General features: G+C 67.2%; 42 protein-coding genes and 2 tRNA genes (2 of these 44 only partly in view). 12 read left to right on the top strand and 32 right to left on the bottom strand.

All coding sequences use genetic code 11. The features are described from left to right. Positions 1-392, bottom strand: the beginning of a protein-coding gene (locus LQ772_RS10145) for a ferritin-like domain-containing protein (RefSeq protein ID WP_231320604.1). Its footprint begins 415 nt before the window's first position; only the first 392 of its 807 coding nucleotides appear in the window; its start codon is at positions 390-392; its stop codon lies off the left edge, out of view. A gap of 83 nt (positions 393-475) precedes the next feature. Between LQ772_RS10145 and LQ772_RS10150 the strand changes: the two genes are divergently transcribed. Continuing rightward, entirely contained in the window at positions 476-853 is a 378-nt protein-coding gene (locus tag LQ772_RS10150) for a VOC family protein (protein WP_231320605.1), read from the top strand. A gap of 6 nt (positions 854-859) precedes the next feature. On the opposite strand, the gene purF is transcribed toward LQ772_RS10150, so the two are convergent. The 7 genes from purF to LQ772_RS10185 all read right to left on the bottom strand — a co-directional run bounded on the left by purF (position 860) and on the right by LQ772_RS10185 (position 9,054). After that, a complete protein-coding gene (gene purF, locus LQ772_RS10155; protein WP_231320606.1) occupies positions 860-2,335 on the bottom strand; it encodes an amidophosphoribosyltransferase in 1,476 nt (491 codons plus the stop codon). Positions 2,336-2,366: 31 nt separating this feature from the next. Then, on the bottom strand, positions 2,367-2,963 hold the full coding sequence (locus LQ772_RS10160; RefSeq protein WP_231320607.1) for a CvpA family protein: 597 nt from the start codon (positions 2,961-2,963) through the stop codon (positions 2,367-2,369). 22 nt (positions 2,964-2,985) lie between these two features. Next, the gene (locus LQ772_RS10165) at positions 2,986-3,963 is read right to left on the bottom strand and encodes an SPOR domain-containing protein (protein WP_231320609.1); all 978 of its coding nucleotides are present in this window, start codon (positions 3,961-3,963) and stop codon (positions 2,986-2,988) included. A gap of 71 nt (positions 3,964-4,034) precedes the next feature. Beyond that, positions 4,035-5,327 (bottom strand): bifunctional tetrahydrofolate synthase/dihydrofolate synthase, encoded by a 1,293-nt coding sequence (folC, locus tag LQ772_RS10170; RefSeq protein ID WP_231320611.1) that lies wholly within the window; start codon positions 5,325-5,327, stop codon positions 4,035-4,037. 108 nt (positions 5,328-5,435) lie between these two features. Further along, positions 5,436-7,958, bottom strand: coding sequence for a heavy metal translocating P-type ATPase (locus LQ772_RS10175; protein ID WP_231320613.1), 2,523 nt, complete (start codon positions 7,956-7,958; stop codon positions 5,436-5,438). Beyond that, positions 7,955-8,374: a heavy metal-responsive transcriptional regulator gene (locus LQ772_RS10180; RefSeq protein ID WP_231320615.1), complete on the bottom strand. Its 420-nt coding sequence runs from the start codon at positions 8,372-8,374 to the stop codon at positions 7,955-7,957. The genes LQ772_RS10175 and LQ772_RS10180 overlap by 4 nt, the downstream gene beginning before the upstream one ends. A gap of 122 nt (positions 8,375-8,496) precedes the next feature. Beyond that, complete coding sequence (locus LQ772_RS10185; RefSeq protein ID WP_231320618.1) at positions 8,497-9,054, bottom strand: NADPH-dependent FMN reductase; 558 nt, start codon at positions 9,052-9,054, stop codon at positions 8,497-8,499. Positions 9,055-9,471: 417 nt separating this feature from the next. Between LQ772_RS10185 and LQ772_RS10190 the strand changes: the two genes are divergently transcribed. Beyond that, a complete protein-coding gene (locus LQ772_RS10190) occupies positions 9,472-11,151 on the top strand; it encodes a GGDEF domain-containing protein (protein WP_231320620.1) in 1,680 nt (559 codons plus the stop codon). Positions 11,152-11,327: 176 nt separating this feature from the next. Here the strand turns inward: LQ772_RS10190 and LQ772_RS10195 are convergent, their stop codons facing one another. The 4 genes from LQ772_RS10195 to LQ772_RS10210 form a co-directional block, all read right to left on the bottom strand. Further along, a complete protein-coding gene (locus LQ772_RS10195; RefSeq protein ID WP_231320621.1) occupies positions 11,328-13,595 on the bottom strand; it encodes a thiamine pyrophosphate-dependent enzyme in 2,268 nt (755 codons plus the stop codon). A gap of 106 nt (positions 13,596-13,701) precedes the next feature. Continuing rightward, positions 13,702-14,304: a glutathione S-transferase family protein gene (locus LQ772_RS10200; protein ID WP_231320622.1), complete on the bottom strand. Its 603-nt coding sequence runs from the start codon at positions 14,302-14,304 to the stop codon at positions 13,702-13,704. Then, positions 14,301-14,852: a GNAT family N-acetyltransferase gene (locus tag LQ772_RS10205; protein WP_231320623.1), complete on the bottom strand. Its 552-nt coding sequence runs from the start codon at positions 14,850-14,852 to the stop codon at positions 14,301-14,303. Before LQ772_RS10205 ends, LQ772_RS10200 begins: the two co-directional genes overlap by 4 nt. A 141-nt stretch (positions 14,853-14,993) precedes the next feature. Continuing rightward, the gene (locus LQ772_RS10210; RefSeq protein ID WP_231320624.1) at positions 14,994-16,163 is read right to left on the bottom strand and encodes an acyl-CoA dehydrogenase family protein; all 1,170 of its coding nucleotides are present in this window, start codon (positions 16,161-16,163) and stop codon (positions 14,994-14,996) included. Positions 16,164-16,276: 113 nt separating this feature from the next. On the opposite strand from LQ772_RS10210, the gene LQ772_RS10215 reads away from it, so the two are divergent. Then, the gene (locus LQ772_RS10215) at positions 16,277-17,155 is read left to right on the top strand and encodes a DMT family transporter (RefSeq protein WP_231320625.1); all 879 of its coding nucleotides are present in this window, start codon (positions 16,277-16,279) and stop codon (positions 17,153-17,155) included. 21 nt (positions 17,156-17,176) lie between these two features. Here LQ772_RS10215 and LQ772_RS10220 read toward each other — a convergent pair whose 3' ends face one another. From LQ772_RS10220 to LQ772_RS10235, 4 genes are all read right to left on the bottom strand, one after another. Beyond that, complete coding sequence (locus tag LQ772_RS10220; RefSeq protein ID WP_231320626.1) at positions 17,177-17,875, bottom strand: DUF1003 domain-containing protein; 699 nt, start codon at positions 17,873-17,875, stop codon at positions 17,177-17,179. 58 nt (positions 17,876-17,933) lie between these two features. Then, positions 17,934-18,863, bottom strand: coding sequence for a 5'-nucleotidase (locus tag LQ772_RS10225; RefSeq protein ID WP_231320627.1), 930 nt, complete (start codon positions 18,861-18,863; stop codon positions 17,934-17,936). A gap of 91 nt (positions 18,864-18,954) precedes the next feature. Further along, on the bottom strand, positions 18,955-19,716 hold the full coding sequence (locus LQ772_RS10230) for an NAD kinase (RefSeq protein WP_231320629.1): 762 nt from the start codon (positions 19,714-19,716) through the stop codon (positions 18,955-18,957). Between the two features lie 157 nt (positions 19,717-19,873). Then, complete coding sequence (locus LQ772_RS10235; protein ID WP_231320631.1) at positions 19,874-24,805, bottom strand: NAD-glutamate dehydrogenase; 4,932 nt, start codon at positions 24,803-24,805, stop codon at positions 19,874-19,876. Between the two features lie 490 nt (positions 24,806-25,295). Between LQ772_RS10235 and LQ772_RS10240 the strand changes: the two genes are divergently transcribed. Then, complete coding sequence (locus LQ772_RS10240) at positions 25,296-26,513, top strand: efflux RND transporter periplasmic adaptor subunit (protein ID WP_231320633.1); 1,218 nt, start codon at positions 25,296-25,298, stop codon at positions 26,511-26,513. 14 nt (positions 26,514-26,527) lie between these two features. Then, on the top strand, positions 26,528-29,707 hold the full coding sequence (locus LQ772_RS10245; protein ID WP_231320635.1) for a multidrug efflux RND transporter permease subunit: 3,180 nt from the start codon (positions 26,528-26,530) through the stop codon (positions 29,705-29,707). A gap of 221 nt (positions 29,708-29,928) precedes the next feature. On the opposite strand, the gene LQ772_RS10250 is transcribed toward LQ772_RS10245, so the two are convergent. Beyond that, positions 29,929-31,089 (bottom strand): acyl-CoA dehydrogenase family protein, encoded by a 1,161-nt coding sequence (locus LQ772_RS10250; RefSeq protein WP_231320636.1) that lies wholly within the window; start codon positions 31,087-31,089, stop codon positions 29,929-29,931. Between the two features lie 135 nt (positions 31,090-31,224). On the opposite strand from LQ772_RS10250, the gene LQ772_RS10255 reads away from it, so the two are divergent. The 3 genes from LQ772_RS10255 (at position 31,225) to metH (ending at position 36,178) form a co-directional block, all read left to right on the top strand. Further along, positions 31,225-32,151 (top strand): ArsR/SmtB family transcription factor, encoded by a 927-nt coding sequence (locus tag LQ772_RS10255; RefSeq protein ID WP_231320637.1) that lies wholly within the window; start codon positions 31,225-31,227, stop codon positions 32,149-32,151. Between the two features lie 84 nt (positions 32,152-32,235). Further along, positions 32,236-33,315: a homocysteine S-methyltransferase family protein gene (locus LQ772_RS10260; RefSeq protein ID WP_231320638.1), complete on the top strand. Its 1,080-nt coding sequence runs from the start codon at positions 32,236-32,238 to the stop codon at positions 33,313-33,315. A gap of 163 nt (positions 33,316-33,478) precedes the next feature. Further along, positions 33,479-36,178, top strand: coding sequence for a methionine synthase (gene metH, locus LQ772_RS10265; protein WP_231320639.1), 2,700 nt, complete (start codon positions 33,479-33,481; stop codon positions 36,176-36,178). Between the two features lie 156 nt (positions 36,179-36,334). Here the strand turns inward: metH and LQ772_RS10270 are convergent, their stop codons facing one another. Then, complete coding sequence (locus tag LQ772_RS10270; protein WP_231320640.1) at positions 36,335-36,658, bottom strand: lipid-A-disaccharide synthase N-terminal domain-containing protein; 324 nt, start codon at positions 36,656-36,658, stop codon at positions 36,335-36,337. Between the two features lie 106 nt (positions 36,659-36,764). Here LQ772_RS10270 and LQ772_RS10275 point away from each other — a divergent pair. After that, positions 36,765-36,839: transfer RNA gene (locus LQ772_RS10275), tRNA-Val, on the top strand. Positions 36,840-36,897: 58 nt separating this feature from the next. Here the strand turns inward: LQ772_RS10275 and LQ772_RS10280 are convergent. The 8 genes from LQ772_RS10280 to LQ772_RS10315 form a co-directional block, all read right to left on the bottom strand. Beyond that, entirely contained in the window at positions 36,898-37,485 is a 588-nt protein-coding gene (locus LQ772_RS10280) for a GspH/FimT family pseudopilin (RefSeq protein WP_231320641.1), read from the bottom strand. Next, positions 37,482-37,934, bottom strand: coding sequence for a DUF4124 domain-containing protein (locus LQ772_RS10285; RefSeq protein WP_231320643.1), 453 nt, complete (start codon positions 37,932-37,934; stop codon positions 37,482-37,484). The genes LQ772_RS10280 and LQ772_RS10285 overlap by 4 nt, the downstream gene beginning before the upstream one ends. Further along, positions 37,919-38,335, bottom strand: a complete 417-nt coding sequence (locus LQ772_RS10290; protein ID WP_231320645.1) for a type IV pilin protein — start codon at positions 38,333-38,335, stop codon at positions 37,919-37,921. The genes LQ772_RS10285 and LQ772_RS10290 overlap by 16 nt, the downstream gene beginning before the upstream one ends. Before the next feature lie 10 nt (positions 38,336-38,345). Continuing rightward, positions 38,346-43,943 (bottom strand): pilus assembly protein, encoded by a 5,598-nt coding sequence (locus LQ772_RS10295; protein ID WP_231320646.1) that lies wholly within the window; start codon positions 43,941-43,943, stop codon positions 38,346-38,348. A gap of 19 nt (positions 43,944-43,962) precedes the next feature. After that, positions 43,963-44,628, bottom strand: coding sequence for a PilX N-terminal domain-containing pilus assembly protein (locus LQ772_RS10300; protein ID WP_231320648.1), 666 nt, complete (start codon positions 44,626-44,628; stop codon positions 43,963-43,965). A gap of 8 nt (positions 44,629-44,636) precedes the next feature. Further along, on the bottom strand, positions 44,637-45,719 hold the full coding sequence (locus LQ772_RS10305; RefSeq protein ID WP_231320650.1) for a PilW family protein: 1,083 nt from the start codon (positions 45,717-45,719) through the stop codon (positions 44,637-44,639). 11 nt (positions 45,720-45,730) lie between these two features. Then, positions 45,731-46,231, bottom strand: a complete 501-nt coding sequence (gene pilV / locus LQ772_RS10310) for a type IV pilus modification protein PilV (RefSeq protein WP_231320652.1) — start codon at positions 46,229-46,231, stop codon at positions 45,731-45,733. Positions 46,232-46,359: 128 nt separating this feature from the next. Beyond that, positions 46,360-48,189: a diguanylate cyclase gene (locus LQ772_RS10315; protein WP_231320654.1), complete on the bottom strand. Its 1,830-nt coding sequence runs from the start codon at positions 48,187-48,189 to the stop codon at positions 46,360-46,362. A gap of 285 nt (positions 48,190-48,474) precedes the next feature. On the opposite strand from LQ772_RS10315, the gene LQ772_RS10320 reads away from it, so the two are divergent. Both LQ772_RS10320 and LQ772_RS10325 read left to right on the top strand, forming a co-directional pair. Beyond that, a tRNA-Thr gene (locus LQ772_RS10320) sits at positions 48,475-48,550 on the top strand. A 446-nt stretch (positions 48,551-48,996) separates the two neighbouring features. Next, positions 48,997-49,458, top strand: a complete 462-nt coding sequence (locus LQ772_RS10325) for a hypothetical protein (RefSeq protein ID WP_231320656.1) — start codon at positions 48,997-48,999, stop codon at positions 49,456-49,458. A 182-nt stretch (positions 49,459-49,640) separates the two neighbouring features. Here LQ772_RS10325 and ispH read toward each other — a convergent pair whose 3' ends face one another. The 5 genes from ispH to murJ all read right to left on the bottom strand — a co-directional run bounded on the left by ispH (position 49,641) and on the right by murJ (position 56,960). Then, the gene (gene ispH / locus LQ772_RS10330; protein ID WP_231320658.1) at positions 49,641-50,603 is read right to left on the bottom strand and encodes a 4-hydroxy-3-methylbut-2-enyl diphosphate reductase; all 963 of its coding nucleotides are present in this window, start codon (positions 50,601-50,603) and stop codon (positions 49,641-49,643) included. A gap of 62 nt (positions 50,604-50,665) precedes the next feature. Continuing rightward, positions 50,666-51,160: a signal peptidase II gene (gene lspA, locus LQ772_RS10335; RefSeq protein WP_231320660.1), complete on the bottom strand. Its 495-nt coding sequence runs from the start codon at positions 51,158-51,160 to the stop codon at positions 50,666-50,668. A gap of 134 nt (positions 51,161-51,294) precedes the next feature. After that, positions 51,295-54,156, bottom strand: coding sequence for an isoleucine--tRNA ligase (gene ileS, locus LQ772_RS10340; protein ID WP_231320662.1), 2,862 nt, complete (start codon positions 54,154-54,156; stop codon positions 51,295-51,297). Between the two features lie 166 nt (positions 54,157-54,322). Continuing rightward, the gene (locus LQ772_RS10345) at positions 54,323-55,276 is read right to left on the bottom strand and encodes a bifunctional riboflavin kinase/FAD synthetase (protein WP_231320664.1); all 954 of its coding nucleotides are present in this window, start codon (positions 55,274-55,276) and stop codon (positions 54,323-54,325) included. A 76-nt stretch (positions 55,277-55,352) separates the two neighbouring features. Next, on the bottom strand, positions 55,353-56,960 hold the full coding sequence (murJ, locus tag LQ772_RS10350; RefSeq protein WP_231320666.1) for a murein biosynthesis integral membrane protein MurJ: 1,608 nt from the start codon (positions 56,958-56,960) through the stop codon (positions 55,353-55,355). Positions 56,961-57,205: 245 nt separating this feature from the next. Here murJ and rpsT point away from each other — a divergent pair, with 245 nt between their 5' ends. After that, positions 57,206-57,469 carry a 30S ribosomal protein S20 gene (gene rpsT / locus LQ772_RS10355; RefSeq protein ID WP_008213299.1) on the top strand — a complete coding sequence of 88 codons (264 nt, stop codon included), beginning with the start codon at positions 57,206-57,208 and terminating at the stop codon, positions 57,467-57,469. 105 nt (positions 57,470-57,574) lie between these two features. Here rpsT and LQ772_RS10360 read toward each other — a convergent pair whose 3' ends face one another. Next, a protein-coding gene (locus LQ772_RS10360) for a glycosylasparaginase (protein WP_231320668.1) crosses the window boundary here: on the bottom strand, positions 57,575-57,671 show its 3' portion. Its footprint extends 944 nt past the window's final position; only the last 97 of its 1,041 coding nucleotides appear in the window; the start codon falls outside the window, past its right edge; it ends in the stop codon at positions 57,575-57,577.

A 57,671-nucleotide genomic window follows, 5' to 3' on the forward strand; every position in this document is an offset into this window, starting at 1 on the left:
GCCAGCCGGTCCCTCAGCATGGCGAAATGGCGCGCCTCGTCGTGGGCGCAGCTGGCCCAGTCGCGGTAGTAGTCATCGGGGAAGCCGCGGAAACGGTAGACCGCATCCCACGCCAGGTTGATCGCGTTGAACTCGATATGCGCGATGGCGTGGACCAGCGCGGCCCGGCCTTCGGGCGTACCCAGCCCGCGCTGCGGGACGTGGCGTGCTTCGACCAGGCCGGGACGTGGCGGCCGGCCCGGGGCTGCGATCGGCTCCGGAGGCGACGCCTCGGAATCCGGATGAAGTTCGCCCGCCTGAAGTGCCCGCCATGTGTCGTGGGTCAGGCGCAGTTTCTCTTCCGGATCGCTGGCGTCGAGGCAGCGCCGGGCGGCTTGGTGCAGGTCGGTCATGCGGCAAGTTTACGTCGCGGCTTGCGTTGCAACGCCACCCCATCGACCGCATAGTGGCGTTCCACGTCTCCAGGGAACAGGACATGTCCAACCTTCATGCGGTCGAGATCAAGGCGTTCGTGCCAGCACGTGACTACGACCTGTCACGACGCTTCTACGCCGACGTGGGCTTCGAGGAAAAGTCCAACTTCGATGGCGTGGCCTACTTCGCCCAAGGCGAATGCAGTTTCCTGCTGCAGCGCTTCTACGAGCAGGCGCACGCCGACAACTTCATGATGCACCTGCTGGTGGACGATGCCGACGCGTGGCACCGCCACCTGGTCGAACAGGACATCGTCGGCCGCTATCGCGAGCACAACGTGCGGATGACGGCCCCGGCGGACCGCCCGTGGCGCATCCGCGATTTCCACCTGATCGATCCCTCCGGCGTGTTGTGGCACATCGGCCACAACATCCGGTGAGCGAGGTTACGCGCTACGGCGGGCGGCCTTGGCGTCGTCCGAGCGCAGCATCTCGATCTGCTGCAGGTAGTCGCGGTCCAGGCCGGTGACGTACTCACCGGAGAAGCAGGACGTATCGAACTGCCTGAGCTCCTCGTTGCCGTCCTGCACCGCCCATACGAGGTCGGCCAGGTCCTGGTAAATCAGCCAGTCGGCGCCGAGCATCTGCTCCACTTCTTTCTCGGTCTTGCCGGCGGCGACCAGTTCGCTGGCCGAAGGCATGTCGATGCCGTACACATTCGGATAGCGCACGGGCGGCGCGGCCGAGGCGAAATACACCTTCTTCGCTCCCGCATCCCGGGCCATCTGGATGATCTGCCTGGAGGTGGTGCCGCGCACGATCGAATCGTCCACCAGCAGCACCGTCTTGTTGCGGAACTCCAGGTCGATCGCGTTCAACTTGCGGCGCACCGATTTCACGCGGTCGCCCTGCCCCGGCATGATGAAGGTGCGGCCGACGTAGCGGTTCTTGACGAAGCCCTCGCGGAACGGCACGCCGAGTGCGGTGGCCAGCGAGCTGGCGGCGGTGCGTGCGGTGTCCGGGATCGGGATCACCGCGTCGATGCCGTGGTCGGGGCATTCGCGCATGATCTTCTGCGCCAGCTTTTCGCCCATGCGCAGACGGGCCTTATACACCGAAACGTCCTCGATCATCGAATCGGGCCGCGCCAGGTAGACGTACTCGAAGATGCATGGTGCATGCACCGCGGCCTCGGCGCAGCGGCGCGCGTGCAACTCGCCGTCGACGGTGATGTAGACCGCCTCGCCGGGCGCCACGTCGCGCACGCGCTTGAAGCCGAGCACGTCGAACGCGACCGATTCGGACGCCACCGCGTATTCGCGACCCTCAGGCGTCACGCGCTCGCCCAGCACCAGCGGGCGAATGCCGTGCGGATCGCGGAAAGCCAGCAGGCCGTAGCCCTGGATCAGCGCCAGGCAGGCGTAGCCGCCGCGCGCGCGCGCGTGCACGCCGGCTACCGCCTTGAAGATCTGATCGGGCGTGAGCGCCATGCGGTCCTGGATCTGCAGCTCGTGCGCGAGCACGTTGAGCAGCACCTCGGAATCGGAATCGGTATTGATGTGCCGGCGATCGTCCTGGAACATCTCGCGGCGCAGCGCCTCGGTGTTCACCAGGTTGCCGTTGTGGGCGAAGGCGATGCCGTAGGGCGAGTTGACGTAGAACGGCTGTGCCTCGTCGGCGTTGTCGGAGCCGGCAGTCGGGTAGCGGCAATGGCCGATGCCGATGCTTCCGCGCAGGCGGCTCATCGAGGCCTGGTTGAACACGTCGCGCACCAGGCCGTTGCCCTTGTGCAGGCGCAGGTGCGCGCCATCGACGGTGACGATGCCGGCCGCGTCCTGGCCCCGGTGCTGCAGCACCGTAAGTCCGTCATAAAGCGCCGATGCCACTTCGGTGGGACCGACGATGCCGATGATTCCGCACATGGTTTGATGCCCTGATGTCGTTAAGCGTGTTTCAGGTGAGCGTGGCGGCTTGAGCGGCCGAAAGGACAGATTGCGCCGGCGCGGGTGAACCGCCCGGAAGTACCGGCAAGGTGACCGGCGGCAACTTGGGCAACGGGGCCGGCCGGTGCAGGTAACGGCGCACGCTTTCCGGCACCCGGTCACCCAGCCAGGCAGCCACGCCGGCGAACTGCGGCAGCAACAACGAGCGTTGCCAGCCAGCCTCGCGGGTGAGCCCGGTGAAGCTGGCCAGGAACACCGCCAGCGTCACCAGCAGCACACCGCGCGCAAAGCCGAACACCATGCCAAGCAACCGGTCCAGCCCGCCCAGGCCGATGCCCGACAACAACCGTCGCGCCACGAAACGCAGCAGCGCGCCGACGATCAACACGACCGCAAAGCACAACCCGTAGCCGAGCAGGATCCGCGCCGCAGGCAGCGAAATGCTGTGCTCGAAGTGCGCCGCGACCACCGGCCCGAACGTCCAGGCGACCCAGAACGCGGCAACCCAGGCGACCAGCGACAGCACCTCCGACACCAGCCCGCGCCACAGTCCGACCAGCACGGACAGGGCCAGCACGCCGAGGATGGTGAAGTCGATCCAGTTCATGCCGCCCCCGGTGGACCGCGCCTTACGGCACGCTCACCACATTGCCCGCCATCCCGAGCTTGGCCTTGATCTGGTCGCGCACGCGCTCGGCGTCCGTCCGCTGGATCTGCGGACCGGCGCGCACGCGCCACAGCGTGCGACCACCGCTGCTGACCGAATCGGTAAAGCCATCGAAGCCGGCCGCGCGCAACTTGTCGCGCAGCGCATTGGCGTCGGCCTGGCTACCCATCGCGGCCACCTGCACTGCGTAACCGCCGGCACGCGCCGGTGCCGCGGCAGGTGTCGCGGGCGCGGCGGCAACATCACCATGCTGGTCGCTGGCGCCACTTTCAAGGTGCGCCGGCGCGCCGGGGATGCTCTGGGTGATCTTCAGGCGTGCGGCTTCGGCGGCCGTGCGCGTCTGGAACGGTCCGGCGGTGACCAGCGTGAGCGCGCGGCCGCTTTGGCGGATCGGCGCACCGCTGACGGGATAGCCAAGCGCGCGCACCTTCCGGATCAATCGCTGCGCGCCGTCATTCGAATAGGCGCTGAGGTTGAGCGTGAAGTTGCCGCGCGCGGCCGTGCCGGCGGTGTCGGCCGGTACGCTGGCGGCCGTCGGTTCTTCGACCGGCTTCGCGGCCGGCTGCTCCGCAACCGGCGCGGGCGTGGCCGGCGTTTCCGGTTGCGGCGCCGGCGCGGGCGGCGTGGCCGCATCGGGTTCCATTTCCACGTCGTGCGGGCGGCGCGAGGCGATGTCGACCGTGGCCAGGCGGTCCGACGATGCCGGTGCGCTCGACTGCGCGCGCGCCGGAATCACCGGCGCGGTCGTGCTGCCGCTGGCCGGGGCATTCGGGTCCAGGCTCATCGTGCGCGTCTGCAGGTCGCGATCGGGCGCCGGCGGGATCGCCAGGCTCACCGCCTGATCGCCCGCGGCCGTGGGCGGCGTGCTGGAAAAGAACATCGGCACGAACAGCACCGCCAACGCAATCAGGACGAAGGCACCCAGCAGGCGTGTTTTCAAGACTGGAACTCCAAGGCGGCACGGCATGCAACAGGACGATTATACCTGCCCGTGCCACCGGCACGGTTCGCTCAGGCGTCCGGTTCAGCCAGTACCGCGCCCGCGACGAAGAACGAGCCGAACGCAAGGATGCACTCGCCGGGCCGCGCCTGCGCGCGCGCGGCGGCCAGCGCGTCGGTGACGGTCGGATGCGCGTCGAACTTCGCCTCCGGCAGGGTCTGGCGCAATGCCTCGGTCAGCGCGCCGATGGGCAGGCCCCGGGGCGATTCCCGGTCCAGCCCGGCCAGGTGCCAGTGGTCGACCAGCGATCCCAACGCGGCCAGTACGCCGGCCACGTCCTTGTCCGCGAGGACACCGTAGACCGCGTGCACCCGCGGAAACCGGCGAAGCTTGAGCCAATCGGCCAGCGCGCGCGCCGCCTGGGGGTTGTGCCCGACGTCGACCACCACCGCAGGGTCGCCGCCCAGCGATTGCAGGCGCGCCGGCACCTGCACGGCCGTGAGTCCATCGGCCGCCGCCTGGCCGAGCGCGATCGGTGATTCGAGGCTGCCGGCGGCGTCGAGCGCGTGCAGGGCGGCAATCGCGGATGCGGCGTTGGCGTACTGCACCGGTGCGGCCAGGGCCGGATCGGGCAGTTCGAACGCGGTGCCGTCGCGGTGTTGCCAGCGCCAGCCCCGGGCGTGCCGTTCCACGCGGAAGTCCTGCCCCGCCCGCTGCACTTGCGCGCCGCTGGCGGCCAGCGCATCGAGCAGGCCGGCCGGCGGTTCGAGCTCGCCCACGATGGCCGGGCGCCCGTGGCGCGCAATGCCGGCCTTTTCGCGGCCGATGCTGTCGCGGTCGTTGCCCAGCCAGTCCATGTGGTCCATGTCGATGGTGGTAACGACCACGGCGTCGGCATCGACGATGTTGACCGCGTCCAGCCGCCCGCCGAGGCCGACTTCGAGTACGGCCACGTCGAGATCGGCCCGGGCGAACAGGTCGAGCGCGGCCAGCGTGCCGTATTCGAAATAGGTCAGCGGGACGGCGTCCGCACCGCTACCACGCGCCGTTTCGATGCGCTCGAACGAGGCGACCAGCGCCTCGTCCGTGGCTTCGTGGCGGTCGATGCGGATGCGCTCGTTGTAATGCAGCAGATGCGGCGAGGTGTAGCAGCCGACCCGCCTGCCGGCCGCGGCCAGCATCGCTTCGAGCAACGCGACCGTGGAGCCCTTGCCGTTGGTGCCGCCGACGGTGATCACGCGCCGTGCCGGTGCCGGGGCGCCCATGCGTTGCCATACCTTGCGCACGCGCTCCAGGCCGAGCTCGATACTGTGGGGGTTGACGCCTTCCTGGTAGGCCAGCCATTCGGCGAGCGTGCGGAGCATGGGGGTCCTTCGTGGCAGGGCGGCGCGCAGCTTAAGGCATCGCTGGATCGGGTGCCTCGTCGCTGGTTCTTTCCTGGCTTTCCCGCGACTCACACGCACCGCGACGGATCAAAGCTTCGCGCCCCGCAACCGCAACGCATTGGTCACCACCGATACCGACGACAAACTCATCGCCAGTGCCGCGACCATCGGCGACAGCACCACGCCGAAAACCGGATACAGCAGGCCGGCCGCCAACGGCACCCCGACGGCGTTGTAGACGAATGCAAAGAACAGGTTCTGGCGGATGTTGCGCACCGTCGCCTGCGACAGCGCCCGCGCCCGCCCGATCGCGGACAACTCGCCCTTGACCAGCGTGACCTGCGCGCTCTCCATCGCCACGTCCGCGCCGCTGCCCATGGCGATACCGACATCCGCCGCCGCCAGTGCCGGCGCATCGTTGATGCCATCGCCCGCCATCGCCACCCGACGTCCTTCACGCCGGAGCCGCTCGACCACCGCGGCCTTGTCCGCGGGCGAGACATCGGCATGCACCTCGTCGATGCGCAACTGGTGCGACACCGCCCGCGCCGTGGTGGCGTTATCGCCGGTGAGCATCACGATGCGCAGGCCCTCGCGCCGCAGCGTGTCGAGCGCGGCGGGCGTGTCGGGCTTGATGCGATCGGCCACCGCCACCAGGCCGGCCAGCCCGCCCTCGACCGCCAGGAACATCACGGTGGCGCCATCGCCACGCAGGCGCTCGGCCTGATGCGCAGCGGGTTCGTCCAGCGCGACATGAAGTTCATCGAGCAGGCGTGCATTGCCCAACGCCACGTCGCGGCCCTCGACCTGCGCGCGCACGCCACGGCCGGTGAGCGCGCGGAAGCCGGTCGCCGCCGGTATCGCCATGCCCTCCGCAGCAGCGCCGGCAACGATCGCGCGTGCCAGCGGATGCTCGCTCGCCTGCTCCAGTGCGGCGGCCAGACCCAGCAACTGCGCGCGCGTCAGGTCGCCAAAGGCAAGCACGTCCTTCAGCACCGGACGTCCTTCGGTGAGCGTGCCGGTCTTGTCCACTACCAGCGTGTCGACCCGATGCAGCGCCTCGATCGCCGCGGCGTCGCGGAACAGCACGCCCGCCTGCGCGCCGCGTCCGCTGGCCACCATGATCGAGATCGGCGTGGCAAGTCCCAGCGCGCAGGGACACGCGATGATCAACACCGACACGGCGGCGATGAGCGCATGCGCCAGTCGTGGCTCCGGCCCGGCCACCGCCCAGGCGGCGAACGCCAGCACCGCAACCGCCACCACCGCGGGCACGAACCACGCGGCCACGCGATCGGCGACCCGCTGCAACGGCGCGCGACTGCGCTGGGCCTGCGCGACCAGCGCGACGATCTGCGCCAGCATCGTCTCGCCGCCCACCTTCCGGGCACGCAGCAACAGCGTGCCGTCCTGGTTCACCGTACCTGCGGTGAGGCGATCGCCCGCCGTCTTGGCGACGGGCATCGGCTCACCGGTGAGCATCGATTCGTCGACGTGGCTCTCGCCCTCGGTGGCGATGCCGTCGACCGGCACTTTCTCGCCGGGACGCACGCGCAGCAGGTCGCCCACGCGCACCGCCTCCAGCGGCACGTCATGCTCGTGACCGTGCTCCAGGCGGCGGGCGGTCTTGGGCGCCAGTCCGAGCAGGGCCTTGAGCGCTTCACCGGTCCGGCGGCGTGCGCGCAGCTCCAGCAGGTCGCCCAGGGTGACGAGGGTGACGATCACGGCCGCCGATTCGAAGTACACGCCCACGCGGCCGTGGATGCGGAAGCCGGCCGGGAACAGGTCCGGCGCGAGCAGCGCGACCACGCTGTAGAGCCAGGCCACGCCGGTGCCGAGCGCGATCAGGGTATACATGTTCGGCGACCATGGCCGGAGCGAGCGCCAGCCGCGCCGGAAGAACGGCGCGCCACCCCACAACACCACGACGCTGGCGAGCAACGCCTCGATCCAGCCCAAGGTACCCGCCCAGTTCATCGGCCAGGGGCGACCGGTCAGGTGCGGCCCCATCTCCACCACCAGCGCCGGCAGCGTCAGCGCGACCAGCCAGCCGAAGCGGCGCGCCAGCGCGTTCACCTCGCCACCGTCGTTGGCGTCCGCGCCGGGCGTGAGCGGTTCCAGTGCCATGCCGCACTTGGGGCAGTCGCCCGGCCCGACCTGGCGCACCTCCGGGTGCATCGGGCAGGTGTAAATGGCACCGGGATCGGCGGGCGGTGTCGGGCGCTCGCCCAGGAACTGCGCGGGCGCTTGGGTGAATCGTTCACGGCAACGCGCGCTGCAGAAATACCAGGTCCTTCCGCCATGCTCGGCGCGGTGTTCCGCCGTGTGCGGATCGACATCCATGCCGCACACCGGGTCCTTGACGAGGTGTGCATGCCCCTCTGTCGCGTCGTGTGCCTCCCGCTGGCAGCAGGCGGCTGCCGGCGCCGGCGTGTCGCCGACAAAGTCGCCGGGCGCGGCAATGAATCGCTCGCGGCAGCGTGCGCCACAGAAATGGTAGGTGCGGCCGTCGCGGGCGGCATGGTGGGGCGTGGTGGCCGGGTCCACTGTCATGCCGCATACCGGATCGCGCTCGCCCGCCGTCGTGGGCGCGTGGCAGCAGCCGCTCATGGCCGCTCCTCCCCGTCCAGCGCGCGCAGGATCGGACACGCATCCGGCGAGCCGTGGCCAGGGCAGGCTTCGACCAGTTCGGCCAGGCCGGCGCGCACCCGCTCCAGTTCGGCGATGCGCGCCTCGATGTCGGCCAGGCGCTGCTGCGCCCGCTGCTTGACCGCCTTCACCCCGCGCTGCCGGTCGGTGGAAAGCGCAAGCAGCTCGCGGATCTCTTCCAGCGTGAACCCGAGGGTCTTGGCGCGGCGGATGAAGCGCAGCTGGGCGACGGTGCCCTCGCCATAACTGCGGTAGCCGGAAGGACGTCGCAGCGGCTCGGGCAACAGCCCTTCGCGCTCGTAATAGCGGATGGTGTCGATGGCAACGCCGGCGCGCTTGGCGACGGCACCGATGGTGAGCGGGGTTTGGGTGTTCATGGGCCAAGTCTAGACCTTTGATCCAGGTCCAGAGTCAAGCCCTTCCGTGTCGGCAGGGGCTTCAGCCCACCGAAGCCGGGTGAGTGCAAAAGCAGTGGGCGGAAGCCAACCCTGCGGGTCGCTCAGCGACCGAGGATGGTGTGCACCCACTCGACGTAGCGGTCGACGAACCCCTGCAGGAACTTGCGCGTGCTGTCCACGGTGATGTTGCCCTCGCCATCCACCGGGCCGTCGTCCTTGAACTGCACGAACACCTCCGGTTGCCCCAGCAATGGGACGTCCAGGTAGGCCAGCGTGTTGCGCAGGTGCTGCTGCGCCAGCGCGCTGCCGGTGGAACCGATCGAGGCACCGATCACCGCCCCCGGCTTGCCGGCGAAGGCGTTGGTGCCATAGGGGCGCGAGGCGATGTCGATGGCGTTCTTCAGCACGCCGGGCACAGACCGGTTGTACTCCGGGGTCACGAACAGCAAGGCGTCCGCGGCCTGGATCTGTTGCTTCAGGGCCTTCCACGGCGCCGGGTAGTTGCCGTCGAGGTCCTGGTCGTACAACGGCAGGTCGCCGATGGCGATGTGTTCGAACGCCAGTTCACCCGGAGCCAGCTTTTCGACCGCGCGAGCGAGGCGGCGGTTGAAGGAGTCCTTGCGCAGACTGCCGACCAGAACGGCCACTTTGATGGTCATGGGAGTATCTCCGCGTGGTGCGCGCCCCGCCGGGCGTCAGCGTTTCGTGAAAGGCCGCGGCGCGACTGCTCCTATGGGTCCATAGGTACCCCACAAGGTCAGACACGGCCGCGATTCGGCTGAGCATGCCGCCGGCGCCGGCAACGCCCCGTGAGCGCGGAAAGCCTTCCGTCCCTTGGCACGGAGCCTGCTAGCCCAGCCCTTGGCCCGCCTACAAAAAAGCGGGCGACGGACCGGACGATTCGCGTAGGATCGTCTTCAACGCAGGCACACCGCCGGGAGTTCCGGCTTGCTTGTTTGAGAGGAGGGGCCGCGGACTGCAGGGACTTGCAGCCGTCGCCAAGCGGGGACAAGGGGATGCGAACACTGTCCACAGCGAGAATCTGGAACCGATGCAGGCTCCCGTTGATCGGCAGCGTGCTCGGTTTGCTGTGGCTGTGGTTTGGCGTGGTGCACGCGGCCATGCTGCTGGACGGCGGCTGGCGCGAGGCGCGCGCCGGCGACACGCCCGCCATGGTGCTGGAGCAATTCCACAAGGGCCAGCTGGCCGCGTTCGACCCCTCACTGCTGCACGGTTTTCCGCGCGAAGGCCTGGGTACCTGGGTCGTACTGCGCCCGCAGCCGCCGTGGGTGGACGAGGAGCGGGTGCTCACCATCTATCCGCCCGCGCTGGGGCGGATCACCGTCTATAACGAGAAGGGGCCGATCAGCCGCCTGGCCCTGGACGACGTCAGCGGGCCGACGCTGGGCCACGGGCGGCTGGCGTTCCGCTATCCGGCCAGCGTGCCCGCCTCCACCGTCATCCTGCTGAAGCTCGAGCCGGTGGACGGACTTTCGCCGCCGCTGAGTTTCCACCTGGAATCGCTGACCGCCTTCCTCGCCCACGACGCGCACTGGCTGACGCTGTTCAGCGCGTGCTTCGCGGTGATGCTGGCGATGGCGCTGATGGCGCTCTGCTTTGCCCTGATGCTGCGCGACAACACCTTCTTCTGGTACGCCGGCTACATCTTCTGCTACGCGCTGATCCAGAGCATCCAGACCGGCTTCCTGTTCCATCCGCTGGAGGCGAGCTGGCTGGCGCCCTCGGCCAGCCTGCTCGAGTCGGCCTCGATCGCGTTGTCGGTGGCTTTCGCGGCGCTGTTCATGGCGCGATTCTGCGAGCTGCAGCGCTTTGCTCCCCTGCTGCGCGCGCCGGTGCTGGCGCTGGCGATCGGGATGCCGCTGCTGGTGCTGATGCGCAGCAGTTCGATCGGCGTGCTGGTGGACGTGGCTCAGGCGCTGGTCGATCCGCTGCTGATCCTGGGCGCACTGCTCATGCTGCTCACCGCCATCGTGGCCGCCTCGCACGGCTCCCGCCACGCATGGTTCTTCCTGGTCGGCTGGACGCCGCTGCTGGCGCTCACCGCGCTGTCCACGGCGCAGCTCAGTGGCGCCCTGCCCGACATGGGCTGGATCAGCGACGCCAGCGTGGTGGCCGGCGCGTTCGAGGCGATCGTGCTCTCGATCGGCCTGGGCGACCGCGCGCTTACGATGCGGCGCGACCGCGACATGGTGCGCGCGCTGGCCGACAACGATTCGCTCACCGGCGTGCTCAACCGCCGCGCATGGAACGAAGGCGCCGAGACCATGCTGGAGGAAAGCACCGGCCGTCCGGTGGCACTTCTGTTCCTGGACCTGGACCGCTTCAAGCTGCTGAACGACCAGCAGGGCCATCGCGCGGGCGACCGCGCACTGATCGAAGTGGCCGAGGCGCTGCGCGCCGAGTTGCGTCCCTCCGACCTGCTCGGTCGCTACGGCGGCGAGGAATTCATCGCCATGCTGGATGGCGTGGTGGAAGAACAGGCCATGCAGGTCGCCACCCGTCTGTGCCGGCGCGTGCATCGGCTGGAGATCCCGGTCAACGGCGAGTTCATGCTGAGCGTGAGCATCGGCGTGGCCATGCGCACGCTGGCCGACACGGTGGAAACACTGATCGAACGGGCGGACCAGGCGATGTACCAGGCCAAGGTGAACGGCCGTAACCAGGCGCGCCTGTACGACCGGCCGCGTGCCATCCCCGACCAGATCTGGCCGCGGGTGACCGAGGTGGAGAAATAGCGCGCCCACGCCTGCCCATCCATCTGCCGGTACTTCCCGCGTGAGCGGGGAGCACTCACCTGGAGGCGTGCCGGCCTGGATCTTCTTCCCGCGGCCGGCCAGCTTTTCCCCCGCTTGCGGAGACAGTTGCCGGAAGGGCGGAGCGGAAAAGACCTGCCTCGCGCCCTGGCGCTTCGTCAGCCGGCCAGCCGCCGCGCCGCGGCCACCACATCCGCCTCGCCCGGCAGCACCAGGAATGCCGCCCCTGCCAGCGGCGTGAACGTGTCGGCACCGACCACCCGCTCCAGCGGCGTGGCGCCAAGGCCCGCCTCCACGATGGCGGTGATCACGCCCTCGCCCACGCCGGCGCTCTTGCGGCCCTCGTCCAGCACCAGGATCCGCTTGGCCGTCTTCGCCTGCGCCGCGATGAAAGCGTCATTGAGCGGCGCGAGCCAGCGCAGGTCGACCACACGCACCTTCCACTTGAACTCCACCTCGATGGTATGCGCGGCGCGCAGCGCCATCGGCACGCCATTGCCGAAGGTGAACACGACCAGGTCCTCCGCGTCCTCGCCATAAACCCTGCCCTCGCCCAGCACCATGGCTTCGCCCGGTGCCGGATAGGCGAACTGCCACTGGCCGTCGCCGGCTTCGTAGAGGTCCTTGGTCATGTACAGCGCGATCGGCTCGAGGAAGGCGCACACGCGCCCGTCCACTTTCGCCAGCGCGGTGAGCGTGCGCAGCATGGTCGCCGCGTCGTCGCCGCGGCTGGGGCAGCCGACCACCAGGCCCGGGATGTCGCGCAGCGCGGCGATCGAGTTGTCGTTGTGGAAGTGGCCGCCGAAACCGCGCTGGTAGCCCAGCGACGCCACACGCATCACCAGCGGGTTGCGGTACTGGTCGTTGGAGAAGAACTGCAGGCTGGCCGCCTCGCCGCGGATCTGGTCGCCGGCGTTGTGGAAATATGCCAGGTACTGGATCTCCGGGATCGGCAACATGCCCATGTTGGCGTAGCCCTGGGCCAGGCCAAGGATCACCGTCTCGTCCAGCAGCGTGTTGAACACGCGGGTGTTCTTGAAGGTCTTATGCAGGCCCTTGGTGACCGTGTACACGCCACCCTTCTGCGCCACGTCCTCGCCGAACAGCAGCGACTCGGGGTACTTGGCCATGATGTCGTGCAACGCCTGGCCGATCTGGATGGCCAGATGACGCGGCGGCTGGTTCTCCGGCAGCTTCTCTTCGCTGCCGAAGGCCTTCAGGCGCGCCTCGGCGTAATCGGTGCGCTCGGCTTCGGCCTTCACTTTGGCGGGCGTGTAAGGTGCGAGCGGTGCCATCACGTCGTCCAGGCGCTCGAGCCTGGGTCGGCGGTCGGCGTCCTCGGCGGCGGCGAAGCAGCGCTTGCGGGTGGCTTCGTACAGCGCCAGCAATTCGTCCTTGGTGTACAGGCCCGATTCCAGCGCGATCGCAGCCGAACGCAGCAGCGGATCGGTCGCCTCCACCGCGCACAGCTCCTCGATGCTGCGCCACTCGATCTCGAAGTCGGTGCCGGCGTGGCCCATCACGCGGGTGGTCTTCAGGTGCAGGAAGGTCGGCCGGCGCGTGCTGCGGCAATGGTCGACCGCGCGCTGCACCTGGGCGTAGCCCTCGGCCAGGTCCAGTCCGTCGGCGAAGAAGTAGTCCAGGTTGGAGCGCGAGCGGTAGTTGGCCGCGACCCAGTCGGTCGGGGTCTTCACCGAGATGCCGATGCCGTTGTCCTCGCACACGAACAGCACCGGCGCGGGCAGCTTCTGATAGGCCGTCCAGCCGGCCGCATTGAAAGCGGTCTGCGCGGTAGCGTGGTTGGAGGAAGCGTCGCCGAACGAACAGATGGCGATGGAGTCGTCCGGCACCGGCAGCGCGTGGCCGATGCGCCGCGCGTGGTCGATGGCGATCGCCGTGCCCAGCGCCTTGGGCAGATGCGAGGCGATGGTCGAGGTCTGCGGCAGCACCCAGAGCGGCTTGGAGCCCCACACCTTGTGGCGGCCGCCGGAGGCCGGATCGTCCTTGCTGGCGGCAAAAGAGAGCGCCGAATCCATCACCGGGTCCATGCCCGGCAGCTTGCGGAAGCGCTCGGCCATGAAGCCGCCGGAGCGGTAGTGCAGGAAGGCCGGATCGGTGTGCCGCGTCAGCCGCGCCACCATCGCGTTGCCCTCATGGCCCGACGAACCGATCGTGTAGAACACCTTGTTCTGCACGCGCAGCACGCGCGCCATCAGGTCCAGGTGGCGGCTGATCAGCTGCGATTCGAACAGTTCGCGAAAGCCCCGCGCGTCCAGCGCACTGCCCGGCAGCACCGGTTGATCATCCCGCGGGGCGCCGCGCACTTGGCCTTCCCACAGCGTCACGAACTCGCTGAAGTTCTGGTCGACGATCTCGGCGCGGTTGAAGCCTTTGTGGCGGGCAGTGATGGGGAATGGCAGGGACATGACGGTTCTTCGGAAAGTTGAGGTTGCAATTGTAGGGTGGGCTCCAGCCCACCGCGCCTGGCGCGGCCGGGAACGATGGGGCGGATGTCGACCCCACCGATCTCGATCAGGCCTGCATGGGTGAGTGACCCGGCTGCGCGCGTACGCGGTCAAGCCAGGCCAGGATGTTCGGATACGCCGACAGATCGAAACCGCCGTCGCCGGCACAGTGCGTGTAGGCAAACAGCGCGATGTCCGCAAGCCCGTAGCGCTCGCCCACGAACCACTCGCGCCCGCCAAGATGCTTTTCCATCACCCCCAGCACCGCCTTGCCGCGCTCGATCAGCGCTGGAACGTCGGCCTGGCGCGGATGCCCTGCGGGCAGCCAGCCGCGAATGAAGCGCGCCACCGCGATGCACGGCTCGTGGCTGTATTGCTCGAAAAACAGCCATTGCAGCGTCTGCGCGCGCAACCAGGCGTCCCCGGGCCAGAACGGCGTGCCATCGGCGAGATAACAGAGGATCGCGTCGGACTCGGCCAGCCGGCGCCCGTCCTCGAGCTCGAGCAACGGCACTTTGCCGTTGGGATTCTTCGCCAGGAATTCAGGCGTGCGCGTCGCACCGCCCGCACTGTCGACATCGATCCAGCGGTAGTGGCGACCAAGCTGGTCGAGCAGCAATTGCAGCTTGTAGCAATTGCCGGAGGCCCGCATGCCGTAGATGGTGATCATGCCCGTGCCTTTTGGCGCGCCCGCCACTGTTCGCGGGTCTGGCCCCAGATCTCCGTGGGCGAATCCTCGTAAGGGGCGGGAAGCTTGCCGGGTCCCCGGCAGGTCGAGCCCAGACGCTGCGCGAGTGCCTGCGACGGAGCGTTGTCCGGATGGATCGAGTGGATGACTTCGTCCCAGCCCAGGTTGTCGAATGCCCAGTCGATCGCGGCGGTCGCGCCTTCGACGGCGTAACCCTTGCCCCAGGCGGCACGGGCCAGTCCCCAGCCGACCTCGGTGCCGGGCCAACCCTCCGGGAACCAGGGACCGAGGCGACCGACCCACTGGCCGCTGGCCTTCTCGATCACCGAGAACATCGAAAAGCCCTGGATCATCCAGGCGCCTGCGGAAGACAGGAATCCACGCCATGCCAGCGCGCGCGGCTGCTGCCCGCCGATGAAGCGGGCGGCCTCCGGGTCGGACATGTTCGCCGCATAGGCATCGAAGTCCTCGATGCGCGGCGGGCGCAGGATCAGGCGGTCGGTTTCGATGCGGATGTCCGGAACGTGCAAGGCCTGTCTCCTGATAGCCCTCTCCCATCGGGAGAGGGACCGGAAAGAAAGAGGGTTCGGCGCTAGTCGCAAGCTTGCCTTGCGCTACGACCGAACCCTCATCCGTCGCTTCGTGCACCTTCTCCGGCGGGAGAAGGAACGTCAGAACGCGTTGATGCCGGTCAGTTCGCGGCCGACCACCAGCTGGTGCACCGTCTCGGTGCCCTCGTAGGTGATCACCGATTCGAGGTTCAGCGCGTGGCGGATGGCCGAATGCTCAGTCGTGATGCCCGCGCCGCCCAGGATGTCGCGGCACTCGCGGGCGATGTCGATCGCCATGCGGCAGTTGTTCCATTTCGCCAGCGAGACCTGGGTCGGCTGCATGGTGCCGGCGTCCTTCAGGCGACCGAGCTGCAGCGACAGCAACTGCGCCATGGTGATGCGCCGCCCCATGTCGGCGAGCTTCAGCTGGATGGCCTGGTTCGAGGCCAGCGGACGGCCGAACAGGATGCGCTCGGCGGTGTAGTCGAGCGCTTCCTTCAGGCAGGCCTGTGCGGCGCCGATCGGACCCCAGGTGATGCCGTAGCGCGCCTGGGTCAGGCAGCCGAGCGGCCCCTTGAGACCCTTCACGTTGGGCAGGCGGTTGGCTTCGGGCACGCGCACGTTGTCGAAGAACAGCGCGGAGGTGACCGAGGCGCGCAGGCTCATCTTCTTGTGCACTTCCTGCGCGGTGAAACCGGCGGTGTCGGTCGGCACGATGAAACCCTGGATGCCATCCTCGGTCTGCGCCCAGACGATCGCGATGTGCGCCAGGTTGCCGTTGGTGATCCACATCTTGGCGCCGTTGATGACCCAGTCCCCGCCGTCCTTCTTGGCATTGGTCTTCATGTTGGCCGGATCGGAGCCGCCGTGCGGCTCGGTCAGGCCAAAGCATCCGATGATCTCGCCCGCCGCCATCTTCGGCAGGTAGTGCATCTTCTGCTCTTCGGTGCCGTAGGCGTAGATCGGATACATGCACAGCGAGCTCTGCACCGAGGCGAAGCTGCGCAGGCCCGAGTCGCCGCGCTCCAGCTCCTGGCAGATCAGGCCGTAGCTCACGCCGTTCATACCGGCGCAACCGTACTTTTCCGGGATGGTCGCGCCGAGCAGGCCCAGGTTCGCGATCTCCGGCACCAGTTCCTTCGGAAAGCGGCCCTGGTCGAAGCAGTCGCCGATGATGGGCAGCACCTTCTCGTCGACGAAGCGGCCGACGGTGTCCTGCACCATGCGCTCCTCGTCGCTAAGCAGCGAGCGGACGTCGTACAGATCGAGCGGGTCGAGACGGGCGGCCATGCTTGGGTTCCGTTGGAGGGACAAGCCCGGCATTCTACCGCCCGCGGTGGCGGGAGGTCATGCCGGGGCACCTGCCCACCTGCCACCCTGCCCCCACCCAACCCGGACCCTCCATGTTCAAGGGCGTACTACTTGGCTTTGCCTGCTATGCGGCCTACGCGATCAGCGACGCCTTCGTCAAATCCCTGCACGGCACGCTGCCGGCGTTCGAGGCGGTGTTCTTCGGCGCCGTGCTGGGGCTGGTCGCGATCCCGTTCATCCGCAAGCCGGGCGACCGCTGGCACGAAGTGTTCGTCGCCAACCGCCCGTCGCTGTGGTGGATTCGCGCGGTGACCGGCGCGGTAAGCAATGTATCGGCCGTGGTCGCGTTCACCCATTTGCCGATGGCCGAGACCTTCGCGCTGATCTTCCTGATGCCGATCTTCGTGACCCTGCTGTCGGTGGTGTTCCTGAAGGAACACGTGGGCTGGCGGCGCTGGTCGGCGGTTTTCGCCGGCTTCGTCGGCGTGCTGGTGGTGCTGCGGCCTGGCTTCCGCCAGCTCGGCGTGGGGCACTTCGCGGCCATTTCCTGCGGCGTGGCGGCAGCGGTGTCCGTGGTGGCGCTGCGCATGGCAGGCGCTCACGAAAAGCGCGTCAGCCTGTACGGCGCCGGGGTAATCGGACCCCTGGTGGCCGGCGGTCTGCTGATGCTGCCCTCGTTCACCTGGCCGACCCTGCACCAGTGGGAGCTGCTGGCCGGCTACGGCTTGCTTGCGGGGCTGGCCGGCGTGCTGCTGATGCTCGCCACCCAGCTCGCCCCCGCCAACCGGGTGGCGCCGACCCAGTACAGCCAGATGCTGTGGGCGATCGGCTTCGGTTACTGGCTGTTCGGCGACGCGCTGGACTGGCCGATGCTGGCCGGCATAGCGCTGATCCTGGGCGCCGGGCTGTTCACGCTGGTGCGCGAGGAGCAGGTGACCGGCTGGTGGCGGCGGATGAAGCTGGTCCCGTGAAACCGGTGCGGCGCGACGCCCTTACCGGCGCCGGGCAAGATCCGAAAGCAACTCGACCTGCAATTCCTGGATTCGCACCAGCCGCTCCCACTGGTGGGAGAGCAGGTGATCGACCTTCTCGTGGAGGTGGCGGATCTCCAGCTCGGCCTTCAGGTTGATCTTGTAGTCGTGTTGCGAGCGCAGGCGATCCTTCGCCTCTTGCCGGTTCTGGCTCATCATGATCACCGGGGCCTGCACCGCCGCCAGGCACGAGAGCAACAGGTTCAGGAAGATGTAGGGGTACGGATCGGGCGGATGGCGCCACAGCGCGAGCGAGTTGACCGCGACCCAACCCAGCAGGAACGCCGCGAAAACGACCAGGAAAGTCCAGCTGCCGCCGAAGGTGGCAATGCGGTCGGCCAGGCGCTCGCCGAAACTCCATTGGCGATCGAATTCGCGCTCGATGTCGGTGGAGACCAGTTCGTGCTCGCGCAGGCTGCGCAGCACGTCTTTTTCGAGCGAGCTGAGCTCGCCTTTCTCCGATTCGAGCAGGTCGTGCACGTAGGCGGCCCGCGCCCTGGCCAGGTCCGCGCGGCACACCGGGCGGTCCGGCGTCCATCCGGGCGCCAGCCTGGCAAGTTCCTCGGCGATCTCGGGACGGATCAGTTCGCCGGGAACGAGCTCGCGCGCCGGCAGTTCCTTGCCGCAGACGGCACAGGTTCCCATCGTGTGCTTGCCCACCGCCGTACCCTCCGGTTGCCTGGGCGCGAGCCTAGCACCGGCATCGCCGCGCGTGAGGTCAGCGGTTGCTGACCCCGTGCGGCACGTGGCCGGTGGCGACGTGCCGGCGAGCGGACTCCACGTTGGCAGGCGAATCGTCGAAGAAGATGTCGGCACCGAAGGCATCCAGGAACGGCCCCTTGTCCCGGCCACCCAGGAACAGGGCCTCGTCGATACGCACGCCCCATCGGCGAAGGGTAAGGATCACCCGCTTGTGCGCCGGCGCGGAGCGCGCGGTGACCAGCGCGGTGCGGATCGGCGAGTCCTCCGCCGGAAAGGCCGTCTGCAGCCGGTGCAGCGCGGTGAGGAAACCGCGGAACGGGCCGACCGACAGCGGTTCGCCGGCCTGCTCGGTCTCGCGGCGGTGGAAGGCTTCCAGACCTTCCTCGCGCGACACGCGCTCACCCTCGTCGCCGAAGATCACCGCATCGCCGTCGAAGGCGATGCGCAGCTGCTCGCTCGCGCGCGGCGGCGCAGTGCTGGGCAGGATGGTGGCGGCGGCCACGCCGGCGGCCAGCGCACGGCCGACGTCCTCGGCATTGGCCGAGAGGAACAGGTCGGCCTTGAACGGAGCGATGTAGTCGGAGGTCGGCGCCCCGCTGGTGAAGGCGGCGCGGCTGATCTCCAGGCCGTGGTGCTGGATCGCGTTGAAGATGCGCAACCCGGTGTCGCCCGAATTGCGCGACAGCAGGATCACCTCCACCGGCGGCACGTCGCCCGCCAGCTTGTTGAGGCCAAGCAGCTTCTGCACCAGCGGAAAAGCGACGCCCGGCTGCAGGAGTTCGTTCTCGTGCGCGATCTGGAAGCGGCGGTAGGCGTCCAGGCCGTCGCGCTCGAACAGCGCGTGGCTGTCGCCCAGGTCGAACAGCGCACGCGAGGAGATCGCCACGACCAGGCGGTTGTCGGTGCTGGCAGCAGGATCGTGGGCGCTGGGAGTCGCGGGATTCATGCGCGCAATCTAGCAAAACGGTCAGCGGCAAGGGGCACGCCGGGCAAGCGACGCGTCGGGGCGGCCGCGGCGCCTTCCATGGCCCCGCGCGTCATTCCGCGGCGAACTGCTCGTCCAGGATCCGCTGCTCCAGATTGTGCTCTGGATCGAACAGGAGCTTCACCCCGCACTCCTGGGCCTGGCAGATCTTCACCGAGCGCACGTCGCGCACCTCCAGGAAGTCGGCGGTGGCGCTGACCGGCCGCTTGCCCGGTTCGAGCACGCGCAGGGTCACGAGGGTACGGTGCGGCAAGATCGCACCACGCCAGCGGCGCGGGCGGAACGGGCTGATCGGGGTGAGTGCCAGCACGTTGGCGTCCAGTGGCAGGATCGGACCGTGGGCGGAGAGGTTGTACGCGGTGGACCCGGCCGGCGTGGCGACCATGATGCCGTCGCAGACCAGCGCCGCGAGCTTGACCGTATCGTTGAGCTTCACTTCCACGTGCGCGGCCTGGTTGGTCTGGCGCAGCAGCGACACCTCGTTGAACGCGAGCGCGAACTGCTCGTTGCCCGCGCCGTCGACGGTGCGCATCTGCAGCGGGTACAGCACGGCGGCGTGGGCGCGCTCGATGCGCCCGGGCAGGTCGTCGAGCTGATGCTTGTTCATCAGGAAGCCGACACGGCCGAGCTTCATGCCGTAGACCGGCAGGTCCAGCGCGCGATGCGCGTGAAGGGTGCGCAGCATGAAGCCGTCGCCGCCCAGCGCCACGATGACGTCCGCCTCCAGCGGCGGCAGGTCGCCATAGCGCTCGGACAGCTTGCGGCGGGCCTGTTGGGCGACCGGGGTGTCGCTGGCGACGAAGGCGAGGCGCATGGGCATCCGGCATGGCGAGGGATGTTTCGAGCTTAGCGCAGCCCATAACGATGTAGGAGCGCGCCTGTGCGCGACCGCGAGGCTCCATCCGCCGCGCAGTCGCGCACAGGTGCGCTCCTACAAGATTGCCCGGGGTGTGCAGCCCCGGGCCTTTGCATCAACCCACCGGCACCTGCGCCAGCTGCGCCAGGCGGCGGACGGCGACCGAGGCGATCGGGTAGTCCGCGTTCTGGGTCAGGATTTCGGCGAGCATGCTGCGGGTGTAGTTGAGCGTGGCATCGTCACGCTGCAGCCATGCCTGCACCGGCGAGACGTCCTTGCGGTCGCCTGCCAGTGCGAGCACCTGCTGGGCCAGCGCGCGATGCTGGTGGTTGAGCTCGTCCAGCAGCGAACCGCGCGCTTGCGCATGCCAGTGGCCTTCCACCGGCAGCGCCTCGATCTGGCCGCGCAGCCATTCCAGGTCCAGCGTCTCGCCCAGTTCGTAGAACACCTTCGCGACCGCGGGAACCGGCTGGTTGCTCTGGCGCGCCACTTCGACCATGTCCAGCACCGCGCGCAGCACCGGCATGCGGGCAAGGCGCACCGCCAGCTCGGCCGGCACGCCCAGGCCTTCCCACTTCTCGCAACTGAGTTCGAAATCGGCCTTTCCGGTCTCGGTCAGCACCTCGGGCAGGCCCTGGCGCAGGGCGGTGACGCCGGCCTGGTAGCGCTCGACGTTGGCGGCGATGTCCAGGCTGGCGCCAGGACGGTTGAGCAGCCAGCGGGTCATGTGCCGCAGCTGTGACCAGATCTGCATGATCGCGTCGATCTGCGTGTCCTCGGCCACCTTGCCGTCGAGCGCCTCGATCTCGGCCCACAGCTCGCGGGCATCCAGGATCTCGCGCGCCGCGGTATAGGCCTTGGCGATCGACGCCGGGCCCTGCCCGGTGTCCTCCTGCATGCGCATCATGAAGGTGGCGCCCATGCGGTTGATCGTCGAGTTGGTCACCGCGGTGGCGATGATCTCGCGCTTCAGGCGATGGCGCTGCATGTTGGCCGCGTACTTCTCGTGCAGCGGCTCGGGGAAGTAGCGCACCAGCTCCTTGGACAGGTACGGGTCTTCGGGCACGTCCGACTCGAGCAACTGCTGGAACAGCTTGATCTTGTCGTAGGAGAGCAGCACCGACAGCTCCGGCCGGGTCAGGCCCTGGTGGCGCGCCTTGCGCTCGGACAGCTCGGCATCGGACGGCAGGTTCTCGACCTGGCGGTCGAGCAGGCCTTCGGCTTCCAGTTCACGGATGAAATGCGCCATCGAGCCCAGCCGCTTGACCGACTGGTGTTCCATCAGCGTGATCGCCTGGTTCTGGCGGTAGTTGTCCCAAAGCACCAGCTGGCCGACCTCGTCGGTCATCGCGGCGAGCTGCTTGTTGCGGCCCTCCTCGGTCAGCTCGCCGCGGCGCACGGCGTCGTTGAGCAGGATCTTGATGTTCACCTCGTGGTCGGAGGTGTCCACGCCGGCGGAGTTGTCGATGAAGTCCGTGTTGAGCAGCACGCCGTGCTGCGCCGCCTCGATGCGGCCCTTCTGGGTGAAGCCCAGGTTGCCGCCCTCGCCGACCACCTTGCAGCGCAGCTCGCCACCGTTGATGCGCAGCGCGTTGTTGGCGCGGTCGCCCACGTCGGCGTTGGTTTCCTGCGAGGACTTCACGTAGGTGCCGATGCCGCCGTTCCACAGCAGGTCGACCGGCGCCTTGAGGATCGCGCTCATCAGCTCGTTCGGGTTGAGCTGGGTCACGTCATCCTTCAGGCCCAGCGCCTGGCGCACCTGCGGCGAGACCGGGATCGACTTGGCGCTGCGCGGATAAATGCCGCCACCCTCGGAGATCAGCGACTTGTCGTAGTCCTCCCAGCTCGAGCGCGGGATCTTGAACATGCGCTGGCGCTCGGCGAAGGACTTCGCCGCATCCGGGTTCGGGTCCAGGAAGATGTGGCGATGGTCGAACGCGGCCAGCAGGCGGATGTGCTCGGACAGCATCATGCCGTTGCCGAACACGTCGCCGGACATGTCGCCGATGCCCACGCAGGTGAAGTCCTGCGTCTGCGAATCGCGGCCGAGCGCGCGGAAGTGGCGCTTGACCGATTCCCACGCGCCCTTGGCGGTGATGCCCATGCCCTTGTGGTCGTAGCCGTTCGAACCGCCGGAGGCGAACGCGTCGCCGAGCCAGAACTCGTGCTCGATGGAGATGGCGTTGGCGATGTCGGAGAACGTCGCGGTGCCCTTGTCGGCCGCGACCACCAGGTACGGATCGTCCTGGTCGTGGCGAACCACCTCGTGCGGCGGCACGACCTTGCCCTCGACCAGGTTGTCGGTGATGTCGAGCAGTCCGTTGATGAACATCTTGTAGCAGGCGATGCCCTCGGCCTGCTGCGCGTCGCGGTCGCCGCCGACCGGCGGGCGCTTGACGAAGAAGCCGCCCTTGGAACCGACCGGCACAATGACGGTGTTCTTCACCATCTGCGCCTTGACCAGGCCCAGCACCTCGGTGCGGAAGTCTTCGCGGCGGTCGGACCAGCGCAGGCCGCCACGGGCGACCGCGCCGAAGCGCAGGTGGATGCCTTCCACGCGCGCGGCCGAAACGAAGATCTCGCGGTAGGGCACCGGCTTGGGCAGCTCGGGCACCTTGTGCGAATCGAACTTGAAGCTGATGTACGGCCGGAACGCGCCATCCCACTGCTGGAAGAAGCTGGTGCGCAGGGTGGCGCGGATCACGTTCAGGAAGCTGCGCAGGATGCGATCGTCGTCGAGGCTGGAGACGTTCTCCAGCAGCGTCGCGACGGCATCCTCGAGGGTCGCCACCTGCTCGGCGCGCGGACGCGACAGCATGCCGACCAGGTTGTCGACCAGGGACGGCTGCGCAGCCTGCACGTTGCCCGGGATCAGCACACGCATCTCCGCGTCGAGCAAGCCGCCGGCGGTCTTGAGTTCGTCGGCCGAAAGGCTTTCGCGACGCGGGTCGAACTTCGCGTTGAACAGCTCCACCAGCACGCCGGCGATGGCCGGGTAGCGGTTGAGCGCATCTTCCATGTAGGCCTGCGAGAACGACACGCCGGTCTGCAGGAGGTATTTGCAGTAGCCGCGCAGCATGGCGACCTGGCGCCAGTTGAGCTTGGCGCCGAGCACCAGGCGGTTGAAGCCGTCGTTTTCCGCGTTGCCGCGCCAGATCTGCTCGAAGGCGTCCTCGAACAGCGTGCCGACCTGTTCGACGCTGAAGGTGAGGTGGCCGACCGGCTGCACCTCGAAGTCCTGGATGAACAGCGGCGTGCCGCCGGTGCGCACGTCGTAGACGTGCTCGGTGAGCACGCGCAGGCCGAGGTTTTCAAGCTGCGGCAACACCTCCGACAGCGCGATGTCGCTGCCGGAACGGTAGACCTTGAAGCGCAGTTCGTCCGGACGCTGCGGCGGATGGTAGAAGGACATGCGCACCGCGTCGTCGCCTTCGAGCTGCGAAAGCTCGTAGACGTCCTCGGCCGCCACTTCCGCGCTCACCTCGTCGACGTAGCCGACCGGCAGCGCCTTGACGTAGCGGTTGGCCAGCACCACGCCCTCGTGGTCACCGCGGGCCTGGACCAGCGCGTCGCGCACGTCGTCGTGCCAGTTGCGCACGATGGCGGCCACCGCCTGCTCCAGCGCGGCGCTGTCGTAAGTCGCGCGGTCGCCGATCTTCGGGCGCACCACGACGTGCAGGCGGGCCAGCGCCGCCTCGCCCATCAATACGGCCGAGTCGACGTGCTCGCCGTGCAGCGCATCGCGCAGCAGGTTCTCGATGCGCTCGCGCACCGTGGTGTTGAAGCGCTCGCGCGGCACGTAGACCAGGCAGGTGTAGAAACGGCCGTAGCGATCGCGGCGCACGAACAGGCGCGTGCGGGCGCGCTGGCGCAGTTCCAGGATGCCGCTGGCAATGCCGGACAGTTCGTCCTCGCTGCTCTGGAACAGCTCGTCGCGCGGCAGCGTCTCCAGGATGTGGCGCAGCGACTTGCCCGAGTAGGAGTCGCGCTTGAGACCCGAGCGGCACATCACCGCCTCGACCTTCTGGCGCACCAGCGGCACGTCCTGCGGACGGGCCATGTAGGCGTTGGAGGAGAACAGGCCCAGGAAGCGCTGCTCGGCGATCGGCTTGCCGTTCGCGTCGAACTTGAGCACGCCCACGTAATCCATGTAGCCAGGCCGGTGCACGTGCGAGCGGGCGTTGGTCTTGGTCAGGATGATCGCGTCCGTCGAACCGGACTGCGGCAGCGACGAGGCGGCCAGGCTGCGCAGCGAGCGCGGCGCCATCGAGCGTTCGCTGCCGCGCAGGATGCCCAGGCCCGAATCGTTGATGGCGCGCAGCACTTCCTCGCCGTCGGCCTCGGTCACCTCGTATTCGCGATAGCCCAGGAAGGTGAAGTTGTCGTCGGCCAGCCAGTGCAGGAACGACGAAGCCTCGCCCACCGCGCTCTCGCCCAGCGGCAGCTTGCGCTCCGGCAGCTCGGCGGCGATCGCCAGCGCCTTGTCGCGCATGGTCGCCCAGTCGTCCACGGCAACGCGCACGTCTTCCAGCGCTGCCTCGACGCGCGCCTTGAGCGCGGCCTGCGCCGCTTCGTCGGCCACCCGGTCGACCTCGAAATGCATCACCGATTCCGGCTTGCCGCCGTCGCCGCCCAGCTGTTGCAGCTGCCCCGTGGCGTCGCGCGTGGCACCGACCACCGGGTGGATCACCGCATGGATCTGCAGGTCGTCCGAAGCAACCATGCTGACCGTGTCGACCAGGAACGGCATGTCGTCGGTGACGACCTCGATCACGCTGCGCCCGGCATGGCCGCGCTCGGGGTTGAACACGCGCACCTTGGCGCGGCCCGGTTCACGCTGCTGGATGAAATCGAGGAGCCCGCCGATCAGGCCGGCCCATTCGCCCGGGGTGTGCAGGTCCACGTCGCTGTGCGCCATCCGCGCGAAGAAGGCGCCGATAAAAAATTGCGCCTCATCAAGGCGCCCGGTCGCAAAGCCGCTTTTCTTCAGTTCCTCGAAGACAGCCGGGGGAACCGTGCTGTCGCTGGTCGCGCGAATGGCATTCATGGCATCTGCTTGTCAGTGGAAACGAGTGGTGCCCACGCTGGGGAGGCGTAAAGCCCGAAAAGGATACGCCTCGCGTCAGGTCGATTCCACCGATGAGGGCCCGTTGAGGCGAGTGCCCGGGCCCGTTGCCGTGGCCACGTTCAGCCGGTCTTGCGCACCTGGCAAGGCGATCCCTGCGCGGGAGCGAATCCCGTGCGCTACCGCATGGTGGCGACAATGCAACACGGTCGCGCAGGGAGCGCGTTTCTTCGTTCGAGGGGCGACTCGCTGCCCGGCCTTTGTCCACAACATCCGGCGGCGCGCAAGAACTTGGCCGCGGCGGTTCGCAAAATGTAAACTCACCGGTATAGTTGCGCGTTTCAGCCGACGGTCGCCCCGCCGCCGGCACGCCGTGTCACGACCACTGGCACTGGTCGGCCACGTCGGCACTCGTATGCTCCCCGGCTTCCCCGCCGCGTCCCCGGTCACGCCTCATAAGAATGGAGTTCCCATGAAGTCCACGACAACGCGCACCCTGGCCCTGTGCCTCGGCATGCTCGCCCTCGCCGCCTGCGGCGGCAAGGACCAGCCGCAGGGGCAACAGCAGATGCCGCCGCCGCAGGTGGGTGTGATCACCCTCAAGGCGCAGACCGTGCCGCTGACCAAGGACCTGGTCGGACGCCTCTCTCCGTTCCGCAGCGCCGACGTGCGCGCCCGCGTGCCCGGCGTGCTGCTCAAGCGCACCTACGACGAAGGCACCGACGTCGAGAAGGGCCAGTTGCTGTTCCAGATCGACCCGGCTCCGCTGAAGGCCACGCTGGGTGCGGCCCAGGCGAGCCTGGCGCAGGCGCAGGCCAGCTACACCAACGCGAAGGTCAACGCCAGCCGCGCGCGTGAGCTCGCGCCCAAGGGCTATGTCTCCAAGTCCGACCTGGACAACGCATTGGCGACCGAGCGCAGCGCAGCAGCCGCCGTGCAGCAGGCACGCGCCTCGGTGCAGTCGGCGCAGATCAACCTGGGCTACGCCGATGTGCGCTCGCCGATCGACGGCCGCGCCGGCCAGCAGCAGGTCACCGAGGGCGCGCTGGTCGGCCAGGGCGAAGCCACGCTGCTGACCACCGTGGAGCAGATCGATCCGCTGTACGTGAACTTCAACATGAGCGTGTCCGAGCTCGAACAGCTGCGCCAGGCGCAGGGCCAGGGCAACGTCTCGCTGGCCGTCGCCGGCAAGAGCGGCCAGGACGCCAGCGTGCGCGTCAGCCTCCCCGACGGCACCGCCTACGCGCAGCCGGGCGCGGTCGACTTCTCTTCCACCTCGGTGGACCCGGCGACCGGCGCGGTGACGCTGCGCGCGCGCATCCCCAATCCCGAGCACGCCCTGCTGCCCGGCATGTACGTCACGATCGAAGCGTCGCTCGGCCAGCGCCACAACGTGTTCGTGGTGCCACAGGCGGCGGTGCTGCGTGACACCGTCGGTGCCTACGTCTTCGTGGTCGGCCCCGATGGCAAGGTCGCGCGCCACGACGTCACCACCGCCTCCATGCAGGAGGGCAACTGGGTTGTCACCAGCGGCCTGAAGGCCGGCGAGAAGGTGATCGTCTCGGGGGTGCAGAACGTCAAGGAAGGCGCCCCGGCCAACCCCTCCCCGTGGCAGCCGCCGGCCCCGGCCGGCCAGGCTCCGGCGGCCGCGAAGGCGCCGGCCGCCGCCGCGACCGCGCGCGGCAAGTAACGGAGCCTTACGTCATGCCGAGTTTCTTCATCGACCGCCCGATCTTTGCCTGGGTGGTGGCCATCCTGATCTCGCTGGGCGGCGTGCTGGCCATCCTCAACCTGGGCGTGGAGTCCTACCCCAACATCGCGCCACCCTCGGTGACGGTCAGTGCGTCCTATCCGGGCGCCAGTGCCGAGACCACCGAGAAGGCGGTCACCCAGGTCATCGAACAGCAGCTGACGGGCATCGACCATCTGCTGTACTTCAGTTCCTCATCCAGCGCCAGCGGCCGCGCCAGCATCACGCTGACCTTCGAGAGCGGCACCGACCCGGACATTGCCCAGGTGCAGGTGCAGAACAAGGTCTCGCTGGCCACGCCGCGCCTGCCCTCGGAAGTAACGCAGCAGGGCGTGGTGGTGGCCAAGGCCAACGCCGGCTTCCTGATGGTGGTGGCGCTGAAGTCCGAGAACCCCAGCATCGACCGCGACCGCCTGAGCGACATCGTCGGCTCGCAGGTGCTCGACCAGATCGCGCGCGTGCCGGGCGTGGGCAGCACCAACCAGTTCGGCTCCGAGTATGCCATGCGTATCTGGCTCAACCCGGACAAGCTGCACGGCTACGACCTCTCGGCCACCGAAGTGCTGAACGCGATCCGCGCGCAGAACGTGCAGTTCGCCGCCGGCTCGATCGGTGCCGATCCGGCGCTGCCTGGCCAGGGCTTCACCGCCACGGTGTCGACCGAAGGACGCTTCACCACGCCCGAGCAGTTCGCCGGCATCATCCTGCGCGCCAACCCGGACGGCACCACTGTCAAGCTGGGCGACGTGGCCCGGATCAGCTTCGGCCCCGGCAACTACGGCTTCAACACCACGGTGGACGGCAAGCCGATCGGCGCCTTCGCGATCCAGCTGCTGCCCGGCGCCAACGCGCTCAACGTGGCCACTGCCGTGCGCGGCAAGATGGACGAGCTGGCGCCCAGCTTTCCGCCGGGCGTGACCTGGTTCAGCCCGTACGACAGCACCACCTTCGTGAAGATCTCCATCGACGAAGTGGTGCACACGCTGATCGAGGCGATCATCCTCGTCTTCCTGGTGATGCTGCTGTTCCTGCAGAACATCCGCGCCACCATCATCCCGACGCTGGTGATCCCGGTCGCGCTGCTGGGCACGTTCCTGGGCATGCTGGTGCTGGGCTTCACCATCAACCAGCTGACCCTGTTCGGCATGGTGCTGGCCATCGGCATCGTGGTCGACGACGCGATCGTGGTGATCGAGAACGTCGAACGCATCATGACCGAGGAGAACCTGTCGCCGAAGGAGGCCACGCGCAAGGCGATGGGCCAAATCACCGGCGCAGTGGTGGCGATCACCGTGGTGCTGACCGCGGTGTTCGTGCCCTCGGCGCTGCAGCCGGGTGCCTCGGGCATCATCTACAAGCAGTTCGCGCTGACCATTGCGGTGTCGATGGGTTTCTCGGCCTTCCTGGCGCTTTCCTTCACGCCGGCGCTGTGCGCGAGCTTCCTCAAGCCCGAGCACCACAAGAAGAAGAACGTCGTCTTCCGCAAGTTCAACCAGTTCTTCGACTGGACCACGCGCACCTACACCGGCCACGTCGGCGGCGCCGTGCGGCACGCGCCGCGCTGGATGTTCGTGTTCGTGCTGGTCGCGGTGCTGGCCGGCTTCCTGTACACCCGCCTGCCCGGCAGCTTCCTGCCCGAGGAGGACCAGGGTTACGCGATGTCGATCATCCAGCTGCCGCCGGGAGCTACTCGCCAACGCACCGAAGAGGTGATGGCCGACATGCTGAAGGTCCTGAAAAAGGATCCCGCGGTCGACACCGTACTGCAGGTCGCCGGCTTCAGCTTCATCGGTTCCGGCGAGAACGCCGGCATGGCCTTCATCAAGCTCAAGGACTGGGCCGAGCGTGACGTCACCGCCGCGGAATTCATCCAGCGGGCGAACATGTCGTTGTTCCAGATCCACGACGCACGCATCTTCGTGGTCAACATCCCGACGGTGCAGGGCCTGGGCCAGTTCGGCGGCTTCGACATGTACCTGCAGGATCGCAGCGGCGCGGGGCGCGAAGCGCTCACGCAGGCGCGCAACACGCTGCTGGGCAAGGCCAGCCAGGATCCGGTGCTGACCGGCGTGCGCCCCAATGCGCTTGAAGACGCGCCGCAGTTGCACCTGGACGTGGACCGCGTGCAGGCACAGTCGATGGGCCTGTCGGTGGGCGACATCTACAACGCGGTTGGCCTGATGCTGGCGCCGGTGTACGTCAACGACTTCACCTACGGCGGGCGCGTCAAGCGCGTGATCATGCAGGCCGACGCGGCCTATCGCATGAGCCCGGACGCGCTGCAGCACTTCTTCACCCCGAGCAGTACGCAGGCCACGGCCGCGGGCACGCCGGAGATGATCCCGCTGTCGAACGTGGTGCACGCCGACTGGCAGATGGGCTCGCCCTCGCTGAACCGCTACAACGGTTACGCCGCGGTCGAGATCGTCGGCTCGCCGACGCCAGGGCATGCGTCGGGCGAGGCGATGACCGAGATGGAGAAGATCGTCACCAACGACCTGCCGCAGGGTTACGGCTTCGACTGGACCGGCCAGTCCTACCAGGAAATCCTTTCCGGCAACGCCGCCACGCTGCTGATGGTGCTGTCGATCGTGATCGTGTTCCTGGCGTTGGCGGCGCTCTACGAGAGCTGGTCGATCCCGGTCTCGGTGCTGCTGGTGCTGCCGCTGGGCCTCCTGGGCGCGGTGGTGTTCACGCTGTTGCGCGGGCTGCCCAACGACATCTACTTCAAGGTGGGCCTGATCACGGTGATCGGCCTGGCGGCGAAGAACGCGATCCTGATCGTGGAGTTCGCGGTCGAGCAGCAAGCGCACGGCCGCACGTTGCGCGAGGGCGTGATCGAGGCGGCACGCCTGCGACTGCGCCCGATCCTGATGACCTCGCTGGCTTTCATCCTGGGTGTGTTCCCGCTGTTCATCTCCAGCGGCGCCGGCGCGAACGCACGGCATGCGATCGGCACCGGCGTAGTCGGCGGCATGCTGTTCGCCACGTTCCTGGGTGTTCTGCTGATCCCGGTGTTTTACGTGGTGGTGCGTCGCCTGCTTGGCGACACGCTCGATGGCGACGGTCCCGCGCAGCCGGGGATCGGCCACGGGCCGCATACATTCGATTCCGATCCACGTCGCGGGCATTAGCCGCCCGCTCCCTCTCCCCTCTCCGGGGAGAGGGTCGGGATGGGGGGCCGGGGCTCGCCTCGGGCCAAGACGAAAAAGCCCGGGCAATGCCCGGGCTTTTTTTGGCTAGACGAAACGGCTGGTTTGCAGGGGGCAACCCTTACGAAGGGTATCTCTGTCGACTTCCCCGCGAGGCCCGCCCTCACCCCAGCCATCTCCCCACTGGAGACGGAGCAGAACGCTCAGCGCAGGCCGGTTTCGTTGCGGGCGATCACGATGCGCTGGATCTCGCTGGTGCCCTCGTAGATCTCGGTGATCTTGGCGTCGCGGAAGTAGCGCTCCAGCGGCATCTCCTTCGAGTAGCCCATGCCACCGTGGATCTGCACCGCCTGGTGGCTGATCCACATCGCCGCTTCCGAAGCGGTGAGCTTGGCGATCGCCGCCTCGGTGCCGAAGCGCCCGCCGTTCTTCTCCGTCTCGCCCTTGGCCCACGCCGCGCGCAGGGTAAGCAGCGTGGCCGCGTCCAGCTTGCACTTCATGTCGGCGATCTTGGCCTGGGTCATCTGGAACGTGCCGATCGGCGCGCCGAATGCCTTGCGGTCGCGCGACCACTGCAGCGTGGCCTCGTACGCGGCACGGGCAATGCCCACCGCCTGCGAGGCGATGCCGATGCGGCCGGCGTCCAGCACGCCCATCGCAATGGCGAAACCCTTGCCTTCCTCGCCCAGCAGGTTTTCCTTCGGGCACACGTAATCGTTGAATTCGATCTCGCAGGTCGCCGAGGCGCGGATGCCGAGCTTGGGCTCGGTCTTGCCGGCGTGGAAGCCCGGCCGCTTGGTGTCGATGATGAACGCCGACACGCCCTTGGCGCCGATCCCCGGCGTGGTGATCGCGAACAGCACGATGTAGCGCGCCACCGGACCGGACGTGATCCAGCTCTTCTTGCCGTTGATCACCCAGTCGCCATCGGCGTTCCTGGTCGCACGCGTGTGCATGGCCGAGGCATCCGAACCGGACTGCGGCTCGGTCAGCGCGTAGGCGCCGATCGCCTCGCCGGAGGCGATGGCGCGCACGAAGGTCTGCTTCTGTTCCTCGCTGCCGTGCTTGAGGATGCCGTTGCAGAACAGCGAGTTGTTGACCGACATGATGGTCGAGGTGGCCGCATCGGCCGCGGCGATCTCGATCATCGCCAGCACGTAGGCGATCGGGTCCATGCCCGCGCCGCCATATTCGGTCGGCACTTCGATGCCCATCAGGCCGAGCTGGCCCATTTCCTGGATGTTCTGCAGCGGGAACTCACCCTTGGCATCCAGCTCGGCGGCCACCGGCGCGATGCGCTTCTGCGCGAAATCGCGGGCGATCGACTGGATCGAGAGCTGGTCTTCGGTGAAACGGAAATCCATGGGGCGGCTCCAAGGCTTGGCGAAGCCCGCTAGTTTAACCGACCCTCATGCGCGCCCGTAGGGTGGGGTCACGCTTGACGCCCACGCCACCGCCGCCTAGCCTATCCATCTTCGCATCGCGATGAAAGGATGAAAATGGATCTGGCGACCGCCTCCGGCGTCCTGCGCCTGCTGGCCGATCCCACCCGCGTGCGGCTGCTGGCATTGCTGGAGCGCGAGGAACTGACCGTGGCCGAGCTGGCGCAGGTGCTGCACCTGGCCCAGCCGCGCGTGTCCACGCACCTGGCCAAACTCAAGGAAGCCGAGCTCGTGCGCGATCGCCGCGCCGGCGTGTCGGCCTACTACCGCGCCAATAACGAGGGCGACTCGCACCAGCACGCCCTGCTCCACTCGCTGCGCGAGAGCATCGACGATGCCCTGTTGCGCGAGGACGCTGCCCGCCTGCCATCCGTGCTGGCCAATCGCGCCCGTGCGGAAGGCTGGGCCGATACCGTCGCCGGCGACATGGAACGCCACTACTCGCCCGGCCGCACCTGGGAAACCCTTGCCCGCTCGCTGCTGCAGCTGCTGGAAACCGGCGACGTACTGGACATCGCCTCGGGCGACGGCATCACCGCCGAGTTGCTGGCCCCGCACGCGCGCTCGATCGTCTGCGTGGATTCGAGCGACCGCGTGGTTGCCGCGGCCGCACAACGTCTGAAGGCCTTTTCGAACGTGGAAGTGCGCGAGGGAGACATGCACGCGCTGGACCTGGGCAAGCGTCGCTTCGACCTGGTGCTGATGCTGCACGCACTGACCTATGCCGAACGCCCGTCCCAGGCCGTGGCCGAGGCGGCGCGCCTGCTCCGCAGCGGTGGCCGTTTGCTGGCGGTGACGTTGGGCAAGCACGACCATCGCACCGCGGTCGAGCCGTTCGACCACCGCAACCTCGGCTTCACGAGCGAGGAGCTGTCGGGTCTGGCCACCGACGCCGGCCTGAGCGTGTCCAGCTGCGTGCGCCTGAGCCGGGAGCGCAAGGCGCCGCACTTCGAAGTGATCAGCCTGCTGGCGCGCAAGCCGTAATCGATCCTTCCCCCGCGCGCGGGGGAAGGTGCCAAAGGGCGAATGAGGGGGCCCGCCTCATGCCCGCACAGCCGAGAAAACACCATGTCCACCCTGCCCTGGCTCCATCCCGATCGCGTCGCCCAACTCGAACGGGCGCTGCGCGAGCGCATCCTGATCCTCGACGGCGCCATGGGCACCATGTTGCAGGGCCATGCGCTGGACGAGTCCGGCTTCCGCGGCGAGCGCTTCGCGCATGGGCATGACGACCAGCACGACCACTCGCACCCCGGCAGCTGCGACCTCAAGGGCAACAACGACCTGCTCTCGCTTACCCGCCCGGAGCTGATCCGTGGCGTGCACGAGGCCTATCTCGATGCCGGCGCGGACCTGCTCGAGACCAACACGTTCAATTCCACCCGCATCAGCCAGGCCGATTACCACCTCGAGCACCTCGCCTACGAATTGAACCTCGAAGGCGCACGGCTGGCGCGCACCGCCTGCGATGCCTGGACCCTGAAAACGCCGGACCGGCCCCGCTTCGTCATCGGCGTGCTCGGGCCGACCAGCCGTACCGCGTCGCTCTCGCCGGACGTCAACGACCCGGGCTTCCGCAACGTCACATTCGAGGAGCTTGCGGCCAATTACCGCGAATCCGCCGCCGGCCTGATCGACGGTGGCGCCGACGTCGTGATGGTGGAAACCATCTTCGACACGCTCAACGCCAAGGCTGCGCTGTTCGCCCTGTCCGAGCTCTTCATCGAACGCGGTGCGCGCGTGCCGATCATGGTCTCCGGCACCATCACCGACCGCTCCGGCCGCACGCTCTCGGGCCAGACCGCCGAGGCTTTCTACTATTCGATCGCCCACGCCCGCCCCCTCGCCGTGGGCCTGAACTGCGCGCTCGGCGCCGCCGACCTGCGCCCGCACGTGCAGACCCTGGCCGACATCGCCGAGTGCTACGTCAGCACCCATCCCAACGCCGGCCTGCCCAACGCCTTCGCCGAATACGACGAGACGCCCGCGCAGATGGCCAGCGTCGTCGCCGGGTTCGCGCGCGACGGCCTGCTCAACCTGGTCGGCGGCTGCTGCGGCACCACGCCGGCGCACATCGCGGCGATCGCCGAGGCGGTGCGTGACTGTGCGCCGCGCAGGTTGCCCGGTGCCGTGCAGGAGGCGGCATGAGCGCCGCCTACCCATTGCCTCTCCCCTCCGGGGAGACGGTCGGGGTGAGGGGCCGCTCCAGCAAAAAGCCCGCATCCACGTCCGCTCTTTTGCAGTTCTCCGCAAGCCCCGTCCCCTCACATCGATCCTCTCCCCACGCCGGAGAGGAGGCCAACGCAAACGCATGACCACCATCCGCCACACCCGTCTCTCCGGCCTCGAACCGCTGGTCATCACTCCCGACCTGCTCTTCGTCAACGTCGGCGAGCGCACCAACGTCACCGGCTCGGCGCAGTTCAAGAAGCTGATCAAGGAAGACCGTTACGAAGAAGCGGTGGAAGTCGCGCGCCAGCAGGTCGCCAACGGCGCGCAGATCATCGACGTCAACATGGACGAGGGCCTGATCGATTCGGAGGCGGCGATGGTGCGCTTCCTCAACCTGATCGCCGCCGAGCCCGACATCGCCCGCGTGCCGGTGATGGTCGACTCCTCCAAGTGGAGCGTGATCGAGGCCGGCCTGCGCTGCCTGCAGGGCAAGGGCATCGTCAACTCGATCTCGATGAAGGAGGGAGAGGAAGCGTTCCTGGAGCAGGCCCGCAAGGTGCGCCAGTACGGTGCGGCCGCAGTGGTCATGGCTTTCGACGAGGAAGGCCAGGCCGACACCGCCGAGCGCAAGGTGGCCATCTGCGCGCGCGCGTACCAACTGCTCACCGGGCAGCTCGACTTTCCTCCCGAAGACATCATTTTCGATCCCAACATCTTCGCCATCGCCACCGGCATCGAGGAGCACAACAACTATGCGGTGGACTTCATCGAGGCCACCCGCGAGCTGAAGAGGCGCTTTCCGGCCAGTCACGTTTCCGGCGGCGTTTCCAACGTGTCGTTCTCCTTCCGGGGCAACGATACGGTGCGCGAAGCGATCCACTCGGTGTTCCTGTACCACGCGATCAAGGCCGGCATGGACATGGGCATCGTCAACGCCGGCGCGCTGGCGATCTACGACGATCTCGATCCGGTGTTGCGCGAGCGCGTGGAAGACGTCGTGCTCAATCGCCGCGCCGATGCCACCGAACGATTGCTGGACGTCGCCGACAACTACAAGAAGAAAAAAGGCGAGGCCGTCGTCGAGAACCTCGCCTGGCGCGACAGGCCCGTGCGCGAACGGCTCAGCCACGCACTCGTCCACGGCATCGACCAGTTCGTGGTGGAAGACACCGAGGAGGCGCGCCAGCAATGCACGCGCCCGCTCGATGTCATCGAGGGTCCGCTGATGGACGGCATGAACGTGGTCGGCGACCTCTTCGGCGCCGGCAAGATGTTCCTGCCGCAGGTGGTCAAGTCCGCCCGCGTGATGAAGAAGGCGGTGGCCTACCTGCTGCCCTACATCGAGGAGGAAAAGGCGCGCACCGGCGACACCGGCAAGAACAACGGCAAGATCGTGATGGCCACGGTCAAGGGCGACGTGCACGACATCGGCAAGAACATCGTCGGTGTGGTGCTCCGCTGCAACAACTTCGACGTGATCGACCTGGGCGTGATGGTGCCCGCGCAGAAGATCCTGGAAACCGCCATCGCCGAGAAGGCCGACATGATCGGCCTATCGGGCCTGATTACCCCTTCGCTGGAGGAGATGGGCCACGTCGCCCGCGAGATGCAGCGCCAGGGCTTCACCGTGCCCTTGCTGATCGGCGGCGCCACCACCTCGCGCGCGCATACCGCGCTGAAGATCGAGCCGCATTACAAGGCGCCGACCGTGTGGGTGAAGGACGCCTCGCGCGCGGTGGGCGTGGCGCAATCGCTGGTGAGCAAGGAACTGGTGGACAGCTTCATGGCCAAGGTCCGCGCCGAGTACGCCGAGGTGCGCGAACGCCATCGCCATCGCGGGCCCGGCAAGCAGCTGGTGCCACTGGAGAAGGCCCGCGCGCAGCGCTTCACCTGCGACTGGGCCGCCTATGACCCGCCGCAACCGGCCAGGCCCGGCCTCACCGTGTTCGACGATTACGACTTGGCCGAACTGCGCGGCTACATCGACTGGACGCCGTTCTTCCAGGCGTGGGAACTCGCCGGTCACTACCCGGCGATCCTCACCGACGAGGTAGTCGGCCCGCAGGCGACCGAGCTGTTCAACGACGCGCAGAAGATGCTCGACCGCGTCGTCGCGGAGAAGTGGCTGACCGCCCGCGCCGTCATCGGCTTCTGGCCTGCCGCCAGCGTAGGTGACGACATCGAACTTCGCCCGTCTCCGACGGGAGAGATGGGCCAGTCGGTCATGCTGCACCACTTGCGCCAGCAGGCGGACAAACCCGTCGAACGCCCGAACCTCTGCCTGTCCGATTTCATCGCCCCTGGCACGTATGGCAAGCGCGACTGGATCGGCGGCTTCGCCGTCACCGCGGGGCTCGGCATCGAGCCACACCTGCAACGCTTCCATGCCGAACACGACGACTATTCCTCGATCATCCTCAAAGCCCTGGCCGACCGCCTCGCGGAAGCGTTCGCCGAGCGCATGCACGAACGCGTGCGCCGCGAGTTCTGGGGCTACGCGTGCGATGAATCGCTGGACAACCAGGCTTTGATCGCCGAGAAGTACCAGGGCATCCGACCGGCGCCGGGTTACCCCGCCTGCCCCGACCACACCGAGAAGACCACCCTGTTCCGCCTGCTCGACGCCCAGGCCAACGCCGGCATCGAACTCACCGAGGGCTTCTCGATGTACCCGGCCGCGGCCGTCTCGGGCTGGTATTTCTCCCATCCGGGCAGCCAGTACTTCGTGGTAGGCCGCCTGACCCGCGAACAGATCGAGGATTACGCCAGTCGCAAGGGTTGGAGCCGCGCCGAAGCCGAACGCTGGCTCGCCCCCAACCTCGACTACGATCCCGATTAGGCCTTTGCAGGCGCGTTTTGGGCGCGACCGCGGTGTCCCGGCGAACGGCCGCGCATGGCGGTCGCACACAGGGTGGGTGCTACCGGGACCCGGTCCAGGGTGCAGGCCTACCGCGCCGATGGGACCCGTGCGCGATGATGCGCGGAGCCCGGTACGTCAGGTTCCTTCCGCGATTCCGTGCCTGCGCTGGCGCAAGTGCACCACCAGGTTGTAGACCGAGACGAACACGGGGAAGAAATTGGAAAGAATGCCCACCGAGTCGTTCTTGCCGACCGTGAAGTAGGCAAGCAGCAGCGCACTCCCGAATACCGACAGCCACCAGAACGCCAGGGGCATCACCACCCGCTTGTACTTGCGCGTGTAATACAGCTGCACGAACCAGCGGCTGGTGAACATGAAGGTGCCGACGAAACCGACCAGCTTCCATGGCGTCAGTTGGAAATGCTGCAGCGCGTGCAGGATGGGAGCGAAAAGGTCCATGGGATCGGCGCCTGCCTGAAAGGCGGGCATTCTAACCAACGCCGCCTTGGTTCGACGTGGCCATTGACCACACCTGCAAGCCCCCGTATAGTTGCGCGCTCTCGGCGGGCGATTAGCTCAGCGGTAGAGCACTGCCTTCACACGGCAGGTGTCGCAAGTTCGATCCTTGCATCGCCCACCACGCATAAAAAAAACCCGGCCTCGCGCCGGGTTTTTCTTTAGGTGCTCCCGAACACCTGTCAGCCGCCGCAACTGCCTCCGACGGCGATCGGACGGATCGTGGCCCGGCCGGACGAAGACAACAGCAGTTCAGAGCCGGGCACGGCCTGCGTGCTCTCTCCGACGGTGTCGTCTCCGGACTTGGAGCAGATCAGGAAATGCAGTGGCTGGTCACCCACCACCGACCCTTGCTGGTTGAAACCGACGTCGTCTACCGCCGCGCCGGTGTCGTCGACCAGGAGGATGCTGATGCCTGACTGGGCCTGCGTGACGCGTTGCACCTCGTCCGCCGCGCTGAACGTGGCGGTCGGCCCCGGTGCGGTCTCGCGATAGACCACCCACCCCCCCTCGAACGCGTTGGAGCCGGTGCAGGCGGTGCCGTCCGTGCTGCCGCAGATTTCCGTGACCACCCGCCGCGTGATGGCGTCGTTGCGGGCGTACTGCAGGTCGGCCAGGATCGCATTGGACTGCGACGTGACCGCATTGCGCCGCGCGAAGCTGCGAAAGTTGGGCAGCGCGATGCTCGTCAGGATGGCGAGCACGACGATGGCGACCATCAGCTCGATCAGGCTGAAGCCGCGTGCCGCCCTGGATGCCTGCATGCTCATGGTTTGCTCCCCGCACCGCAGAACTGTGAAATTCGCTGCCGGGCGCGCAGCTTGGCTTGCCCACGCTGTTCGGCGTCAAGCTTGGTGGCCGCGTCCGGACTGCCACCGCTTACCACCATGCGGTTCTGTTCCAGCAGTTTCAGGTCATTGCGGGCGGCTTCGCACGAGTGCTGGCGGTAGGCCGCCTGCGCCTTTTCAAGCTCTGCCGAAGGCTCGGTAGGCACGTCCGGCGGCGGCGGTGCCGGGGCAGCCTGGCTGCCCTCCTGTCCCTCGAGCACAAGCGCTTTGGCCTTGTGGCCCGGCGGCGGCGAGGCGCTGAAGTGGACCGTGCCGCTGGCGTCGGTCCACTTGTAGTAGGTGCCGTCCTGCGCCACGGCGGCGAGGCACAGCGACGCGGCCACACAGCCGATCAGAAGCCTGGCGCGAACCATGCTCAGCGTCCCCAGCATGCCGGGTCGTTGGCGGTGGTACCGGTCGACCCCTGTCGCCCCGCCTGGTCCAGCGTGAACGTCTGGCACTGCGCGTCGTCCCTCTTCTGCGTTCCGGTGGCACTGGCCACGATCTTGAAGGTCGTGCTCGAGGTACTGGCTGGGTCGACTTCCACCGTGTAGTAGGTGCCCGCGATGGAACTGTTGGCACCCAGTTGGGTCAGGTCGTCGGTATACGCGTTGTTGCTGTACAGGTAACGCTCCTGCCTGGCGGCCAGGTCGGTCACCGCACGTTGCGCGTCGACGCGGTGGGAACGCACCGCGTACCTGCGGTAGGACGGAACCGCGATGGACGCCAGGATCGCGATGATGACCAGCACGATCATCATCTCCATCAGCGTAAAACCCTGCTGCCTGCGCATGCGGCGCTCCTTATTTGTCCAGCGGTTCATGCCAGGATACCTCGCTGCTGAGCACCGACTTGAGGGTGGTGATCTCCTTGCAGATGATCGCGCCCGTGGACGTCTGTACGCAGGCGGTCAACTTACTCTTACCGGTGCCTTCGCCTACGTGCAGGCTCGGCGGCGCCGGCAGGCCCGGCCCCAGGTCGGTGGACTTGTTCACTGCATCCTTCCCACCACTGGGTGTGGTGCCGAAGAACTGTTCCGTCGGGCTTGCCGTACCACTCTTGTAGTTGAGGCCATAGAGCGCGCCGCGGCCCACGTCGGTACAGGTGTCCGTGCCCGGGAAGAACGTGGTGGTGAGCAACACGCCGCCGAGAAGGCCCTGTGCGCTGACCACACGCTCGGCCGGCGTCTTGTCGGTGGTGGTGGTCGGCGCGGTCAGCTCCTGGTACCAGCCCAGGCGATTGACCGAATCGAAGCTGCCCAACAGCTTGTCGAACGTGTCGATGTTGGTGCCGCTGTCGTCGGTTGCGCCGCTCACCGAGTCGTCGGTGAACACCTTGATGCCGGTGACATCCAGCAGGTCGGACATCGCCAACGGCAAGTTGTCGCACAAACCGCTGGTCTTGCCGCTATCGCACTGCCGGTCACTGGCAGACAGCAATGACGTGTCGATGAGTCCCACGATTTTCTGCTGCGCAGTCGAGGCCAGATCGGTCTTGGTGTAGGCACGCCCGGTGCCGAAGAACACCATGGGCGCGCCGCGGTCGTTTCGGCCTACCGTCGGGCGGACGGTGATCGGCAGGTCCAGGTCCGAAATGACTCGCTGCGGCATCCAGTTGTCCGGGTCCGGATCGGGTTTGCCGTCACTAATGAAGCTCAGCTTCCATAGCGAACCGCCGAAGTCGTTGGCCCCCTGGTCCTGCACGCTGCCGAAGTAGAGCCCTTCCGAACGGCCGTCCAGGTTGTAGTCCGAGGCGATCAGGTCGCCCGCGAAACTCTTGACGCCCGGGGTCGGTTCGGCAGTCGTCGCGCCGATGGTGGCCAGGTCGAAGGTCTTTGCCGGCGTGGACGAACGCATTGTGGACGTCAGGTCTTCCAGGTCGTAGGCACGGATCTTCAGAGACGTGGTCGCCACGGCGTTGCCGCCCTCGGTTTTGCCCACGCCGCCGTTGTCCGTCGTGCCCGAACCGGTGAAGAGGAAGAACTTGTTCGGGCTGCCGGAGGTGTTGTCGCGGAAGATCGCTGCCGCGGGGATCGACGAGGTGTACGTGTCGACCACCTTGGTGATGTCCGCACACGACGGCACGGCAGCACTCGTACCGCACTTGAGGTCGGTACCCGAGAGCGTGGTATTGGTCAGCTCGGCCAACAACACTGGCGCCTTCTCCGGGTTGGTCACGTCCAGCACGACGTAGGCAGAGAAAGAGTTCTGCGTGGCCGTGGTGCTGTCGGTCGCGGTATTGACCGAGATCGGACCGCCACCGAAGCGGAACGGCACGATCAGGATGGTGCCCCAGCCGTCCGGATGGTCGGTGTCGTCGGCAAACACCTTCACGTCCTGGGCGATCGGGCTGCCGTCGACGTAGAAGTTGTGCTTGTAGTCGGGGTCGGCCAGCCAGCGCAGGTGCGGCAGCAGGTTGCCCGGCACATAGGCCCACAGCTCGCCGCCCAGTGGATCGGCCGTCACCGTCTGGGTGGTGTCGGTCGGGGTCAGCTGCAGCTTCTGCTCCTTCGCGTTGTAGAAGCCGCCGTTGAAGGCGTGCAGCATGCCGTCATTGGCGCCTACGTACACCACCTGGCGGCGGCTGCGGTAGTGGTCGCGGAACGTGCCGTAGCTGGTATCGCCGTACAGCAGGTCGAACGCCTCGGACGGGGTACCCACCACCACCGGCGTCGAGTCCACGATGTCACCCAAACGCAGGGTGCGCAGCGTGCCGTCGTTGTTGTAGTCGACCGTGCGCGAGCGCCACAGCGCGGTGCCCTGACTGTCCTTGTCGGCCACTTCGTAACCGCGGATCCAGGCCACGATGCGCTTGGCCACCGAAGGGTCGGCCGTGTTGAGGTAGCGGAAATTGCCGGTGCTGGTCGTGGTCGTGGTGCCACCGGATTTGCTGGTGCTCTGACTGCCGTAGAAACCGCTGCCCGCGCTGGTGCCGCTGAACACGAACGGCTGCTGCTCGTTGGCATCGACCACGCCGTCGTGATCGGCGTCGATCCAGGTGAAGATGTAGCGCCCGCCGCTGGTCAACCCGGTGTAGCTGCGGTTGCTGCTGGTGAGGTCGGTGGTGTTCACGCCGGTGTTGAACCCGGTGGCCCACAGCTGCTCCTGCGCGCTCCAGACGGTCCTCAACTCATCGAGTCCGTGATCGGTGATGGTGGCCTTGGTCTTGTCGAAGATCGTCACCGGCGAGCCGTCGGCGCTACCGGGCATGATTTCCCGGTGGAACTTGGTCTGCCCGTCGTTGGGGTCGTAGTAGAACTCGATCACCGGGTCGACGTCGTAGCCATCGAGCGTGGCCACGCCGCTGGAGAGACCGTTGCCGTTCTCGCGGAGCCGGCCGAAGCTGTCGGTCCACAGGCCGTTGAGCGTGCCGTTCCAGTCGGCTGCGCGCTCGTTGGCGTCCTTGCGCTCGGCCTGGTAGAGCGCCTGGTAGACCAGGCCCACGCCCTTGGCGCTGTTGGCCACCACCGCCGCGGCCGTACCGGAGCCGGCGCGCTTGAGGATGGCGTCGAACGTGCGCGACAGGCGATCGGAAAGCTGTGCCGGGTTGCGCACCAGGAAGTAGTTGTCGGGAATGCCGTCCTGTCCGGCCGCGCCCGTGTCGTTGACGATGGCGTCCCATTCAGCCGAATCGGCACGGTCGGGCTTGTTGTCGGCGTTCTGGTCGGCGAAGCCGCCGTACTTGGCCGCGAAGAACAGCGGGTTCTCCAACGGAAGCTGTTCGGCCGGACCGGTGCTGTACTTCTCCACGGAAGGCTGCGTCCAACTGCGCGCACCGCCGTAATCGCCGAACAGCAGGCTGCCATTGGTATTGCCCGGACGCAGCACGGTGAACTTCACGCCGCTCACGTCCTGATTGCCGCTGTTGAAGGCGCCGGCGGTCGTGTAGCCAACCTGCAACGCGTTGCCTGCATAGGCCGACAGCGACTCAGTACGGACCAGGATCTGGCTTTCCTGGGTCGACTTGACGTTGTTGCAGGCGTTCGACGTGGTCCCTTCGCAGATGTCGGCCGTGCCGTCCTTGTTGCCGTCGTAGCTGCAGCCGCTGCCCTTGCAGAAGGTCAGCATCTCGACCACGTCATTATCGTGGTCGTTACCCCACTGGGAATCTTCCCAGGTGATGGTGAAGCTGCCGCTGATCGGTTCGCCATTGGCGTCGAGTGTGTACGGCAGGCCAAACACGTGACAGGGCGCGCTGGAACCGCCGCAGCTACCTGCGTTCTTGGGTGACTGGTTGCTCACTACTCTGAGCCAATCGCTCTGCGAGAGCGTGGTCGAGGTCCGGGTACCGATCGTCAGGTTGCCCAGGTAGCAGCTGCGCCAGCCGTTGGCACTGTTGAGGCTGGCCGAACCGTCGTTGTTCGCTTGGCAGGCCGGCGTGATGGTGATCAGGTCGGTCGTGCTGGCACTGGCGCGCACGCTGATCTGGAAGGTCGGCAGGGTTTCGGCCAGCGCGATCGCGTAGGTCTGCACCTTGGTCTTGCCGGGTTTGGACGGACGAAGGTCCGGGCGCATGTCGTTGGTCCAGGCCTCGTAGGCCAGACCAGCGAGTTGATAGCCGCCCTCCAGCGAAGGGATGTCCGGGCAGATGCCGAAGGTGGTCGAAAGATCGGCGATGAATTTCGGCGTGCAGACGTCCTGGTAGGTCGTGGACGTAAGCGCGCCCACGCGGCCGACCAGGTACTTGGGCGGTTTGCCGCTCAGCGCACCGGAAAGATCCTCGTTGATGCCCACGTCGGTAGTGGCCGCGTTCGCCTGCTTGGGCAGGCCCTCGACCGTGGGAATCTGGTCACTGTCGAACGAGTTCAGACCCGTGGAGATCAGCACGATGCTGCAGTTGGCGCAGTAGGCGTTGCCGCCCTGGCTGGGGTCGCGGTAGGGATCGAGCCAGCTCGCCCGCGGCAGGCCGGTGATGATGCTCGCATCACTGACGTTGAACGTACTGGTCGCGGACTTGCCCTTGATGTAGCGCAGGGCTTCGGCATACATCTCGGCGAGCGGGTTGCCCGAATCCTTGCAGTTGTATGCCGTGGTGTTGCCGCTGGCGCCATCCGGATCGAGCAGGTGGCCGTTGGCACCCTTCACGTCGCGCTGCAGGATGCCGTAGGTGTTGCAGTCGGAGTAGACGTCGTTGGACGGATCCCACGAGGTGAGGCGGAAGCGCCGGAGCGTATTGATGATGCCTTCGTTGCCGTCCGCCTGGTTGCAGAACTGTCCCGTCTGCAGGTTGATCTCGTCGACCTTGCCGGCAGTGTTGGAGCACGCGGTACCGGGCACGTTGCCGGCCAGCAGGCCGATGTTCCGGCGCAGCATGCCGCCCGCACGGGGCGCGCTGTAGGTGCCGGTGATCAGGCCGAAGCGCATCTCGCCATTCTGACCGTAGCGCTGCAGCAGCCCGTAGGGCTTGTAGTGGGTTGCCGTGGTGCCGTCGCTCTTGGTTTCGACGTACGCCTTGCAGAAGCTTTCGCGCACCGCGCTGCTGCTGGGATCGCAGACTTCCACGCGCACGGTGTAGACGTAGTTGCCCAGGCCGTCGCTGGTCTTGGAGGGCGAATCGGACTTGTTGATGTCCGCGCCGCTCTGGGTGATGTCCTCGCGCCAGCGGCACTGCTCACGGGCGGTCGAGGCCCACTCCGAATACGCGCCCTTGGCCACGCGCAACTGCGGCGCGCCGGTGAGGGTCGGCGTCACGTTGCACATCGACAGGCCGTTGCTGCTGGTGTCCGAGGTAGTGAACGGCGTGAACGAATTGACGTCGGTACCCAGGTATACCTTCGACCAGGCGTGCAGGTCGCTGGGGATGTAGGCGCGTTCCAGCACCGTCCTGTCGGCATCGTCGGTGGACCGGTTGCCGCCGTACAGCACGTAGCGCAACACGTCGATACGGCTCATCGCGGCCCAGTTCAGGAAGTTGCCGCTCCAGGTCTTGCCGTCGCACTCGTGCGCCTTGCCGTTGCCATTGGCATCCGTGGCCGCCGCGGAGGCCTTGAACTGGCCGCTGCCGTACCCGTAGCAGAGGTTGGGATCGAAGTAACCGGAGTAATCGAACTTGTCCTGGTAGGTGATATCGACCACGCCGTCGTTGTTCAGGTCGGTGTAGTCGGTATAGGCCTTGATGTAGAGCTGCTCGTCGCGCGACATCACCAGCATCACCAGCGGCGGGACGGCGCCGACGTTGAGCAGCGGGTAAGCGGTGTAGTTGTCGGCGTTTGACTTGTCGCCGTTGCTGGTGGTCGAAATCGGCGCGTCCAGCCCTACCGGCGTGGAAGTGGTGCCGCCACCGCTGCCGCTTCCGCCTGAGCCGCTGCCCGCGCGCGCCACCGGCACGACGCTGATGCCCGCCGTCAGCGTGATGAGGAACAGCGCCGCGATCGTGCGCAAGGATGCGTGGAGGGTTCGCATGGGATGTTTCCCTATTGCTTCAGTTGCGGATCGATTGGCGGTACTGGGCCATGGTGACGGCACGGCCGTCCCCCGGCACGGTGCCAACGCTCATCACTTCGAAATACATGCTGCCGCCACCGGCCGCGGCGCCACCGCCGATACCGCGGTAGCCGGCCGCCTGGGCGCCGCCGGAGCCTTCGGCGAGCACCGTGCCGTCGGGCACGATCGAGACCGTGGCGGTGATGTCGCGCGAACACCCGGTGCTGGTCACGTCGCACATCGACAGGATCGCGTCCGGGTGCCAGGTGTTGGTGTCGTAGCGGTTCTCGGCATCGAGCCCGCCGCAGCCCGGCTCCAGGTTGCCGTAGAACAGATCCACGTCGCCGGCGCAGTTCTTCTGCAGGCCGTTCTTGAAGACAGTCAGCATCTGGTTGGCCAGCTGGAAGTCGAAGTCATCGTCCGGCAACGTGCCGCCGAGCTGCTCGGGCCAGCCTCGCTGGAAGACATGCTCGTCGAACACGGAGATCGGGACGGAGCGCAGCGTCTCCGAAGCCTCGAACGCCTGCTGATGGCGGGCCACGTTGGTCACCAGGCGCATTTCCATCAAAGTGCCGCGCATGGCGATGACCGCCACCAGCGAGAGCACCACCAGAAAGACGAGGCCGACGAAGAGCGCGATGCCGCGCTGGCGGGAGCGGGTCATGTGCATGTTCATCGGGAAGCCACCAGCATGCGGGTGCGGTTGCGCAGCTGCACCACCTGGGTCAGCGGCGTACGGGCGAATTGCCAGGGCTTGGTCCCGGCCACCGAGAAACTCGCGCAGCCGGTCGTCGTGGTCGAGCCATCGTCGACCTTGTAGGTGCAATTGCCCACACGGAACGTGCCGGTGTGCGGCATCGACATGTCGCGCTGCTGCGATACGGCCACCAGGCCCACGTCGACCGTGATGACCCGCGACCATTCGTCGGCCGCCACGGTGCTGGCGTCCTCGTAGGCCGTGGGCACGATCTGGCTCATGTCGGTGCCGGTAATGCCGTAGCGGAACTGCAACTGCTCGATCCCTTCCACCAGCGGCTCCTCGGTGAGGTTGCCAGTGCTGTCCAGGCGCATGCGCATCAGCGTCGGGATAGGGTTGCCATCGTCATCGCCTGCGTCGCAGTGGGACGTATCGGTACCGCCGTCGGGATCGCTGCAGGGGCGCAAGTAGTACATGTCCAGGCGGTAGGGATAGACGTAGCGGCCGATCGCGGATGCCGGCGGAGTGGTCGGCACGCTGTCGCTGCCCACGAACAGCGCGGCCTGCTGGCCGATGGCCGATACCAGGTACACCTGCTTGGGCTCGGCCGAGATCGTCGAACTGGCAGCCGGGTCCATGCCGTCGGCGTCGACGTAGCGCGTGACCAGCACGTCCGAACCCTTGACGTAGTCCTTGTCGTCCACGCAACCGGCGATCGGGAAAGTCGCGCCGCCATCGTAGCCATAGACACCCTGCCGGGTGTTCAGGATCCAATCCTTCTTGCAATCGCCGCGCGGCGTCACCGAAGGACTGCCGGTGACCACGCTGCCGGGGTTGCCGCCCCAGAAATCCGCCATGCGCAGCGACCAGCCGATGCGGTCGGAGGCGAAGCGCATGTTCTGCTGCAGGATGTTGGTGCCCTGCTGCAACTGGTAGGACTTGCGGTTGGCCAGCAGCACCTGGATCAGGCCGGCGACCACGATCAGGCCGAGCACCATGGCGATCATCATTTCCACCAGCGAGAAACCGGCGGATCGGCGGGAACGGTTCGACCGCATGCGTGGAGTCCTCATGGCAGCATGCTGAAGCTGAAGGTGCCGTTGTCGGCGGCAGTCAGCTGCTTGTCACCGTTGAGATCCAGGCCATTCCAGGACACGGTGACAGTGAAGGTGCCGAGTTTGGCGTCGCGGGTCACCGTGGCGGCCGGCGCGCCCTGGGCTCCGATCGTGCTGCTCTTGAGCCGGGCCAGCCATTCCTTCAGATCGGTCTTGGCCTGCTCGCACGGCTGGTTGCTGGCACAGGCCGCCGGATCCGGCGCGACAGAACCGTCGTAGAGGTAATAGCTACTGCTGCCGTCGGCCGGATCGACGCCTTGCGGGTTGGCACGCATGGCGTCGGCCAGGCTGCGCGCCTGGATGATCGCGTTGGTACGCGAACTCGATTCCTTGGTGAACTGGGCGCCCTTGGTCTGCAGCAGTGCCAGGCCAAGCATGCCGATGCCGAACACGACGATCGCGACCATTACCTCGACCAGCGACACGCCGCGCTGGCTGCGCGCGTAACGATTCATTCCAGCCCCCTTCCGGATCACGCCGATCCCAGCATAGGCGACCATGCATCAGCCGCCAGACCCCGGCGGACGAAAGGCAGGTTTTTCCCGACGAGCGGCATCCGTCCCCTGGGCGGATGCGGCCTGCGTCACACCATCTGGGCCCGGCTGCCGACCTCCACGCGATTGCGTCCGGCATCCTTGGCGCGATACATCGCGTTGTCGGCGCGCCGAACCAGTTCGGCAAGGTCGTCGACGTCATGGTCGGCCACGGCCGCGCCGACGCTGGCGGTGATCTGCAGTCCGGGGGCCAGATTGGCCAGCGGCAGCGACTCGACTTTCCGGCGCAGGCGCTCGGCGATCTGCAGGGCGACTTCCGGGGTGGTGTCCGGCAGCACCACCAGGAATTCCTCGCCACCCAGCCGGCCGATCATGTCGAAGCGGCGCAGCGCCTGCTTGCAGGCCTGGGCGACGCGCACCAGCACCTGGTCGCCGACCGCGTGCCCGAAGGCGTCGTTGACGCCCTTGAAGTGATCCACGTCCAGCACCAGCACGCACAACGACTCGCCGTTGGCCCCGGCATGGGCGAGCGCCTGCCGGGCCAGTTGTTCGATGTGCCGGCGATTCGCGATCCCGGTGAGCGGATCGGTCATCGCCAACCGGTGCAGCTTGCGCGAGCGCCGGAACTGGCGCGCCGCGAGCCACAACAGCAACACGATCAACACGCCGCCGAGCACCAGCGCCAGGCGCTGCCAGTGCCGCACCCGTTCGAGCGACTCCAGTTGCTGCTCCTTCAATGCACGATCCGCCGCCAGACGGCGGTTTTCCTGCTCGCGCTGGGCGGTCTGGAACTGGTAGTTCATCAGCGTGGCGTTGTCCGAGTGCGCCTTGCGGTCCAGCGCCTCGTGCACCGTGACCAGCCGGCGCAGGTCCGCCACCGCGAGATCCAGATGGTCGAGCGCCTGGTAGCTGCGCGCGCGCGCATCGAGCAACTCGGCCAGGTAGCGCAGGTTGCCGCTTTCCTGCAGCAGCTTTTCGGCCTGGTTGTATTCGTCGATAGCCTCGGCCTGCTTGCCCAGCCCCGCGTGCGCCTCGGCGGTCTGCAGGAGGATCATGTCGCGGTTGGAACGGTCGCCCATGCGGGCGAACCCCGGCTTGGCCAGGGCGAGCTCTTTCAGCGCCTCCTGATAACGACCTTGCAGATTGTCGACCTGCGCCAGCCCCAGGTGGATGCTCGCGCCCCGCGAGCGGCTGTCGACCGCGTGCGCCAATGCCAGCGCCTTGCGCAGGTGCCGCTCGGCCGCCGGCTGGTTGCCGGCTTCGCTTTCGAGGAAGCCCAGCTCCATGTGCGCGGCGAGTTGCTGCGCGCGATCGTGTCGCTGTTCGCCCAGCACAAGCAGCTTGTCCAGGTACCCGCGCGCCTGCGTCTCCTCGCCCAACCGGCGATAGGCCACGGCGATGTTGAACAGGTTGTCCTCGCTCTCGACCGGCGCACCGCTGGTCGCGTAGAACTTCTGCGCCTCGAGAAAATCCACCAGCGCCAGGGCATGTTCGCCGAGCAGCGATTGCACGCTGCCGCGCCAGGTCAGCCCATCGGCAACCAGCCGCTGGTCTTCGTGCTGGCGCGCCAGCGTGATGCCGGCGTCGTAGTCGGCCAGCGCATCGCGTGGCGTGGTCAGCGCTTCCTGGTTGGCGCCGCGGCAGAAGTGGAAGTTGACTTCGGCCTCGACGTAGCCGAGGCGACGGGCATCCTCGATGCCCTTGTCCGCGTACGCGATGGCCTGTTCGGGTGAGGTGTCCAGCCCGAGGATGCAATACATGTAGCGGTAGCGAAGCTCGCGCCGTGCATCGCCCGCCGGCACCAGGCTTTTCATGTGCTCCAGCGCTTCGAGCACGCCCGCCTGGGTGTCGGGCGAGATTTCGCCGCGCTCCAGCCGGCCGGCGTACTGGTCGAACGCTGCCGCTTGGTCGGGCGGCACCGCCGCAAACGCCCTCCCCAGGAAAAGGCAGAGGATCAATATCGACACTGCCCGCAGCAGCGGCTTTGCTCTGGCAGTGGCTATGGGCAAGGCTGAGGAATCCGTTGGGCGCCCTTTCCCTGGCGAGCTCTAGGCGGTATGCCTCCTTTTGTAACGGCAGGAGACCCGGAGACTGTAGTGGGCGGCGTCCCCTCCATCCATACGCCATCCACCGCAGTCGCCAAGCTTGCCACGCCTGATGCGCTTGCGTGCACCCCGATCGATCCGTAGAATTCCCGCCTCTTTGCCGGAATAGCTCAGTTGGTAGAGCGGCGCATTCGTAATGCGTAGGTCGTAGGTTCGATTCCTATTTCCGGCACCAGTAAAATCAAGGGCTTGCGCAGGTTGCCGCCTCCGCAGGCCCTTGTCATTTCTGGCTTTGCGTAACGATTGCCTAAAGTGGCAGCTCAGGGCGGCCGGTCCACAGGACGACTAGCTCAGAAACACGCGGACGCAGCGGCCCACTGTTTCGCAGGCCGCTGCGATCGCTGCTGGTCGGGGTGGGAAATTCGACCTTTGTGGCCCCTATCGCCAGGCGTCGCCACAAGCGTGGCGAGCGTGAGGAGACCGGCCGCGTCGCGTGGCCACCGGACAGCTACTGTGGCGATCACCCGCTATGCAGCACGCACGGCGATTCTGCAGAGTGTGACTCGCGTCCAGCTCCCCATGTAGGCGATTTCTGATTCTGTTCCGCAAGCCGTTGCGCTTGGCGCGCGAGGTATAGCGTTTGAGGTGCTCCGTGTGGAGCTCAAAGGACGAGGGACGCACATGAAAGGCAAGCTAATAGCTCTGCTCGCGCTCGTGATTCTGGGTCTAGCCGTACCCGTCGCTTCGATGGCGGCCGTGCAGTACGCGCGGTCGGTGATCTATCTGAGCAGTACCGGTCACGTGATCGGGCAACAGATCCTTTACTGCAACAACGTGGCCGAACACGCAGGAACACTGAACGTGTCGAATCCGTACCGAATCGAGGAACAATTCAGCTGCGGTGACAAGTACATCAGCTGCGACATGCTCAACGGGGTGGAGTCGTGCTACCCGACCGCGTGGGGCGACTACACCTATGACATGACTTATTTCCGCGCTCCGCTCGGACTGACCCAATCGCAGTGGTGTAACGATCCGGGGATGAACCACCCTTGGGGAAGCCATCCGTCCTGCGGTATGCCGGCACCCTCGCGAGATACATACGCGTTTTCCAGTTTCACGGGCGGCTGGGGCACCCCATAAGACGCTTCACGGTGGGCCGCGCGTCGGCCCACCCATCGGGTACTTAGGGCGCGGCCGCTTCAGTAGCCGAGCGGCCTACATACTTCTCCAGCAATGCATAGGTCGTAGGTTCGATTCCTATTTCAGGCTCCACCATGAAAAGCCCGCGCGAGCGGGCTTTTTCTTTGCAGAGGCGCCCCGCGTCAGAGGCTGGCGGGGACGTTGCCGCCATCCAGGCGCAGTTCGCGCGGCAGCGCGAAGGTGATCGTTTCGGCCTCGCCCTGCAGCTCGCGCACTTCGCCGGCGCCCCAGGACTGCAGCCGGGCGATCACGTCGCGCACCAGCTTGTCCGGCGCCGACGCGCCGGCGGTGATGCCGATGCGCGTGACGCCATCGAGCCAGGCACGGTCGATGTGCTCGGCGCCGTCGATCAGGAACGCGCGCACGCCCTGCTTCTCCGCCAGCTCGCGCAGGCGGTTGGAGTTGGAGCTGTTGACCGAACCTACCACCAGCACCAGGTCGACCGCTCCGGCCAGCCGGCGTACGGCGTCCTGGCGGTTCTGCGTGGCGTAGCAGATGTCGTCCTTGCGCGGCCCCTCGATATCCGGGAAACGCGCGCGCAGGGCCGAGATGATTGCCTTGGTGTCGTCCACCGAGAGCGTGGTCTGGGTGACATAGGACAGCTGGTGCGGGAACCGGGGCGTGAGTCCGGCCACATCCTCGACCGACTCGACCAGCAGGATCTCGCCGCTGTTGGCGGGATTCCACTGCCCCATGGTGCCTTCGACTTCCGGATGGCCGGCGTGGCCGATCAGTACCACGCTGCGCCCGGTGCGCCCCAGGCGCGCGACCTCCATGTGCACCTTGGTGACCAGCGGGCAGGTTGCGTCGAACACCTTGAGCGCGCGCTGCCCGGCTTCCTCGCGAACGGCCTGCGATACGCCGTGGGCGCTGAAGATCACGGTGGCGCCATCGGGAACCTCGTGCAGCTCCTCGACGAAGATGGCGCCGTCGGCGCGCAGCTTCTCCACCACGTAGCGGTTGTGCACAACCTCATGGCGCACGTAGATCGGTGCGCCGTAGGACTCCAGCGCACGCTCGACGATGGCGATGGCGCGGTCGACGCCGGCGCAGAAGCCGCGGGGATTGGCGAGCAGGATATCCATGGGAGTTTCGCAGAAGTGGGACGGATTCCTGTAGGCGCGAACCTGCGCTCCTACACCGGGCATTATCGCACGTCGGCCTTGCCGCTCCTGAAACCGAACAGGATCAGCAGGACCGCACCGACCGAGATGCCGCAGTCGGCCACGTTGAACACCGGATAGCTCCACTGCTGGTAGTAGACCTGGATGAAGTCGGTCACCTGCGCCGCATGCAGCCGATCGATCAGGTTGCCAAGCGCGCCGCCGACGATCAGGGCCAACGGGAGCGCCGTGCGCCAGTCGCGGCGTGCGGTGCGCGCCAGCCATACGACCAGTGCGCCACTGATCACCAGCGCCAGCACGACGAAGAACCAGCGCTGCCAGCCGTCGCCCTGCGCGAGGAAGCTGAAGGCAGCGCCCGTATTGAAAGCCAGCGTCCAGTTGAGAAACCCCGGGATCACCGGATGTGGCATGCCGGCCGGCTGCAGGGCGTGCAGCGCCCATATCTTGGTCAGCTGGTCGAGGCCAATGACCAGCAGGGAAAGGAGCAGCCAGGGCAAGGCGTTGGGTTTGGGATGCATGTGCCAGTCCGGAGCGATTTGTCCAACATCGTTCGCCCTGAGCGTAACGCAGCGGAGCCGAAGGGCCAGCGCTTTCGTGGCCCTTCGACTTCGGCACTACCAGCCTGTGCTCAGGATGAGCGTCCTTTTTCCGATCAGAACCAGCGGCGCGTTTCGCCCTGCCCCGCCACATTCTCGACGCAGCGGCCACACAGCTCCGGATGGTCCGGCTGGCTGCCCACATCGGGACGACGGTGCCAGCAGCGCACGCACTTGGCCGCCTCGCTGGCCGTTGCCGACACCCAGGCTTCGCCGCCGGCCAGTTCCACCTTCACTGCCTCCTCGGAACGTGGCATCAACGGCGCCAGCGACGCGTCGGAGGTGATGAAGAAGAAACGCAGCTCGTCCTGCGCCGCCGCATACCGCTCGAGGAGGGCCGGATCGGCATGGATCGCCAGGTTCGCTTCCAGCGACGCGCCGATCTTGCCGTCCTTGCGCATGCTCTCGAGAACCCTTGCGCCCGTTTCGCGAATCGCCAGCAGCTCGGCCCACCAGGAACGCTGCTCGGCCGAGCCCTGCGTCGCGGCAAGCCCGTCGTACCAGGTCTCGAACAACACGCTCTGGCCACGCTCGCCGGGCAGTTGCTGCCAGATCTCTTCGGCGGTGAAGGCCAGGATCGGCGCCAGCCAGCGCACCAGCGCCTCGCCAATGCGGAACATCGCGCTCTGCGCGCTGCGCCGCCCGTGGCTGTCGGTCGGCATGGTGTAGAGACGGTCCTTGGTGATGTCCAGGTACAGCGCGCCCATCTCGTTGGTGCAGAAGTTCTGCACGCGCGCGACCACGTCGGGGAAGTCGTAGCGCTCGTAGGCAGCGATCACTGCCTGCTGCACGTCGAACGCCTGCTGCACCGCCCACTGGTCAAGCGGCAGCGTCTGCTCCACCGGCAGCAGGTGCCTGGTCGGATCGAAGCCGTCCAGATTGCCGAGCAGGAAGCGCGCGGTGTTGCGGATGCGCCGGTAGCTGTCCGAGACGCGCTTGAGGATCTCGTCCGAGACGGTCATCTCGTTGCGGTAGTCGGCCGACGCCACCCACAGCCGCAGCACGTCGGCGCCGAGCGTGTCCATCACTTTCTGCGGCGCGACCACGTTGCCCAGCGACTTGGACATCTTGCGACCGGACGCGTCGACCGTGAAGCCGTGCGTCAGCACTTCCTCATACGGCGCGCGGCCGTGGATCGCCGAGGAAGTGAGCAAGGACGACTGGAACCAGCCGCGGTGCTGGTCCGAGCCTTCCAGGTACATCACCTTGTATTGCGTGGCGTCGCCCTTCTGCAGCTCGGGCCGCTGGCCGATCACGCAGAAATGGGTGACGCCCGAATCGAACCACACATCGAGGATGTCGGTGACCTTCTCGTAGTCGCCGGCCTCATCGCCCAACAGTTCGGTCGCGTCGAGCTCGTACCACGCGTCGACGCCGCCCTGCTCGACCCGCTTCGCCACCTGCTCCAGCAACGCGACCGATTCAGGATGTGGCTCCTGCGTAGCCTTGTGCACGAACAATGCGATCGGCACGCCCCAGGTGCGCTGGCGGCTGATGCACCAGTCCGGTCGACCGGCAACCATGCCGGCGATGCGCTCCTCGCCCCAGGTCGGCACCCAGCGCACGTCCTTGATCGCCTTGAGCGCGGTGGCGCGCAGGTCCGCCTGCTCCATGCCGATGAACCACTGGGGCGTGGCGCGGAAGATCACCGGCGTCTTGTGGCGCCAGCAGTTGGGGTAGCTGTGTTCGATCTTCGCGTGCGCCAGCAGCACCCCGCGGCCGCGCAGCAGATCGACGATGGCATCGTTGGCCTTCCAGATGTGCATGCCCGCCAGCGGAAGGTCACCCGCCACCGGCACGTCCTCGCGGTAGGCACCGCGCGGACCGACGTAGTTGAGCGTTCCCAGGCCGTTCTCGCGACCGACGATGAAGTCCTCCATGCCGTGGTCCGGTGCGGTGTGCACGGCGCCGGTACCATCCTCGGCGGAGACGTGCTCGCCCAGCAGGACAGGGACTTCGCGCGGGTAGAACGGATGGTGCAGCTTGAGGCCGTCGAGGGCCGCGCCCCTGGCGTGACCGAGCACCTTCGGAGCGTCGACGCCGTAGCGCTTGAGGGCCGGCTCGACCAACGCGCTGGCGATCACCAGCAGCACCCGCCGGCCATCGCGCGCGGGCCCTTCGACCAGGGCGTATTCCAGATCCGCACCCAGTGCCACCGCCTGACTGGACGGCAACGTCCACGGCGTGGTGGTCCAGATCGGCACGGAAACGATCGCGTCACCTGCATCGGCGCCGAACCTGCCCGCCAATGCCTTCGAATCGACCGCGTCGTAAGCCACGTCCACGGCGGGGGACTGCTTGTCGCCGTACTCGATCTCCGCCTCGGCCAACGCCGAGCCGCAGTCGAAGCACCAGTAAACCGGCTTGGCGCCGCGCACCACGTGGCCATTCGCGACGATGCGCGCCAGCGCGCGCAGCATGTCGGCCTCGTAACGGAAGTCCATCGTCTTGTACGGATGCGACCAGTCGCCCAGCACGCCCAGCCGCTTGAAATCGGCGCGCTGCGCGTCGACCTGCTCCTGGGCGTACTCGCGGCATTTCTGGCGGAACGCGCGCGCGTCGAGTTTTTCGCCCGGCTTGCCGTGCTTCTTCTCCACCGCGATCTCGATCGGCAGGCCATGGCAGTCCCAACCGGGCACGTACGGCGAGCGGTAGCCGGCCAGCAGCTTGGACTTGACCACCATGTCCTTGAGGATCTTGTTGACCGCGTGGCCGATGTGGATCGCGCCGTTGGCGTACGGCGGGCCGTCGTGCAGCACGAACGCCTTGTCTCGACCGGCCACCTTCTGCTGGATCTGCGCGTAGCGGCCGACCTTCTCCCATTCGGCGAGCCAGTGCGGCTCGCGCTTGGGCAGGTCGCCGCGCATCGGGAAATCCGTCTGCGGCAGGTTGATCGTGCTCTTGTAGTCGTGCGTCATGTAGGGCTGTCCGTGAGGAGACGCCGGAAAGGCGCGATACGCGCCGGCGAACCGTTGAAAATAGTGGAAATTGCTGCGTTGCGGTAGAGGACGATGCTTGCAGGAGCGCACGTGTACGCGACGGGCGAGGCGGGCAGGCCGCCGTCGCACGGGTGCGCTCCTACATTCAGGCTTCCGCCAACCGCGGATTCATGCCCAGCAGCTCGCGCGCCTGGCGCGCGTCCTCGTGCATCTGCGCCGTCAGCGTCTCCAAGCCGTCGAACTTCTGTTCGTCACGCAGCTTGGCGACGAACTCGACCGCCATGCGCCGTCCATAAAGATCGCCCTCGAAGTCGAACAGGCACACTTCCAATACCGGCTGCGCAACCTGGTTGACCGTCGGCCGCAGCCCGAGCGATGCCACGCCCGGCCAGCTGCACGGCGCCTCGCCGAGCCCGACGCGCACCGCGAAAATGCCTTGGATCGGGCTGACCCGACCACGCAAGTGGATGTTGGCAGTGGGAAAGCCCAGCGTCCGGCCCAGCTGGTTGCCGCGCTCGACGCGCCCATCGATCACGAACGGTCGTCCGAGCAACGGCATGGCGCCGGCGAACTCGCCGGCCGCGAGCAGCGCCCGCACGCGGGTGGCCGACACGCGTGCGCCCTCGAGCAACACTGGCGGCATCACGCGCGTGATGAAACCCAGCTCCGCGCCCATGCGCTCGAGCATGGCCACGTCGCCCGTGCGTTTGTGGCCGAAGCGGAAATCCTCACCAACCCAGACCTCCCGCGCCGCCAGCCGCTCGACCAGCACGCGCCGCACGAAATCCCCGGCGGACATCGCCGTCAGCGCCGCGTTGAAACGCAGCATCAGCGCCTGCGCCATTCCGGCGGCCGCAAAACCCTTGAGCTTTTCTCGCACGCTGGACAGTCGCGGTACCGGATCGGGCGAGAAGTACGCCCGCGGCAGGGGCTCAAAACTGACCACCGCCGGCTGCGCCTCCAGTGCGGCCGCGCGGATGTGCACCTCGGCCAGCAGGGCCTGGTGCCCGCGATGCAGGCCGTCGAAGGCGCCGATGGCCACCACGCTGCCCTCGGGGGCCAGGCAGGGGCCCGCAAGGTCCCGGGAAAGTCTTGTCATCCGGCCAGTATAAGCGGACGCCCGTGGCGGGCTGTTCACGCTCTGGCAGGAGCGTCCTTGGGCGCCCCACCGAACATCAGACCCCGCGCAGTTCGCGCAGCCGGAAGCCCATGGCGAGCAGCGCCACCACGTAGGTCACCGCGCCCGCGCCCACCATCACGGCCAGGTGCCAGACGCGCGTGAAGGTCGGTACCGAGGTCCAGTCCTGCCACAGCCAGCGCCCCAACAGCAGCACAGCCACCATCGCCGCGCAGGCCACCGCCAGCCGCAGGAAATGCCGCGTCCAGCCGTGCTGGCGTTCGTACACCCCAGCCTGCCTGAGCCAGCGCCACAAAAGGCCCAGGTTGATGTAGCTGGCCAGCGCGCTGGCCATGCCCAACGCCATGTGCAGGCCCGGCACTTGCGCCAGCGCCTGCAGCCAGGGCGCCTGCTTCTGCGACGGGGTGGCCCACAGCGCGAACAGCAGCGCCACGAACAGCACGTTGAACGCCATGTTGGCGACCAGCGACGCCACGCCGGCCCGCACGGGCGTGCGCGTGTCCTGCCGCGCGTAGAACGCCGGCAGCAGCACCTTGACCAGCGCGAAGGCCGGCAGCCCGAAGCTCAATGCGGTGATCGACAGCGTGGCCATGCGGGTATCGAACGCATCGAATCGGCCATGCTGGAACAACGTCGCCACGAGCGGCTCGGCCAGCAGCATCAGGCCGAACATGGCCGGCACCGCGATCAGCAGCGTGGTGCGCAGACCCCAGTCCAGCGCGCGCGAGAAGCCGATGCGGTCGGTAGTCACGTGGTGGCGCGACAGCGAAGGCAGGATCACCGTGCCCAGCGCCACGCCGAACACGCCCAGCGGCAGTTCCAGGAACCGGTCCGCCTGCGACAGCCAGCTTTGCGAACCCGCGATCAGCAGCGAGGCGATCACCGTGTCCAGCAGCAGGTTGATCTGCGCCACCGAGGAACCGAACAGCGTGGGCACCATAAGCCGCATGATCCGGCGTACCTGCGGATGGCCCCAGCCCCAACGTGGCAGCGACAGCAGGTCCAGTCCGCGCAGCGCCGGCAACTGGAACAGCAACTGGAGGATGCCGGCGGCCAGGATCGCCCAGCCCAGTGCAAGGATCGGCGTTTCCAGCCACTTCGACAGCCACAGCGCGCCCGCGATCATGCACAGGTTGAGGATCACCGGCGTCAGCGCCGGCAGGCCGAAGCGGTGGAAGCTGTTGAGCGCGCCACCGGACAACGCGGTCAGCGACACGAACAGCAGGAACGGGAAGGTCAGTCGCAGCAGCTCCACGGTGAGCGCGAACTTCTTCGGCTCGTCCAGCGCACCCGGCGAGAACAGCATGGTGACCTCGGGCGCGAAGATCAGCCCGATCGCCGTCACCACCAGCAGCACGCCGCCCAGCGTGCCCGACACCCGCGCCATCAGCTCCTTGAGATCGGCATGGCTCCCGGTCTCCTTCACCTCCGTGAACACGGGCACGAAGGCGGTGGAGAACGAGCCCTCGGCGAACAGCCGGCGCATGAAATTGGGAATGCGGAAGGCCACCCAGAAGGCGTCGGTGGCCGCGTTCGCACCGAACGCCGAATTGATCGCCATGTCGCGCACCAGGCCGAGCACGCGGGAGATCATGGTCATGCTGCTGAAGGACAGCAGCCCGCGGAACATGCTGGGGGATTTCATGCGTGGAACGGAACCTGGCGCGGCCAAAGGCCTAGTGTGACAGCCCGCCGGGGCGCGCAGGTAGCCTCGACATGGCGACAAGAGGGATTGGAATCGTTCGCAGGTGCGCACCTGTGCGCGACCGCGGCTCGCACGAGGTGTACATGCCCCAAGCGGTCGAGACCGCCTAAACAGTTGACCGGCCAGCGCATTGCCCGCATAATTGCCCGTCTTTTTCCAACCCAAGCCTTCTCTGGAGTTCTACCTTGGCCAACATCAAGTCCGCGAAGAAGCGCGCGCGCCAGTCCGAGCAGCGCCGCCTGCGCAACGTCAGCGCCCGTTCCATGGTGCGCACCGCCCTGAAGAAGGTCGTCAAGGCCATCGAGGCGAAGGACAAGGCCGCCGCCGTGGAAGCCTTCGCCGCCGCCCAGCCGGTCATGGACCGCTACGCCGCGCGCGGTCTCATCCACAAGAACAAGGCCGCTCGCCACAAGAGCCGCCTCAACGCGAAGATCCACGAGCTGGCGTAAGCCGGCCTCGCGTATCCAAGGGTTGGTGGAAAGGCCGGCGCAAGCCGGCCTTTTCGTGTGTCCGGAAGAAAAGCAGGCAGCCACCCGGCCGCGTCCCTGCCCCGGTCAGGAAAAGCTGGTTGTGTAGACGCTGGGCGAGGCGAACAGGCCATCCTGCTTCTTCGCATCGCACACGGCGTAGGTAAACCCGCGCTGGATCGCG

The sequence above is a fragment of the Frateuria edaphi genome (assembly GCF_021117405.1).
GTDB lineage: Bacteria > Pseudomonadota > Gammaproteobacteria > Xanthomonadales > Rhodanobacteraceae > Frateuria_A > Frateuria_A edaphi.

What these genes read in the sequence shown, in the direction of transcription:
- LQ772_RS10150 (WP_231320605.1), top strand. Translation starts at nt 476, where the DNA reads ATGTCCAACCTTCATGCGGTCGAGATCAAGGCGTTCGTGCCAGCACGT.
- purF (WP_231320606.1), bottom strand. Translation starts at nt 2,335, where the DNA reads ATGTGCGGAATCATCGGCATCGTCGGTCCCACCGAAGTGGCATCGGCG.
- LQ772_RS10160 (WP_231320607.1), bottom strand. Translation starts at nt 2,963, where the DNA reads ATGAACTGGATCGACTTCACCATCCTCGGCGTGCTGGCCCTGTCCGTG.
- folC (WP_231320611.1), bottom strand. Translation starts at nt 5,327, where the DNA reads ATGCTCCGCACGCTCGCCGAATGGCTGGCCTACCAGGAAGGCGTCAAC.
- LQ772_RS10175 (WP_231320613.1), bottom strand. Translation starts at nt 7,958, where the DNA reads ATGAGCGGCTGCTGCCACGCGCCCACGACGGCGGGCGAGCGCGATCCG.
- LQ772_RS10180 (WP_231320615.1), bottom strand. Translation starts at nt 8,374, where the DNA reads ATGAACACCCAAACCCCGCTCACCATCGGTGCCGTCGCCAAGCGCGCC.
- LQ772_RS10185 (WP_231320618.1), bottom strand. Translation starts at nt 9,054, where the DNA reads ATGACCATCAAAGTGGCCGTTCTGGTCGGCAGTCTGCGCAAGGACTCC.
- LQ772_RS10195 (WP_231320621.1), bottom strand. Translation starts at nt 13,595, where the DNA reads ATGTCCCTGCCATTCCCCATCACTGCCCGCCACAAAGGCTTCAACCGC.
- LQ772_RS10200 (WP_231320622.1), bottom strand. Translation starts at nt 14,304, where the DNA reads ATGATCACCATCTACGGCATGCGGGCCTCCGGCAATTGCTACAAGCTG.
- LQ772_RS10210 (WP_231320624.1), bottom strand. Translation starts at nt 16,163, where the DNA reads ATGGCCGCCCGTCTCGACCCGCTCGATCTGTACGACGTCCGCTCGCTG.
- LQ772_RS10215 (WP_231320625.1), top strand. Translation starts at nt 16,277, where the DNA reads ATGTTCAAGGGCGTACTACTTGGCTTTGCCTGCTATGCGGCCTACGCG.
- LQ772_RS10225 (WP_231320627.1), bottom strand. Translation starts at nt 18,863, where the DNA reads ATGAATCCCGCGACTCCCAGCGCCCACGATCCTGCTGCCAGCACCGAC.
- LQ772_RS10230 (WP_231320629.1), bottom strand. Translation starts at nt 19,716, where the DNA reads ATGCGCCTCGCCTTCGTCGCCAGCGACACCCCGGTCGCCCAACAGGCC.
- LQ772_RS10235 (WP_231320631.1), bottom strand. Translation starts at nt 24,805, where the DNA reads ATGAATGCCATTCGCGCGACCAGCGACAGCACGGTTCCCCCGGCTGTC.
- LQ772_RS10240 (WP_231320633.1), top strand. Translation starts at nt 25,296, where the DNA reads ATGAAGTCCACGACAACGCGCACCCTGGCCCTGTGCCTCGGCATGCTC.
- LQ772_RS10245 (WP_231320635.1), top strand. Translation starts at nt 26,528, where the DNA reads ATGCCGAGTTTCTTCATCGACCGCCCGATCTTTGCCTGGGTGGTGGCC.
- LQ772_RS10250 (WP_231320636.1), bottom strand. Translation starts at nt 31,089, where the DNA reads ATGGATTTCCGTTTCACCGAAGACCAGCTCTCGATCCAGTCGATCGCC.
- LQ772_RS10255 (WP_231320637.1), top strand. Translation starts at nt 31,225, where the DNA reads ATGGATCTGGCGACCGCCTCCGGCGTCCTGCGCCTGCTGGCCGATCCC.
- LQ772_RS10260 (WP_231320638.1), top strand. Translation starts at nt 32,236, where the DNA reads ATGTCCACCCTGCCCTGGCTCCATCCCGATCGCGTCGCCCAACTCGAA.
- metH (WP_231320639.1), top strand. Translation starts at nt 33,479, where the DNA reads ATGACCACCATCCGCCACACCCGTCTCTCCGGCCTCGAACCGCTGGTC.
- LQ772_RS10270 (WP_231320640.1), bottom strand. Translation starts at nt 36,658, where the DNA reads ATGGACCTTTTCGCTCCCATCCTGCACGCGCTGCAGCATTTCCAACTG.
- LQ772_RS10280 (WP_231320641.1), bottom strand. Translation starts at nt 37,485, where the DNA reads ATGAGCATGCAGGCATCCAGGGCGGCACGCGGCTTCAGCCTGATCGAG.
- LQ772_RS10285 (WP_231320643.1), bottom strand. Translation starts at nt 37,934, where the DNA reads ATGCTGGGGACGCTGAGCATGGTTCGCGCCAGGCTTCTGATCGGCTGT.
- LQ772_RS10290 (WP_231320645.1), bottom strand. Translation starts at nt 38,335, where the DNA reads ATGCGCAGGCAGCAGGGTTTTACGCTGATGGAGATGATGATCGTGCTG.
- LQ772_RS10295 (WP_231320646.1), bottom strand. Translation starts at nt 43,943, where the DNA reads ATGCGAACCCTCCACGCATCCTTGCGCACGATCGCGGCGCTGTTCCTC.
- LQ772_RS10300 (WP_231320648.1), bottom strand. Translation starts at nt 44,628, where the DNA reads ATGACCCGCTCCCGCCAGCGCGGCATCGCGCTCTTCGTCGGCCTCGTC.
- LQ772_RS10305 (WP_231320650.1), bottom strand. Translation starts at nt 45,719, where the DNA reads ATGCGGTCGAACCGTTCCCGCCGATCCGCCGGTTTCTCGCTGGTGGAA.
- pilV (WP_231320652.1), bottom strand. Translation starts at nt 46,231, where the DNA reads ATGAATCGTTACGCGCGCAGCCAGCGCGGCGTGTCGCTGGTCGAGGTA.
- LQ772_RS10325 (WP_231320656.1), top strand. Translation starts at nt 48,997, where the DNA reads ATGAAAGGCAAGCTAATAGCTCTGCTCGCGCTCGTGATTCTGGGTCTA.
- ispH (WP_231320658.1), bottom strand. Translation starts at nt 50,603, where the DNA reads ATGGATATCCTGCTCGCCAATCCCCGCGGCTTCTGCGCCGGCGTCGAC.
- lspA (WP_231320660.1), bottom strand. Translation starts at nt 51,160, where the DNA reads ATGCATCCCAAACCCAACGCCTTGCCCTGGCTGCTCCTTTCCCTGCTG.
- ileS (WP_231320662.1), bottom strand. Translation starts at nt 54,156, where the DNA reads ATGACGCACGACTACAAGAGCACGATCAACCTGCCGCAGACGGATTTC.
- LQ772_RS10345 (WP_231320664.1), bottom strand. Translation starts at nt 55,276, where the DNA reads ATGACAAGACTTTCCCGGGACCTTGCGGGCCCCTGCCTGGCCCCCGAG.
- murJ (WP_231320666.1), bottom strand. Translation starts at nt 56,960, where the DNA reads ATGAAATCCCCCAGCATGTTCCGCGGGCTGCTGTCCTTCAGCAGCATG.